Genomic DNA, 55,501 nt, shown 5'->3' with positions numbered 1-55,501 from the left:
AACGGTCGGCGTTGCCATGATGGGGACGTGACCCCCGGACCCGCCGACGCCCCCGGTCCCCGCCGGCTCGTCGGGCGCTACCGCCTCGAGCACGAGCTCGGCCGCGGCGCCATGGGCACCGTGTGGTCCGCGTACGACGAGGTCCTGCACCGCGCCGTCGCGGTCAAGGAGGTGCGGCTGTCGTCCGTGCCGGTCAACGAGCGCGGCATCGTCCGGGAGCGGACGCTGCGCGAGGCCCGGGCCACCGCGATGCTCAGCCACCCCAACGTCGTCACCCTCTACGACGTCGTCGAGGTCAACTCCGAGCCCTACGTCGTCATGGAGCTGCTGCCCTCCCGCAGCCTCGCGAGCTACATCGGCGAGCGCGGCACGCTCACCCAGCCCGAGGCGGCCGAGATCGGCTCGGCGGTGGCGTCGGCGCTGACGACGGCCCACCGGGCGGGCATCACGCACCGCGACGTCAAGCCCGGCAACGTGCTGATCGGCGAGAACGGGCAGATCAAGCTCACCGACTTCGGGATCGCCCGCAACGCGGCCGAGCAGTCGATGACGCAGACGGGCACCGTGCTCGGCTCCCCGCCCTACATCGCGCCCGAGGTGGCGATGGGCCGCGCGGTCGGGCCGGCCGCCGACCTCTGGGGGCTCGGCGCCACCCTCTTCGCCTGCCTCGAGGGACGCCCGCCCTACGACGCCGGCGACCCCGTCGGCACGGTCACCGAGGTCGTGCACGGCGACGTCCCGGTGCCCACCGGCCGCGGGCCCGTCGTCGACGTCATCCGGGGCCTCATGATCAAGGACCCGGCGCTGCGCATGCCGCTCGCCGCCGTCCGCCGGCGCCTGCGCCCGCTGCTGTCCGACCCCGAGGGGCCCGTCCTCGACGCTCCGTCGGCGCCGCGCACCGCCGCGTTCCGGGTGCCGCGGGCGGGCGAGGTCAGCGACCAGGCCGGGATCATGCCGGTCCCGGCGTCCTCCTCGCGGGGGCCGGCCGGGACGCTGGTCGAGGGGTCGCCGGACGCTCCGGGCGAGGTGCCGGCGGGCCCGCGCCCGACGCCGGACGCCAAGCCCTCCCCCACCCCGCGGACCGGGACCGAGGCCGGGAGCGGGTCCGCCGCGGCGGCCGACGAGGACGCCGCGGTGGACAAGGGCGGCGTCGCCGACCCGTCGCCGGAGGCGCCCGGGAAGAAGGACGAGGCGCAGGACGAAGCGGTCTCGGGCGAGCAGGCGGCCGCCGGCGCAGCGGTGGCGACGGGCGCGGCGGTGGCGGCGAGTGCCGCCGGCGAGGACGGCGGTGGCGAGAAGGCCGAGGCGCCGGCCGAGGGGGCCGAAGGGGCCGAGGAGCCGGCCGAGGCCGGGCCCGCGGCGGACGAGGCGACGCCCGGCGCGGCGTCCGAGGTCGAGGCTCCCGAGGTCGAGGCTCCCGAGGACGCCGAGGTCGAGTCCGGCGGCGGGGCGTCCGGGGACGAGGTCGTCGAGGCCACCCCCGTCAAGTCGGCCCCCGTCGAGTCGGCCCCCGTCGAGTCCACCCCCGTCGAGTCCGCCCCCGTCGAGTCCGCCCCCGTCAAGTCTGCCGAGGTCTCCGCGGGCACGGACGAGAAGGACGAGCCCACCGAGGCTGCGTCCACCGAGGAGAAGACGGAGGTCGAGGAGCCCGACGCCCCGGAGGCCTCCGGGGCGGCCGCCGACGACGCGGCCCCCGCGAGCACGGACACCGAGGGCCCGGAGGCGGAGCCCGCCGAGAAGACGGCGGGCGCCGACGAGGCCGACGACGACCCATCACCCGCGACGGCGGCCGACGGCGAGGATGCCGAGGCGGAGGGGCCTGCCGACGCCCCGTCCGAGAAGTCCGAGAAGACGTCCGAGGCCACGGCGGACGAGGCGGACGCACCCGAGCCCGCCGCCGACAAGCCCGCCGACAAGCCCGCCGCCGACAAGCCCGCCGAGAAGCCCGCGCCCGCCACCCCGGGCAACGGCCGGGCCCGGCCGGCGGCGGCGCGGGCCGCGGTGTCGGCACCGGGCGACGCCGAGACCACGATGGTCGCCGCCCCGCGGGTGCCGCGCTCCGAGGACGTCACGCGGGCGGTGCGCCGCCCGCCGGCTCCGCCGCCGCGCACGGTCGGGCCGCCGACGCCCGGGCGCTGGACGCCGCCCGCCGGGGCCCCGGCCCCGGGGTGGCGGCCCCCGCCCCAGCGGCCCGCCGCCGCGGCTCCGGGCGGGCCCAACGCCACCGGTCAGCGGCTGGCCGCCGACCCGGGCCCGCTGCCGTTCACGCCGTCGGCGCGGCCGGCACCGGCGCCGCGCCGGTCGCCGTGGGCCGTGGCCGGGGTGGTCGCGCTGCTCGTGCTGATGGCCGCGCTCGGGGCGATCGGGGCGTACGCGTTGACCCGCTCGCTGGCCGGCCAGGGGGCGCTGTCGACGGATCTCACGCCCTCGGGGCCCGAGGTCGCGGGCACGGTGCTCGTCGCGCACGCCGACACCGACCAGCGCTACGCGGGCACCGGCCTGGACTTCAGTGCCCTGGTGCCCGCCGGGTGGCAGCAGTTCCGGCTCGAGCAGCCCGGCGGTGACGTCACGGTGCGCTTCGTGTCGCCGGACGCGGCCCGCGAGCTGCGGATCGACCGCGTCACCGGCTTCTATCCGTCCCAGCGCGCCGCGGACTACGTCGCGCTGCTCTCGCGGCCCGACAGCCTGGGCGTGGACGGCTCGTCCGTCGGCCCGGTGGAGACGGTCGGCGCGGGCACCCCGGGCGGGGAGTCGCCCCAGCAGACCGTCTACCGCACCACCTCCGGGCCGACCGACGACCGGACGACGTGGACGCGCCTCGTGCCGTCGGGCACCAGCCTGTGGGTGATCCGGCTGACCGCCACGAGCACCGACGTCATCGGGGCACCCGACCAGTTCCAGGCCGTCGCCGACAGCTTCGCCGCACCGCCCCCCTAGGCTCGCCGCCGATGACCGACATCGAGCCGCTCGCGCCGCCCCGTCCCTCCGCCGAGGAGGCCGCGTCCGAGCTGGCCCGACGGACGGGTGCTCTGACCCACGACGTCGCGGTGGTGCTCGGTTCCGGCTGGGGCCCTGCGGCCGACGCGTTCGGCCCGCCCGTCGCCGAGATCCCGTTCTCCGAGCTGCCCGGCTTCACCCCGCCCGGCGCACCCGACCACGCCGGGGTGGCGCGCTCGGTGGAGCTCGGCGGCCGGCGTGTGCTGGTGCTCCTCGGGCGCACGCACCTCTACGAGGGCCACGGCCCGGAGCAGGTCGTGCACCCGGTGCGGACGGCCTGTGCGGCCGGCGCCACGAGCGTGGTGCTGACGAACGCCGCCGGCGGGATCGACCCCTCCTACGCGGTCGGCCAGCCGGTGCTGATCGCCGACCACCTGAACCTCACGGGCCGCTCGCCGCTCCTCGGGCCCGAGTTCGTCGACCTCACCGGCGCCTACGACCCGGGGCTGCGCGCCCTTGCCCGCGGGATCGACCCGGACCTCGCCGAGGGCGTGTACGCGGGGCTGCCCGGCCCGCACTTCGAGACCCCGGCCGAGATCCGCATGCTGGCCACCCTGGGCGCCGACCTCGTCGGGATGTCGACGGTGCTCGAGACCATCGCCGTGCGCGCCGCCGGGGTGCGGGTCGCGGGGGTCGCGCTGGTGAGCAACCCGGCGGCGGGCACCACGGACGCGCCCGTCGACCACCTCGCCGTCATCGACGCCGTCCACGCCTCCGCCGCGCGCACCGGCGCGCTCCTGGTGCGGCTCGTCGAGGCCGCGCTGCAGGAGAGCCCGACCCCGTGACCCGGGTGCTCGTCGTCCACCACACCCCCTCGCCGAGCCTGCACGAGCTGCTGGGCGCCGTCGTCGAGGGCGCGGGCACCGACGAGATCGAGGCCGAGGTGGCGGTCGTCCGCCGGCCCGCCCTCACCGCCGGCGCCGCGGACGCGCTGGCCTGCGACGGCATCGTGCTCGGCACGCCGGCGAACATCGGGACGATGTCGGGCGCGCTCAAGCACTTCTTCGACCAGATCTACTACCCGTGCCTGGACGCGACCGCCGGGCGCCCGTTCGGGCTGTACGTGCACGGCGCGTCGGACGTCGCCGGCGCCGTCCGCGACGTCCTGCGGATCACCGGCGCGCTCGGGTGGGAGCAGGTCGCCGAGGTCTGCGAGTCCACCGGCGAGATCGGCAGCGCCGAGCGCGAGGCGGCGTGGGAGCTCGGCGCCACGGTGGCGCTGCGGGCGGCGGAGCGAACGGGGAGTTCGGACGCCTAGAAGCAGCGAACCGCCCGTTCGTTGCGAGGAGGCGGGCATGCACGCCGACCCCGGGGCGTTGCGCGGGGCATGACATCGAAGGTCGTGCAGTACCGCCGCTACGGCGGTCCCGAGGTCCTCGAGCTCGTCGACCGTGAGGACCCGACGCCCGGCCCGGGCCAGGTCCGCGTGGCCGTGCGCGCCGCCGCCGTCAACCCGCTGGACTGGAAGCTCCGCGGCGGCGGGATGGCGTCCGGGGACGCGCCGGACGAGCCCCAGGTGCCCGGGTACGACGTCGCCGGCGTCGTCGACGCGCTCGGCGAGGGCGTCACGGAGTTCGCCGTGGGCGACGAGGTCGTCGGCAAGGCCACCGGCGGCGGCTACGCCGAGGAGGTCGTGGCCAAGGTCCGGGCCCTCGTGCGCAAGCCCACCGAGGTGGGGTGGGAGACCGCCGCGGCCCTGCCGGTGGTCGCGACCACGGCGTACCGCGCGCTCGCCCTGCTGGGCCTCGGCGAGGGCGACCACACCGGCACCACGATCGTCATCGACGGCGCGGCCGGGTCCGTCGGCGTGTTCGCGGTGCAGCTCGCGGTGGCCCGCGGGGCGACGGTGATCGGCAGCGCGGGCGAGGCCCACCAGGACGAGGTGCGCGCGCTCGGCGCCACCCCGGTGGTCTACGGCGAGGGCCTCGCCGACCGGGTCCGGGCGGTGGCCCCCGACGGCGTCGACCTGGGCTTCGACACCTCGGGCTACGGCGGGCTCCGCGACCTCGTCGCGCTCACGGGCTCCCCGGAGAAGGCGATCACGATCGCCGACTACGCCGGCGCGCAGGAGCTCGGCGTCACGTTCACCTCCGGCGGCGACCCGGACGACGAGAGCCGCGCCCTGACCGAGGCCCTCGACCTGCTCGCCGCCGGGCGGCTGCGCGCGCCGACCGTCGTCACCTACCCGCTCGCCGAGGCGGGCAAGGCACAGGACGACAACCAGACCCGCCGCGTGGCCGGCAAGCTCGTCCTACTTCCGTAGCTGCACCGTCGCGTCGTAGAGCGCCTTCGTCGAGACGCCGTGGACGGTCGCGACGTCGCGTGCGGCGTCCTTGAGGCGCCGGCCGTCGGCGACGAGCCCGAGGACCTCCTCCGCGAGGTCCTCGGGCTCCGGCGTCACCACGACCGCCGGGCCGAGCACCACGGTCACCTCTCCCAGCACGTCCCGGGCGCCCGCCCACGCCGCGAGGTCGGCGAGCGGACCGCGCACGACCTCCTCGTGGGTCTTGGTCAGCTCCCGGCACACCGCGCCGGCGCGGTCCCCGCCGAGCACCTCCACGGCCACGGCCAGCAGGGACGCGAGGCGGCGCGGGGACTCGAAGAACACCACGGTGCGGCGTTCACCGGCGAGCTCCCGGAACCAGCTCCGGCGCTTCCCGTCGGTGCGCGGGGCGAAGCCCTCGAAGCAGAAGCGGTCGGTCGGCAGGCCGGAGACCGCGAGCGCCATCAGCACCGCGGACGGCCCGGGCAGGCAGCGCACGGCGAGCCCGGCGTCGAGGCACGCCGTGACGACCCGGTAGCCGGGGTCCGACACGCTCGGCATCCCGCCGTCGGTGACCAGCAGGACGGTCGCGCCGCCGCGCACCTCCTCGACCAGGCCGGGCGTGCGCGCGACCTCGTTGTCCTCGCGGAAGGTGACGACCCGCCCGCCCACGCCGACGCCGAGGTCGGACGCCAACCGGGCGAGCCTGCGGGTGTCCTCCGCGGCGACGACGTCGGCCGTCGCCAGCGCGGCGCGCAGCCGCGCGGAGGCGTCCGCGGGGTCACCCAGCGGGACACCCGCCAGGAGGAGCACTCCGTCCGCACCCCCTTCTGACATCCCAGGCATCCCCGAGACCATACGATCGGCAGCCGTGACGGCCACCATCGCGCGCCCGACGCCGGACGCGGCGAGCGTGCTCCCGTCGCCGAGGGACGCGCCGGCCGTCGCCCAGCTGCTCGGGCGACCGATGCCCACCGACCGCCTGCGCGGCTGGATCGTCGCGCTCGTCCTCACCGTCGTCGGCGGGATCGTGCGGTTCTGGAACGTCGGGTGGCCCACCGACCAGGGCACCCCGATCTTCGACGAGAAGCACTACGTGCCCCAGGCCTGGCAGGTCCTGCGCAACGGCGGGTACGAGGACAACCCGGGCTACGAGCTGGTGGTCCACCCGCCGCTGTCCAAGCAGCTCATGGCGGTCGGCCAGTGGGTGTTCGGGTACGACCCGGTGGGCTGGCGCGCTGCGTCGGCGCTGGCCGGCACGATCGCGATCCTGGCGATCGTCCGGGTGGCCCGGCGCCTCACCCGCTCCACGCTGCTCGGCGCCCTCGCCGGCGTCCTGCTGATCGCCGACGGCGTCAGCCACGTGTCCGCGCGCGTCGGGATGATCGACATCTTCCCGGCGCTGTTCGTGCTGCTCGCGTTCGCGGCGATCCTGGTCGACCGCGACGACGTGCGGGCCCGGCTCGCGGTGGTCGTCGCGGAGGGCCGCATCGCGCAGACCGTGTACGGGCCGCGCCTCGGTGTGCGGTGGTGGCGCCTGGCCGCCGGCGCGTGCCTCGGGCTCTCGCTCGCCGCGAAGTGGTCGGGCCTGTACTACATCGTCTTCTTCGGCGCCCTGCTGATCGGCTTCGACATGGCCGCCCGACGGGCCGCGGGTGTCGCGCGCCCGTTCGTCGGCACGTTCGTCCGCGACGTCGCACCGGCCGTGTGGGCGTTCCTCGCCGTCCCGGTGCTGTTCTACCTCGCGAGCTGGCTGCCCTGGATCGCCAGCGAGACCGGCACCGACCGGCACGCCGTCGGACAGCAGCTTCCCGTCGGCGGAGCGGCGGCGTTCCTGCCCGACTGGCTGCGCGGGCTGGCGTACTACAGCACCAAGGTGCTGGAGTTCCACGCCACGCTCGACACCCCGCGCGGGTCGCCGCACCCCTGGGAGTCCAAGCCGTGGACGTGGCCGATGGGGCTGCGCCCGATGCTCTACTCCTACGAGTCCGGCACCGCCGAGGCCGGCTGCGGCGGCCCGTCGTGCGTGTCCGCGGTGATGCTGATCGGGACGCCCGCCCTGTGGTGGGCGTCGGTGCCGGCGCTCGGCTGGTCGATCTGGCGCGTCGTGACGACGTTCGACTGGCGCCACGCCGCGGTGCTCGTGGGCTACGGCGCGGGCTTCCTGCCGTGGTTCACCAACCTCGACCGCCAGATGTACTTCTTCTACATGACGCCGGTGGCGCCGTTCCTGGTCCTGGCGGTGGTGCTGGCCCTCGGGGAGTTCCTCGGCCGGCGGGAGCAGGGGCTCGAACGACGGCGGGTCGGGACGCTCGTGGTCGGCATCTACACCGGCCTCGTCGTCGCCAACTTCGCGTGGCTGTGGCCGATCCTCGTCGGGGCCTGGATCACCGCCGACCGCTGGAACGCGGAGCTGTGGTTGCCGTCCTGGCGCTGACCGGTTCGCCGAGGTCGCGGACGCCCACGACCGTCGGCCGACGAGACACGGGAGCAGCGCCGGGAGGTCAGGCGCGGCGGGCCGTCACGAGCCAGGTCGCCGACGCCAGCGCGACGCCGTCGGGGCCCTCGTGCTCCTGCAGGGTCGTGCGCAGCGCGTCGGACGCCTGCTCCTGCTCGGCCGGTGTGCGCCCCGCGAGCATCCAGCCGAGGAGTCCGAGGACGAACGCGTGGGCCTCCTCGGCATCGCGCCCGTAGACCATCGGGCGCGCCAGCCCCTCGCACCGGACGTCGGCGAACCCCGCGTCCCCGAGCACGGCACGCACCTCATCGGGGTCGGCGAGCGAGAACGGACCGGGTGCCCCGCGCGGCGGCGCCGGAGGCTCCCGGCCGGCCAGGGCCCTGGCGAAGGCGCCGATCCACTCGTTGCGCACCGCGGACTGCCAGGTCAGCAGCGTGAGCCGCCCATCGGGGCGCAGGGCACGGGCCAGGTTCGCGAAGGCGACGTCGGGCCGGCCGAAGAACATGGCGCCGGTGCGGCTGATCACCGCGTCGACCCCGGCCGTCGGGAACGGGTGGACCTGGGCGTCGGCGCGCTCGAACCGCGCGTTGGGCACGCCCTCGCGCTCCGCCAGGGCACGGGCCAGGTCGATCATGCGGCCGGAGAGGTCGATCCCGAGGGCCTCCCCCGCAGGGGCCGCCCGGGCCGCGGCGCGCGTCGTCAGGCCGGTGCCGCACCCGACGTCGAGCACCCGGTCGTCGGTGCCGATCCCGGCCGCGGCGTGGAAGTCGGGCTGGTAGTGGCGCAGGGCGTCGTCGAACTGCTCGGCGTGCGTGGCCCAGTAGGCGCCCTCCGTGCCGTCCCAGGCCTGTTCCTGGGCGTGGTTGGTGGGGTCGACGCGGGTCGAGGTGAGACTCATGGTGGCACTCCGATACTCTCTTGGGGAGTATTAATGTCGTCCCAAGGGGAGTACATGTCAAGCCCGCGTCCGACGAGCACGACGTTCGCCGTCCTCGGCCTCCTCGCGGTGCGGCCCTGGAGCACCTACGAGCTCACGCAGCAGATGGACCGCAGCCTGGGCCGGATGTGGCCGCGGGCGGCGAGCAAGCTCTATGAGGAGCCCAAGAAGCTCGTGACGCTCGGCTACGCGTCCGCGGAGACCGAGAACGTCGGGAAGCGGCCACGCACCGTCTACTCGATCACCGAAGAGGGCCGCACCGCACTCGCCGGCTGGCTCGCCGAGCCCGGCGAGGGTCCGGTCGTGGAGTTCGAGCAGCTGGTGAAGCTCAGCTTCGCCGAGCACGGGACCCGGGCCGACGCCCTGCGCACGGTCGCCGCCGCGCGCGCCTGGGCGGAGCGGCAGAACGTCGAGAACCTCGTGGCGGCGCGGGAGTACGCGACCGGCGAAGGACCGTTCCAGGACCGCGCGGCCCAGGGCATGCTCGCCGGCGCGTTCTTCACCGAGCTCTACGCGACCGTGGCGCGGTGGGCGGACTGGGCGAGCGAGCAGATCGAGGCCTGGCCCGAGGACCCGGCCGACGCCGTCGCCGATCCGGCGGAGCTCGCGGCGATCGCCCGGCGAGCCGACTGGTGATCCGGAGAAGGAAAGAGTGGAGCTGAGGGGAATCGAACCCCTGACCTACTCGATGCGAACGAGTCGCGCTACCAACTGCGCCACAGCCCCTGGTGCGATGACGACTCTAGCAACGCCGTCGATCGCGACCGGATGCCGGGTCAGGCCCCGGCGGCCCGCCGGTAGCCGTAGGAGCGCTCGCCGTCGAGGTCGTGGAACGCCGGGTCGTCGTCGGTGTCGTCGACCAGCTCGAGGTCGTCGGGCACGGGCGGCGCCGGCGTGCGCGGAGCCGCCCAGCGGGGCGAGGACGCGGCGCGGAGCTCCTCGTCCTCGAACCGGACCTGCTCGTCGTCATCGAGGTCGTCGGCGTCGTACTCCCCGTCGATCCAGTCCTGCTCGCGCATCGCGGCCATCCGAGCTTCGTGCTCGGCCTGACGGGCGCGACGGGCCTCCAGCGCGCGCCGCTCCCCGGAGAGGCGGGCGGCCCGGCGGACACGCACCTCCTCCTCGATGCGCGTCTGGCGGCGCAGGAAGGCCAGGTAGCCGACCAGGATGACGTCGGCGGCCGCGTGCAGCCACCACATGGCGCTGGAGACGACCAGCGCGGCCAGCGCCGAGAGCACCGCCACCGCGATCAGGCCGAGCGCGACGCGCTGGCGGAACGTGTAGCGGGCGCGCGCCGCGGCGGCCGCGGCGTCGGGGTCGAAGCCGCCCCGCCCCGGCCGGTAGGTGCGCAGGGCACGCTCGGCGACGGGCTCGTCGTCCTCGAGGTCCTCGTCGAGGTACTCGTCGTCGAGGTACTCGTCCTCGAGGTACTCGTCGTCGTCCGGGTGCGGGGCCCGACGCAGGACCCGCTCGCGCCCGGCGGGGCGGGGGTCGTCGTCGTACTCGTCGAGCTCGGCCCGCTCGTCGTCGAGGTCCTCGAGGTCGTCGAGGTCCTCGACGTTCTGGGCGTCGAGGTCGAGCTCGGCGTCGAGGGCCTCGGGGGTCTCGTCCGCGCGCTCGGCCAGCACCGTGCCGGTCGCGGTGCCGCCCGTGCCACCTCCGGCCGCCACCGTGCGTCCGGTACGTGCGTCCGCCTGCGCAGTGGTCACGGGGACCTCCTCGATCAGGGGTGCGCCCGCCGTCCGCGGCAGCACCCGGGCACTCAGATCGGCCTCGGCGGGGCGGGGAACCATCTGGCGACGCCGGGCCACGACCGGGACGAGGACCACCAGCCACGCCAGGACCAGGGCCGCGAACACGACCGAGCTCGGCACCGCACACCCCCCACCTGGGACGACCGCGACGGACCGGATCCGGTTCGTCGCAGGCGCCACGCTAGTCACACGAGCCCCGTGGGCCTCGTAGCCGACACGGCGTGTCGTGTGCGAGCGGTGACGAGATCCCTCCAGTAGGGGAACCGGACGCCAGCAGGTTTGGGTCCCTTAGCACTCGACCGGATGGTCCGGAAGTCTCAACCCCTCGGCCATGTGGGTGTCACTCTCGATCTCGCTCGGCGAGGCCGTCCCGGAGCACCCGGGCGACCAGGCCGTCGGGCAGCACGTCCTCCTCGGTGACGGCGAGGACGAGGTGGTCGCGCCAGTCGCCGTCGACCTCCAGGTACCGGCGCAGCAGCCCCTCCTCGCGGAAGCCGAGCTTCGCGAGCACCCGCCGGCTGCGCACGTTCTCCGGTCGCACCGTCGCCTCGATGCGGTGCAGGCCGACGCGGGCGAAGCAGTGGTCGACGGCCAGCGCGACGGCCGCCGTCGCGACGCCGCCGCCCGCGACCTGCGCGCTCACCCAGTAGCCGACGTAGGCCGAGAGCAACGGCTCGCGCACCACGTTGCCGATCACGACCTGGCCGGCGAACTCGCCGTCGACGAGCAGCGTGAACGGCAGCGCCTGGCCCGCGCGTCCCATCGAGCGCAGCGCGCTCCACCGCGCCGGCCACTCCGAGAGCGCGTTGCGCTCCGCCCACGGGCCGGGCAGCGTCGGCTCCCACGGCGCGAGGTGCTCCTCGTCCCGCTGCCGGATCCGCGACCAGGCCCGGCCGTCCCGCAGGCGCACCGGCCGCAGCTCGACGACGCCCGCCGGCACCCTCAGGGTCCGGGTGCGCGCGGGCCAGCCGGGGTGGCGCCCGGTCGGCCGGGGCCCGCCCCACGGGGGTCGGGACACGCGCGTCAGGTGCGCGGCGCGAGGAAGGACACCCGCACGGGGGCGTCCATGCCGACCTCGGTGGTGTCCTCGCCGATCACGATGAGCGCGTTGGCCTCCGCGAGCGAGGACAGCAGGTGGGAGTCCGATCCGCCCAGGGGCTGGGCGAGGTAGTCGGCGGTCCCGCGGTCGCGCAGCAGGCGCCCGCGCACGTAGCTGCGGCGCCCGGGCGGGGACGTCACCGGCGAGAGCAGGGAGGCGGTGACCTCGCGGCGGTGCAGCTCCTGGCGGCCCAGCGCCAGCCGGATGAGCGGGCGCACGAGCACCTCGAACGCGACGAGCGCCGACACCGGGTTCGCGGGGAGCAGGAACGTCGGGATCTCCTCGGCGCCGAGCCGACCGAAGCCCTGGACGGAGCCGGGGTGCATGGCCACCCGCGAGATGTCGACGGACCCGAGCGCCGACAGCGTGTCCTGGACGTCCTCCCCCAGGCGCCCGCCGACGCCGCCCGCGAGGACGACGATCTCGGAGCGCGCGAGCGCCGACTCGACCGCCTCGCGCAGCGCCGTCGCGTCGGCGGAGACGAGGGGCAGGCGCGTGACCTCGGCGCCGGCGTCCGCGGCCGCGGCGGCCAGGGCGTAGGAGTTGACGTCGACGACCTGGCCGGTGCCGGGCGTGCGGTCGAGGTCGACCAGCTCGTCGCCGACCGCGAGCACCGACACCCGCGGGCGAGGGTGCACGAGCACCTTGGTGCGCCCGACCGCGGCCAGCAGGCCCACCTGGGCGGGGCCGACGGTGGCGCCGCGGCGGACGGCGACGTCCCCGGGGGCCACGTCCTCGCCGACCCGGCGCACCCAGGCCGCCGACGGCACGGGCGTCTTGACGGTGAGCCGGGCCCGGTGCCCGGTGCCCTTGCTGCCCGGGTCGTCGGCCGCGTCGGTGTGGTCGTGCGGGACGACGGCGTCGGCCAGCGTCGGCAGGGGCGCGCCGGTGGCGACCCGCACGGCCTGGCCGGGCTGGAGGCGGTGCGCCTGCCGGGACCCGACCGCGACCTCGCCCACCACGGGCAGCTCGACGGGCTCCTCGGCCGCGGCGCGCACGTCGACGCTGCGCACGGCGAACCCGTCGACGGCCGCCTGGTCGAACCCGGGCAGCGCCCGGTCGGCGACGACCTCCTCGGCGCACAGCAGGCCCTGCGCGGAGGAGATGTCGACCCGGATCGGCGCGGGGCGGACCGCGGCGTCGAGCACACGGCGCAGCTGGGCCTCGACCGTCCTCACCGCCTGCGCCTTCCCTCTGGCCGGCTCCTCATGCGCACCATCGTCCTACGCCGGGCGTCGGGCGGAGGGGACCGACGCGCCCGATATCGTGGGACGGGTCCCGCGCCCCGTTGGTGAGAGAGCCGCATGACCTACGTCGACGCCGCCCTGGCGACCCTGACCGAGCGTGACGCGCACCCCGCGGAGGTCGAGGCCTTCCGCCGTCGCCTCGAGCAGCTGGCCAAGCCGGAGAGCGCCGTCGTGCCCGGGGACGAGCTCTCCGAGGTGGGCGACCTGCCCGCCCTCGACGACCTCGGCGAGCCGGACGACGCCGCGGCGCGCGACGCGCTGGACCGCCTCGCCGTGATCAAGCTCAACGGCGGCCTCGGCACGAGCATGGGCCTCGCGGGCCCCAAGTCGCTGCTGGAGATCAAGCCCGGCACGAGCTTCCTCGACGCCGTCGCCCGCCAGACCCTCGCGCTGCGCGAGCGCCACGGCGCGCGCCTGCCGCTGCTGGTGATGAACTCCGAGGGCACCCGCGAGCCCTCGCTCGCCGCGCTGCGCCGGCACGAGGGCCTCGAGGACCCCGAGCTGCCGCTGGACTTCCTGCAGGGCTCCGAGCCCAAGCTGCGCGCCGACGACTGGCACCCCGTCTCGTGGCCGGCCGACCCGCGCCTCGAGTGGTGCCCGCCGGGGCACGGCGACCTCTACACCGCGCTCGCCGCGTCCGGGACCCTCGAGGCGCTGCTCGCGGCCGGCGTGCGCTGGTGCTTCGTGTCGAACTCCGACAACCTCGGCGCGATCCCCGACGTGCGGATCGCGGCGTGGATGGCCGAGCAGGGCGTGCCGTTCGCGCTCGAGGTGGCCCGCCGCACCCCGATGGACCGCAAGGGCGGGCACCTCGCCCGCCGCGACGGCGCCCTCGTGCTGCGCGAGACCGCCCAGGTGCCCGACGGCGACGACTCGTTCACCGACATCGAGCAGTTCTGCTTCTTCAACACCAACAACCTGTGGTTCGACCTCGAGCACCTGCGCACGCTCCAGCAGGCCGATCCGGCGGCGCCGTACCTGCCACTGATCGTCAACAAGAAGACCGTCGACCCCACGGACAAGTCGTCGACGGCCGTGCTGCAGCTCGAGACCGCGATGGGCGCGGCGATCGGGTCGATCGAGGACGCGCGGGCGATCGAGGTGCCGCGCAACCGGTTCGCGCCGGTCAAGACCACCGACGACCTGCTCGTCGCGCGCTCGGACCTCTACGACCTCACCGACGACGGCCGGATGGTGCCCACGCGCGCCGACTTCCCGACCGTCGGCCTGGAGAAGGCCCGGTTCGGGATGCTCGACGACTTCGAGCGCCGGTTCGCGGGCGGGGCGCCGTCGCTGGCGCGCGCGTCGTCGCTGACCGTCTCGGGGGACGTCACCTTCGGGGCCGACGTCACCGTCGAGGGCGACGTGACGGTCGAGGGGCCGCGCCACGTCGACGACGGCGAGACGCTGCGGGGGTGACCCGCTCGAAGGCCGAGTGGCGCCGCCCGCTGCTGGCGGCACGGCGCGGCCGTCCCGACGAGGCGCGCCGGGCCGACGCGGCGGCGCTGGCGGCGGGGCTCCCCGGGGTGCTCGACGGGGTCGACGACCCGGTGTGCCTGTTCGTCGCCGTGCGCGGCGAGCCGGGCGCGACCCCCGACGGCGCGCTGCCCGTGCTCGACGCCGCCCGCGCGCTCGGGCGTCGCGTGCTCCTGCCCGTGACGGTGGGCGGGGCGCCGCTGGACTGGGCTCCGTACGAGGGTCCCGGTTCTCTCGGTCCCGGACCCCACGGCCTCCTCGAGCCCACGGGACCGCGCCTGGGTCCCTCCGCTGTGGCCGACGCCGGCCTCGTCGTCGTCCCGGCGCTGGCCGTCGACCACCGCGGCGTGCGCCTCGGCCGCGGCGGCGGGCACTACGACCGCACGCTGCCCCTCACGGGCGCCGCGACCCGCCTGGTGGCCCTCGTGGGCGACGACGAGCTGGTCGAGGGCCCCCTGCCCGCCGAGCCCCACGACGTCGCCGTCCACGCCGTCTGGCGCCCCCGCGCGGGCGTCACCTCGCTCCCGATCTCGCCGGCGTCGTGGTCAGCCCGGGGGCCACGCTGACGTTCATCGTCAGGAAATCCCCCCGCTCGCGGCGACGAGGCCGCGTCCACCACCCACGGAACAGCCGTGACCCTCGCGGCGTTGGCACTCGGGTGGCGCGAGTGCCATCTACACTGCGCGCGGACATCACCACCCCCGCCCGTCCGCGGGGGCGGACGAGAACGGGAGTGCACGTGCCGACCTACCCCTACGCCTGCACCGCTTGCGATCACCGCTTCGAGCAGGTCCAGGCGTTCTCCGACCCCTCGCTGACCGAGTGCCCCGTGTGCGGCGGACGTCTGCGCAAGGTGTTCTCGTCGGTCGGGATCGTCTTCAAGGGCAGCGGCTTCTACCGCAACGACGCCCGTGCCGGCTCCGGCGCGAACTCGGAGAAGGCCCCGGCGTCGGCGGAGTCCGGCTCGGGCGAGTCGAAGGGCTCGGGCGAGTCGACGAGCACCAAGACCGAGACGAAGAGCTCGTCGGACTCCGGCAGCAGCTCCGGCTCGAGCACCTCGAGCACCGCGTCGAGCTCGTCCGGGTCGTCGGGATCCTCGAGCTCGTCGGGATCGTCCGCGAAGTCGGCCTGAGGGCCTGGAACCTGCCCGGAGAGGGTCGAGGGGTGGTCCGGGACATCGGCCCCGAGCCGACGTCCCGGACCTGCCCGACGCCCACCCGCTCCCCAGCGGCCGGCATCGAGGTCCTCGCACCCTGTATGACGGCTCACACGCCCGGATGGTTCCCCTGATCGAGCAGGACCACCCTTTCGGGTGACAGCCGCGAGGTTTCAGGGCTGGTCCAGAAGGATCAGAGCGGTCGGCGACGGGACCCGGGGCTCGTCCCCGAGGTGTCCCGCGGACCGCCCTCCTGGGCCGCCAGCAGCGGCGAGCGCGACAACAGGAACACGCCCACCGTCATCAGGCCGGCCCCGACGAACCCGCCGAGCAGGGCCGCGCCGCCGTTGACCTCCTCGCCGAGCAGCCAGATGCCCCACGTCGACGAGAGCAGCGGGTTGCCGAGGATCAGGCCCGGCTGGGACGCGAGCAGACGCCCCGCCCGCAGCGCGTACTGGAGCGTCAGGAACGCCGCCGGCGCGACGGGCAGGAGCAGGTAGCTCTGCCAGGTCGTCAGCACCCCGCCGATCCCGCCGAGCGCCAGCGCCTCGGACATCGCCTTGACGATCACCGCCACGAAGCCCGAGCCGATGCCGGCGGCGATGCCGTACCAGGCGGCGCGGGCCACGGGACGCGACCGCTCGGCGATCGTGCTGGCCCCGCCCAGGAGGCCCAGGGTCACGATCGTGCCGAGGATCCACGTCACGGCCCCGGCGCCCAGGGCGTCGCCACCGCTGGGCTGCAGGCTGACGAGCAGGACGACGAGACCGATGGACATGATCGCCACGGCGATCCACTCGCGCCGCCGCAGCGCACCGCCGAGCACGAACCAACCGAGCAGCAGCGTGAACGGCAGCTCCATGACCAGCACGGGCTGCACCAGGGCGATCGACCCGAGGCTCAGCGCGACCGCCTGCAGCCCGACCGCGACGCAGAAGATCGAGGTCCCGACCAGCCACGCGGGCCGCTGGACCATGTCGCGCAGGGTGCCGGCGCTGATCCCGCGGGAACGGGCGCTGTCCTGCGCCGCCTTGCGCTGCAGGACGAGGGCCATCGCGTTGGCGATCGTGGCCAGGAGCACGAGCACCACGGCCATGCCAGCGCCCGCCTCTTCCCGCTCCCGGCCCCCCGTGGACGGGTCGCCCTCGGCCGCAAACTACCGCCCGGTCCGGTGCGCCCGCCGCGCCGGGCCGCTGGTCGGGATGATCACCGCACGGTCGACGGCCACGGGCGGTTGGTCCGGCCGCCGTCCCCATCGTCCGGATGCGTCCACAGGCCCACAGACAGGACTGGGTGTCCCGCGGGCGCCCGCCCTAGCGTCGGGACCGTGGCGGACGAGACCAGGCAGGGCCCTCGACGGTGGCGGCTGCCGCCGCCGGGGTGGCGACGGACCGTGGCGCTGCGGCGCGCCGCCGCCGGGCTGCTCGTGGTGCTCGCGCTCGGGCTCCTCGCGGCGCCGTCGGTCGCGCCGGCCGGCACGCCCGTGCTCGTCGCCGCCCGCGACCTCGCGCCGGGGGTCGCGCTCGGCCCCGCGGACGTGGCGGTGCGGCTGCTCCCGGGCGAGCTGGTGCCGGCCGGGGCGTTCGCCGAGCCGGGCGCGGTCGCCGGGCGTCAGGTGGTCGGCGGGGTCCGGGCCGGCGAGGCGCTGACCGACGTCCGGCTGCTGGGCCCGGTCGCCGCCGTCGCCGCGGCCGGGGTGCCCGACGCCGCCGGAGTACCGGTGCGCCTCGCCGACGCGGGCGTGGCCGCGCTGCTCACGCCGGGGACGCGCGTCGACCTCGTGGCGGCGGGCGCCGACGACGCCGGGGCCGTCGCGGCCGACCCCGCTCTCCTCGCCCCCGGCGCGGTGGTGCTCGCCGTGCTCCCCGCGCCCGAGCGCACGGCGGGCTCGGCGCCCGTGGTGGTGGTCGCCCTCCCGGCGGCGCTCGCCGCGCGGGTGGCGACGGTGTCGCTGCGGGAGGAGGTCACCGTGACCCTGCGATGAGGATCAGGGGCAGATGAGGATCAGGGCCGGTCGTGGTGCGGCGGGCGCTCGGCGTCGTAGCGGCGACGGTCGTCGTCGCCCGCCGGGACGTCCGAGGGGTCGCGCTCGTCGGTGGACGACACCGGGTCGTCGCCGAAGATCGCGGCCCGGCGGGCGGCGCGCCGCCGGGCCTCCTCCGCGTCCTCCCGCCCGCCGGAGCTCAGTGCTCTTCCATCCCCGAGAGCTCGGCGATCACGTGTGAGATCAGCGGCGTGAGCGTGGCCATGCCGTCGCGGACCGCCGCGCGCGACGACGCGAGGTTCACCACGAGGGTGCTGCCCGAGACACCGACCAGCCCGCGCGAGAGCCCGGCGTCGACGGCGCCGGCGGCGAGGCCGGACGCCCGGATGGCCTCGGCGATGCCGGGGATGGGGCGGTCGAGCACGCCGGCGGTCGCGTCGGAGGTCACCGCGCGCGGCGACACCCCGGTGCCGCCGACGGTGACGACGAGGTCGACACCGCCGATCACCGCGGTGTTGAGCGCGTTGCGGATGGCGACCGACTCCCCGGGCACCACGATCGTCCCGTCCACGACGAGCCCGGCCTCACCGAGGAGCTCGGTGACCAGCGGACCGATCGAGTCCGAGCTCTCCCCCCGGCTGACCCGGTCGTCGACGACGACGACGAGGGCTCGCCCCAGCAACTCCTCCGTGCCGCCGTGCAGCGGCTGGTTCTCCATGGCGCCCAACGTAGTAGGGGTGGATCCGGTGGCGCCGGGCGGTCGTTAGCGTTTCCGGGGTGCGCGTACTCCTGACGGGCGGTGCCGGGTTCATCGGCTCCCACATCGCCGATCTGCTGGTCGAGCGGGGTCACACCCCGGTGCTGCTCGACGCCCTGCTCCCCCAGGCGCACGCGGCGGGCAAGGCGCCCGCCTGGCTCGACCGCCACGAGGTCGTGCACGGCGACGTCCGCGACGCGGGCCTGCTCGACCGGCTGCTCCCCCAGGTCGACACCGTCTGCCACCAGGCCGCGATGGTCGGCCACGGCGTCGACCCCAACGACGGCCCGGACTTCACCGAGAACAACGACGTCGCGACGTCGGTCCTGCTCGCGGCCATGTTCCGGTCCGGGCACCGCGACCTCGTGATGGCGAGCTCGATGGTCGTCTACGGCGAGGGCCGCTACTCCTGCCCCGAGCACGGGGTCGTCCCGGCCCCCGCGCGCACCCAGGCCGACGTCGACGCGGGCCGCTACGACCTCCCGTGCCCGCACTGCGGCCGCGACCTCGGCGGTGAGCTGATCCCCGAGGACGCCCCGCTCGAGCCCCGCAGCACCTACGCCGCCACGAAGCTCGCCCAGGAGCACCTCGCCGTCGCGTGGGCGCGCGCCACCGGCGGGCGGGTGTGGGCGATGCGCTACCACAACGTCTACGGCCCGCGGATGCCGCAGAACACGCCCTACGCGGGCGTCGCGTCGATCTTCCGGTCGTCCCTCGAGCGCGGCGAGGCCCCCCGCGTGATGGAGGACGGCCGCCAGCGCCGGGACTTCGTGCACGTCGGCGACGTCGCCGAGGCCAACCTCGCCGCGTTGGAGACCCCCGCGGAGGAGGGACGCTGCGTCCCGCTCAACGTGTGCTCGGGCGAGGTGCGCACCATCGGCGACCTGGCGACGACGCTCGCCGCCGCCATGGACGGGCCGGCGCCGCAGGTGGTCGGCGGCGCGCGACCCGGCGACGTCCGCCACGTCACCGCCGACCCGGCCCGCGCCGCCGAGCTGCTCGGCTACCGCGCGGGCACCCGCTTCGCGGACGGGATCGCCGCCTTCGCCACGGACCCGCTGCGCGACGCCGTCGGCTGACCAGCGGCGCGCGAACGGGGACTTCGCGCGCGTAGAAGCAGCGAGATACCCGTTCGTTGCGAGGACCCGGCGAGCTAGCTACCAGACCGTCAGCAGCAGGTGGTTGATCGCGAGCGCCAGGGTGGCCTGGGCGAGCAGCCACCAGCGCGCCGACGGGCGCGGGAGCAGGGCGGCGAGGGGCACGATCCAGACCGCGAACGGCAGCCAGATCCGCTCGACCTCGGACTTCGAGAGCCCCGAGAGGTCGGCGACGGCGATGGCGATCAGCCCCGCCGCGGCGAGGGCCAGCAGGGCGTGCGGCACGGCGCGCGGACGCCACGCCGCGCGCCGCAGGCCCGCGACGACGGCCGGGCCGAGCACCAGCAGCAGCGCCGCGAGGTTGCCCCACGCCCAGTACTCGTACGGGCGCAGGAGTCCGTACTCGCCCTCCTGGTAGTACCGGACCGTCACCTGCTCGTAGCCCTCGTACCACCAGAAACCGGCGGCGGCGAAGGCGGCGACCACGGCCGCGGCGCCGATCCCACCGGTGATCAACGGGAGGATCCGGCGGCTCACCAGCGCGACGGCGACGGGCAGGAGCCCGGCGAGCACGAGCCCGTAGGAGAAGAAGAGCGAGAGCCCGAGGACGACGCCCGCGAGCAGGCACAGCGCGTGCCCCCCGAGACCGCGGCGCACCGCGCCGAGCGCGAGCAGCGCGACGCCCCAGGCCAGGATCGCCGCGAACATCCCGTCCGCCGAGACGCCCACCCACACCGCGCCCGGGAACAGGACGCCGAAGGGCAGGTAGGTGCGGGCGAGGTCGCGGTCGCCCAGCGCCGCGAGGGTGATCGCCACCGCGACCACCGCCGATGCCCCGATCGCCGCCGTGACGGCGCCGGCGTACTCGCCGCCCGGGAAGCCCGCGCGGTCGAGCAGGACGTAGAAGATCGTCGCCGCGGGCGGGTGACCCGACGCGTGCGTCACCAGCGTGTCCGGGGTCTGCCCCGCGATCCGCTCGGCGAACGTCTGCAGGAAGACCGCGATGTCCGGGGTGCGGGGGATCTCGGCGAGGTACTCGGTGGGCGTCGCCAGCCGTTCGGCGACCCCGACGAACCACCCGTCGATCGTCGCGAGGGCGAAGGTCCACGCCAGTGACGCGACGTAGGCCACGGCGAGGAGCGGGCCCCAGCGGCACGACCGGGCGACGGCGGGACCACCGAGCGCGACGACGAGGGCCACCAGGACCGCCGGGACGGTGCCCGGACCGACGTGCGGGAGCCACTGCGCCAGCAGCGGGGGCCAGCCGACGAGCACGGGCACGCCGGCGTCGACCAGGGCCCAGCCGACGAGCGCCGACGCCGTGACCAGCAGCGATGCCACGGCGACCGCCAGCAGGTCGCCGCGCAGGCGGAAGGGGCGGCGGGGCGTGGACGAGGGCTCGTCGGCGGCGCCGGGGCGGTCCCGCAACACGGTCGTCATCACCGGCGGACAGTACGGACGCGCGGTGACCCCCCGGTGAGGAGGGCCGCACGGGCGCCCCTGGTCACCCGTCCGGGGGCGGATGGTGTGGTCCCGATCGGTCGTGGGCGACCGGACCCCGAACGGCGGGCTCACCGGTGACCTCATAGCGTGACCGGGTGGATGGTCGCGTGGACGTGGTGCTGCCCTGTCTCGACGAGGTCGAAGCGCTGCCGGGGGTCCTCGCCGCCCTGCCCGAGGGGTTCGACGCGGTGGTCTGCGACAACGGCTCGACCGACGGCACCCCCGAGCTCGCCGAGCGCCTCGGCGCCCTCGTCGTCCGGGAGGCCCGCAAGGGCTACGGCGCGGCGGTGCACACCGGCCTGGAGGCGACGCGCACCGACGTGGTCGCCGTGATCGACGCCGACGGCTCCCTCGACCCGGCCGAGCTCCCGGCCATGGTGCGCCTGCTGCTCGACACCGACGCCGACCTCGTCGTCGGCCGCCGCGTCCCCTCGTCGCGCGGGGTCTGGCCCTGGCACGCGCGGGCCGGGAACCTCGTGCTCTCCGGCCTCATGCGGGCCCGCGGGGTGGGCGTGCGCGACATCGCCCCGATCCGCGTCGCCCGCCGGCAGGCCCTGCTCGACCTCGGGATCACCGACCGCGCCTTCGGCTATCCCCTCGAGCTGCTCATCCGTGCAGGCGCGGCCCGCTGGCGCATCCGCGAGGTCGACGTCGCCTACCGGCCGCGGGCGGGCGGGCGGTCGAAGGTCTCCGGCTCCGTGCGCGGCACCGTGCGCGCGGTGCGGGACATGGCCAAGGCCGTCGCTCGCACCCGTCCGGCGACCGCCGGGCGCATCGACGGCCGCAGCACCACCCGATGAGCGGGTCGGTCGAACCGATCACGAGCCCGCGCACGAACGCGCCCACCATGCGGACCACTGCGCCGGTGACGAGGGTCGTCCTCGTCCTCGCGAAGGCCCCTGTGGCCGGCCGGGCGAAGACCCGGCTCATCCCCGCGGCGACCCCGGCCGGTGCGGCCGGCATCGCCGCCGCGGCCCTGCTCGACACGCTCGACGCCGCCCGCTCGGTGCCCGACGCCCGCGTCGTCGTGGCCCTCGAGGGTGACGTCGCCCGGGCGGAGCGCCGCGCCGAGCTGGTCGACGCGCTGGCCGGCACCGTCGTCGTCCCCCAGCGCGGCGACACCCTGGGCGAGCGGATCACCGCGGCGCACGCCGACGTCGCCGAGCTCTTCCCCGCCGCGGTGAGCGTGCAGATCGGGATGGACACCCCCCAGGTGGACGCCGCGCTGCTCACCGATGCGCTCGACCTCGTCACCGCCGACGCGGACGCCGCCCTGGGCCTCGCCCTCGACGGCGGGTGGTGGGCCCTGGCCCTCGCCGAACCGCGCCGGGCCCGGCACATCGCCGACGTCCCCACCTCGCGGGACGACACCGGTGTGGCCACCCTCTCGGCGCTGCGCGCGGGCCACCCGGGGCTCTCACCCGCCCGGGTGCTCGAGCTGCCGCCGCTCTCGGACGTCGACACCCCTGACGACGCCGTCGCCGTCGCCGACCTCGTCCCCTCCGGCCGCTTCGCCCGTGCGGTCTCGGACCTGCTCCCCCTTTCCGGAGGCCTCCCACGATGACCCGCGTGACGTCCGCCCCCGACGAGGCCGCCCTGTTCCTCCAGGCGCGCCCGGCCGACGCGGGCTCGGTGTTCGACGCCGCCCTCGCGGGCCACTGCCAGCGCCTGGTGCGTGGCGACGGGGTCGTGCTGCCGCTCGCCGTCCAGCGCTGGCACGACGACGCCGACGACGACGACGCCTGGCTGCTCGGGCGGTGCACCGGCCCGACGCTCGACCTCGGCTGCGGCCCCGGCCGCCTGGTGGTGGCGCTCGCGGACCGCGGCGTGCCGGCCCTGGGTGTCGACGTGTCCGTGCAGGCCATCCAGCGCTGCCTCGAGCGCGGCGCCGCCGTGCTGCACCGCGACGCGTTCGAGCGCCTGCCGGGCGAGGGCCGCTGGCAGCACGTCGTGCTCGCCGACGGCAACATCGGCATCGGCGGGGACCCGGTCACATTGCTGCGCCGCTGCCGCGCCCTGCTCGCCGACGGCGGCAGCGTGCTGCTCGAGCTCGAGGCCGGTGCCGCCCTCTGGTGCGGCACGGCCTACCTGGAGACCACCGAGACGGCCGACACCTCGGCGGACCCGCTGACCGTCCTCGACCCCTTCGTCGACGGCGGCCCCTGGTTCCCCTGGGCCGTGCTCGGACCGCTCGCCGTGGACGACGTGGCGGCCGAGGCCGGCCTCGTCGTCGTCGCGCGCGCCGAGGGCGAGCGGTGCTTCGTGGAGCTCGTCCCCGCCTGACGTCGGGGCGGGCCGGCGGGCCTCAGCGCCCGCCGATCACCCGGCTCCCGAGCGTGACGGTGACCTGCCGCGGGGCCCCGCCGGGCGTCTGCAGGGCGAGGGTGACGGTCTGCCCCGGCGGCCGCGACTGGATCGCCGCGACGAACGCGTTGGCGTCCTCGATCACGCGGTTGTCCACGCCGACGACGACGTCGCCGGCGACGATGCCCGCCGTCTGGGCGGGCGATCCCGGCTGCACGTCGGCCATCGCGGCGCCGCGCGGCTGGGCGTCGGCCACCCCGACGCCGATGACGGCCTGGGTCGCCTGGCCGGTGTCGACGAGCTCGGTGGCCAGGCGGCGCGCCTGGTTGATCGGGATCGCGAACCCGAGGCCGATCGAGCCGGCCTCCTGGCCCGTGCCGCCCGTGACGCTGGCGATCGCGGTGTTGACCCCGATCACGCGGCCCTGATCGTCGACGAGCGGGCCGCCGGAGTTGCCGGGGTTGATCGCCGCGTCGGTCTGGATCGCGTCGAGGACGCTGCTCTGGCCCGAGCCGGAGCCGCCGGCCTGCACGGGGCGCTGGAGCGCACTGATGATGCCGGTGGTCACCGTGCCGGAGAGCCCCAGCGGGGAGCCGACCGCGATGACGGTCTGGCCCTGCGACAGCTCGTCGGAGTTGCCGAGGCTCGCGGCCCGCAGGTTGGTGACGCCGCTCGCCCGCACGACCGCGATGTCCGCCGCCGGTGCGGTGCCGACGATCTGGACGGGCGCGGCGCGGCCGTCGGAGAAGATCGCCTCCAGGCCACCGCCCTGGCCGGCCTGCAGGACGTGGTTGTTGGTCATGATCAGGCCGTCGGCCGAGAGCACGACCCCCGAGCCCTCGCCGGCCGCGCCACGGATCTGCACGGCGCTGGGCAGCACGTTGGCCGCCACCGCCTCGATCGACCCGGGCTCCGCGTCGGTGGGTCCCTCGTTCGGCACGGGCTCGTCGAGCGCGGTGCCCTGCGAGGAGCTCGACGAGCCGCCGATGCCGCCGATGGCCACGGCCGACAGGGCGCCGCCGATGAGGCCCGCGACCAGCGCCAGGGCGACCAGCGCGAGGGTCCCGGGCCGCCGCCGCGGCGGGGTGGGTCCGCCGCCCCCGGGGGCTCCGCCGCCGCCCCAGCCGCCGCCCGGGTCGCGGGGGTGCCCGCCGGGCGGGGTGGCGGGCCCGGCGCCCGTGGCGCCCCAGCCGTACCCACCGTGATCGGTCGGCGGGCCCTGGGCGGGGCCGCCGTAGCTCCCCTGTCCGCCGTAGCCACCCGGACCGTCGTAGGTGCCGACGGGCGCCTCGCGGGTCTGCGGCGCGGTCGCGGGGTAGGACGGCATCGGGCCGAAGGCCGTCGCACCGGCCGCACCGGCCGCGCCGGAGGGCCCGAGGCCCTGGGGCTGCTGGGTGACCTGGGTGGGCGCGCTGTAGGGCGAGGCACCGCCGGTGGCCTGTGTCCCGGGCTGGGTGTCGTACTCGCGGCCCGTGCCCTCGGCCCAGCGCACACCGCCGGGCCCGGCCGGGCGGCCGGCCGGGCCGTCACCGCCGTCGGGACCTGTGGCCGTCGGGCCCGTCGCTGTGGACGACGGCGTCGACGCGGGGCCCGTGGGAGCGGTGGACGTCGGTCCGGGCGGCACGTCGGATCCCGACGGGCCGGACCCTCCCGGGGCGGCGGACGCGGCGTCGTTCTCGCTCATCCCCCCAGCCTCTCGCACCGACCCCGTGCTTCGCCCACACGGGCGCCGTCGACCTCATGGGGGAAGCTGGTGGGGTGGAGCGTCTCGGAGCCGGCCCGACGAGCGGTGGCCGGACGACCCTCGAGGACCCGGCCCACACCTCGGCCGACGGGTCCGTGGCACCCACCGGTCCGCCCGGCGAGCGGCGCGACGACGAGGAGGAGGCCCCGCCCGGCCTCATCCGCCACGTCCTGCAGGGCATCCCGCTGCGCCGGCGGGTGGGCATCCTCGTCTCGGTCGGCGGCGGGCTGCTCGTCGCGCTGATCGCCGCCGCGGTGTTCTTCACCGCGCAGCGCGCGCTCTACGACCAGCTCGACGAGAGCCTGGTGCAGCGCGCGACGGTCGCGGCGTCCGGTGACCTCGCCGATCCGTCGCTGCTGCTGAGGGTCTCGTCCGACGCGCTCGCCGCCGGCGAGGTGCGGGTGGCGATCGTGACCGCCGGCGGCGAGTTCGTGACGCTGCGGGGCAGCAGCCCGCCCCTCGGCGCCGCCGAGGTGTCCGCCGCCCGCCAGAACCCGCCGACGTCGGTGCGCACCGGGGTGATCGACGGCGAGGTCTACCGGGTCGTCGCCGTCTACGCGGGCGAGGACCGGGCGCTCGTGCTGGCCCAGGAGCTCGACCCGACGCGGCGGACGCTGTCGAAGCTCGCCGTCGTGCTCCTCGTCGCCGGCGCCTCGGGCGTCCTGCTCGCCGCGCTGACCGGCGTGGCCATCGCCCGCGCCGGGCTCCGGCCCGTCGAGCGGCTGATCTCGGCGACCGAGCGCGTCGCCCGCACCGGCGACCTGCGTCCGATCCCGGTCACCGGAGGCGACGAGATCGCCCGCCTGACCAGCAGTTTCAATGCGATGCTCGCAGCGCTCTCGTCGTCCATCGACCGACAACGCCGGCTCGTGGCCGACGCCGGGCACGAGCTGCGCACGCCGCTGACCTCGCTGCGGACGAACCTCGAGCTGCTGATGGCGTCCGAGCAGGCGTCGCAGCGTCCCGACGCGCCCCGGCTCTCCGAGCAGGACCGCGCCGAGCTGCAGGCCGACCTGCGCGCGCAGGTCGATGAGCTCGCCAACCTCATCGGCGACGTCGTCGAGCTCGCCCGCGACGACCCGCCCGAGGTGGCCGCCGAGCCCCTCGACCTCGCCGACGTCGTGGAGCGCGCGCTCGACCGGGCCCGGCGCCGCGGCGTGGCCGAGAACGTGACCTTCGACGTCGACCTCGCGTCGTGCGAGGTCACCGGGGACGCCAACGCCCTCGAGCGCGCGGCCCTCAACCTGCTCGACAACGCCGCCAAGTGGAGCCCGCCGGGCGGAACGGTGCGGGTGACGCTGCGGGCCGGCGTCGCCCCGGAACGTCCCGGCACCGCGGTGCTCGAGGTGGCCGACGCGGGCCCCGGGATCGCCGACGAGGAGCTCGACCTGGTCTTCGAGCGCTTCTACCGCTCGCTGGACGCCCGCACGATGAGCGGCTCGGGGCTCGGGCTCTCGATCGTCGCCCAGGTCGCCGAGCGCCACCACGGCGGCGTCTCCGCCGGCCGCGCCCCCGAGGGCGGCGCGCTCCTGCGCTTCTGGATCCCGCGCAGCTGACGTGAGCGAAGTTCCCGGCCATAGCCGTGAACTTCGCTCACGGGTCAGGGCGGTGTCTCGCGCAGGACGTAGCCGACCCCGCGGACGGTGTGGATGAGGCGGGGCTCGGCCTCCGCCTCGGTCTTGCGGCGCAGGTAGCCGACGTAGACCTCGAGGGCGTTGCCGGTGGTCGGGAAGTCGTAGCCCCAGACGTCCTCGAGGATGCGGCTGCGCGTCAGAACGCGGCGCGGGTTGGCCATGAACAGCTCGAGCAGCGAGAACTCGGTGCGCGTGAGGCTGATCGGGCGCTCGCCGCGGCGGACCTCGCGGGTGACGGGGTCGAGCGAGAGGTCGGCGAAGCGCAGGGGCTCGGGGTCGGGAGTGCCCGGCTCGTCGGGCACCCGGCGACGCAGCAGCGCCCGCAGCCGGGCGAGGAGCTCCTCGAGCGCGAAGGGCTTGGCGAGGTAGTCGTCGGCGCCGGCGTCGAGGCCCGCCACGCGGTCGGAGACCGCCTCGCGGGCGGTGAGCACCAGCACGGGGATGTCGTCGCCGGCGTTGCGCAGCCGCCGGCACACCTCGAGGCCGTCGACCCGCGGCATCATCACGTCGAGCACGAGGGCGTCGGGGCGCTGGCCGTTCTCGCCGGACATGGCGTCCAGCGCCTGCTGCCCGTCCGCCGCGAGCTCGACCTGGTAGCCGTTGAAGGCGAGCGAGCGGCGCAGGGAGTCCCGCACGGCCCGGTCGTCGTCCGCGACGAGGATGCGCATGTCGGACAGTGTGACCGCACGGCCTGAGACAGCCCTGAGACGAGAGCATCAGACTCACCCGTTCGGCACAGTGTCCGGTCTGTCCGATCCGACACACGGTGACGCCACGCCGCGCAGCGGGACCGAGACCGATTCGACACCCGCGACACGCAACCCGCAGAGCGTCCCCGGCGTCTCGCTCGGATGAGGATGTCCGGGGAGAATCTCCCCGGAACGGGATTTGGGGGCGGTGTGGCGAGGACGGAGCGCGCTCGTGGAGCGCGGGGACATGGGCTCGATCGGGCGTCGACGGGACCGATCGTGGTCCTGCTGGCGTTGGTCGCCCTGCTGGGTGGCTGCGCCGGGGTGACGTCGGCCCCGCCGCCGCCCGTGCCCCCGGTCGCGCTCGCCGCCTCGGTGGCGCCGGGCGCGGTGGACGTCGCGCCCGCCGAGCCGCTCGTCGTGTCGGCGGCGGGCGGGCGGCTGACCTCGGTCACCGTCACGCCCGCGGGCGCGCCCGCCCTCACCGGCACCCTCGACCCGACCGGCACGCGCTGGACCAGCGCCACGCTGGCCTACGGCACCGAGTACCGGGTGCAGGCCGTCGGCGTCGACGAGCGCGGCGGCCCCGGCGCCCCGCTCGACCAGACCTTCCGCACGGTCGACCCCGAGCAGACGCTGGAGATCGCGAGCATCCGGCCCACCGACGGTCAGACCGTCGGCGTCGCCATGCCGATCTCGATCACCTTCGACGCGCCGGTCACCGACCGCGCGGCGGTCGAACGGCGCGTCTCGGTCGCCACCTCGGTGCCCACCGAGGGCTCCTTCCGGTGGATGTCCGACGAGCAGCTCAACTGGCGCCCGAAGGAGTACTGGCGCCCCGGCACGCAGGTCACCGTCGAGGCGCGCCTGTTCGGCGTCGACGGCGGCGAGGGCCTCTACGGCGCCGAGGACCGCTCGTTCTCCTTCACCGTCGGCCGCGACCAGCGCGCTCGCGGCGACGTGAACGCCCACACCCTCGTGCTCTACCAGGACGGGCAGGAGCTGCGGAGCCTGCCGGCGTCCTACGGCCGCGACATCTACCCGACGCAGTACGGCGTCCACGTCGCGTTCGAGAAGCACGAGGTCAAGCGGATGCGCTCGGACACGTGGGGCGGCCCGGGCGAGGGCCAGCCCGGGTTCTACGACCAGAACCTGCCGCTGGCCGTCCGCATCTCGAACAACGGCGAGTTCGTGCACGTCAACCCGGACTCGGTCAGCGCCCAGGGGCGCCGCAACGTCTCGCACGGCTGCGTCAACCTGTCCCCGGCCAACGGCGAGTTCTTCTACAACTGGGTGCAGATGGGCGACCCGGTGGAGATCGTCGGCTCCAGCCGCCCGCTGACCACCCGTGACGGGGACATCGCCGACTGGACGATCCCGTGGGAGGAGTACCGCCAGGGCTCGGCGCTGCCGTAGGCGACCGGCTCCGGGGTCACCGACGGCTGCGCCGCGAGGTCAGAACTCGACCCGCACGAGCCCGAGGACCTCGGCGCGCCAGTCGGCGTAGGCCTTGCCGATGGCCTGGCGCTCGCCGGTCTGGTCGGCGTCCGACTCGCTCCCGCCCTCGCTGAGGATCTTCGTGGCGATGTCCGTCGCGGACCACTCGGGCCCGGCCGTGCGCACCCGCAGGTGGCTCGGGGCGCGCTCGGCCCGCAGGGCGTGGGCGAGCACCCGCATCAGCGCGGTCCGCGCCTCCTGGTCGTCGGGCGCGTCGGAGTCGACGTTCGTCTGCCCACCGACGAGCAGGACGTTCGCCGACTCGGCCAGCGTCGGCAGCACCGTCTCGGCGGCCCGGAAACGGCTGAGCAGGCCCTCGGACAGGAACTGCTCGACGCGGGAGACGAGGCTGCCGCCGGTCCGCGGGGTCATCGCCACCGGCAGCTGCACGTACCCGTCGAACGTCTTGTCGCGGACGGCCTCGCCCAGGCGGTCCAGGGTGTCGACCACCGTGGTCTCCGCCCCGGCCGCCTCGATGGCCTTCGCCACCTCTGCCAGTCGTTCGCCGCCACCGGTCACCAACACCGTCGTCATGGCGCGTGACCCTAATCGGCGCCCAGGACATTCGGCACGGACGACTCCGGCAGAGTTGCCCACGGGATCACAGGTCGGGCTCTCTCCACCGCCGTGTACATCGCCACCACCCGCGCCGCGGCGTCGGCCATCTCCTCGCGCAGCGCCGCCGGCTCGAGCACCTCGACCGCCTCGCCGTAGCCCAGGAGGCCGGCCCGGGCGCCGATGAGCGACCGGAACGGTGCCACGAGGATCTCCCGCCCGTCGGGGGCGATGCCCTCGGTGCGCCACGGACCGGCGAGCACGGCCAGGTGGACGCGGCGCAGGGTCGGCGCCCACGCCGGGTCGACGAGGAGCCGGACCTCGACCTCGGCGGTCGGCGTCTCGAGGCGCTCGCGGAGCTCGGCCCACACCTCGGCGAGGTCGCGCTCGTCGGGGCGCCGCGCAGGCGTCCCGGTGGCGGCCACGGCCCGCACCCGGCTGACGCGGTACATCTTGGGCTGACCACGGTGCGCCGCGACGAGGTACCAGGTGCCGGCCTTGCTGACCAGCCCGTACGGGTCGACGGTGCGCCACGTGGCGTGCGCCGCGTCGCCCGTCGCGTACCGCAGCCGCACGCGCTCGTCGGCGACGAGCGCGGCGTCCAGCGCCGGAAGCGCGGGCAGCTCCTCGGGCGCGCGCCGCCACCCCTGGTGCTCGACGAGCAGGCGCCGCCGGGCGCGGTCGACCCCCTCGCGCCGGGCGTCGGGCAGCGCGGCCAGCAGCTTGCGCGACGCCGAGGCCAGCGAGGACCCGAGCGCGCCCCCGTCGGCCGACGACCCGAGCGCCACGAGGGCGCGCAGCTCCTCGTCGGTCATGCCGGTGACGTCGGTGCGGTAGCCCTCGAGCAGGGCGACGCCCCCGTGGCGTCCGCGCTCGCAGTACACCGGCACCCCCGCCGCCGAGAGCGCCTCGACGTCGCGGGACACCGTGCGCCTCGAGACCTCCAGGCGCCGGGCGATCTCGGGCGCGGGCAGGCGTCCGTGGCTCTGCAGGAGCAGCAGCGTGGCGAGCAGACGGTCCGAGCGCACGTCGTCGAGAATGCCCGAGAAACAGGACAGTAGGTGGCGTGTATCGGCGAGCAGCATGCTCCTCATGACCGCCGCCACCACCGCCCCCACCGTGGGCACCGCCGCCGCGCACATCCTCCGGCCGCTCGGCCCGTTCGACCTCGAGCGCACCCGCGACTTCGTCGGGCGCTGGGACCCGATCACGCGGCACACGCCCGGACCCGGAGAGCCCCTGCGCCTCACCGCCCCGCTCGACGGCGACCAGCGCCCCGTGGCCTTCGCCCTGCGCCAGGCCGGGCCCGACGCCGAGGTGCACGTCGAGATCGCCGGCGCCGACGGCGCGGAGGAGGTCGCGCTCGCCCAGATCGCGCGCCTGCTCTCGCTGGACCACGACGCCCGCGACTACCCCGAGGTCGGGCGGCGCGTCCCGGCCGTCGGCGCGCTGATGGACGAGCACCGCGGCCTGCGGCCGACGCTCTTCGGCGCGCCCTACGAGGCCGCGGCGTGGGGCGTGATCTCGGCGCGGATCAGCAGGCGCCAGGCCGGCACGATCTTCCGGCGGCTCTCGGTCGCGCACGGCGAGGTGCTCTCCGTCGCCGGCGCCGAGGTCGACGCGTTCCCCCGGCCCGAGGCCCTGCGCGCGCTGCAGGAGTTCCCGGGGCTCGCGCAGGAGAAGGTGCACCGCCTGCACGGGATCGCCGACGCCGCGCTGGCCGGCGACCTCGAGGTCGCGCGGCTGCGCGCCCTGGGCCCGGACGGTGCCCGCGCGGCGCTGCGCCGGTTGCGCGGGATCGGCGAGTTCTGGGCGTCGGGGATCTGGCTGCGCGCGTGCGGCGTCGTCGACGAGTTCCCCGACGAGCCCCGCTGCCGCGCCGTGCTCGCCCGGATCCACGACCGCCACCCCGACGACCCGCTCGACGACCTGATCGAGCGCCTCCGCCCCTACCGCACCTGGACCGCGCTCCTCCTGCGCGTGGCCGGCTGACAACGAACCCCGAGAAGGAGATCGACATGACCGCTCCCGACCCCCGCCCCCTGCTCACCCGCGCCCTCGACCAGGTCGGCGACCTGGTCGCCGGCACCGCGCCCGACGCCCTCGACCGCCCCACCCCGTGCGACGACTGGGACGTCCGCACCCTGCTCGACCACCTCGTCGGCGTGCACCGCCGCATCGCCCACGTCGGCGCCGGGGGCCTGTTCTCCGAGATCGATTCCATGCCCGAGGTCGCCGCGGGCCGCCACCTCGCCGAGCTGACCGCCGCGCGCGCCGACGTCGACGCGTCGTGGGGTCTCGACGGCCCCGACGCCGCGGTGCTCGACCGCGTCCTCACCGTCCCCTGGGGCACGATGCCGGGCCGGTTCGTCGGGTTCGGCTACGTCCAGGAGCTCACCGTCCACGCCTGGGACCTCGCGGCGGCCACCGGCCGCACCGCAGGGCTCGACGACGACCTCGCCGCCGCGATCGAGGACACTGCGCGCCGGGTGCTGCCGGCCGAGCCCCGCGGCGGGCCGATCCCGTTCGGGCCGCCCGTCGCCGTCGCCGGCGACGCCGCGCCGACCGTCCGGTTGATCGCGTGGCTGGGTCGCGACCCGTCGTTCGCGACGGACGGGGCGACCGCCGGGCGGTAGTCGGCATCCCGGGATGCGCGAGGAGGTGGCCGTCGGACGGGCTCCATCCGTTCCGGGCACGTACTATCTGGGGCGGGTGCGGCGGACGGGGCCAGGGGGACCGTCCCGGGACCGGATGCGCCCGAGGACCGGATGACGAGGTGGGCCGTGACCAGGTCGGCGAGCGCGAACGGCGGCCAGGGCGGAGCCCGGGGCCGGGTGCGGATGAGTCCGCCCCCGGACCTCGTGGCGGCCCCCGGCTACGGCGCGCGGCGGCTCTACCAGGCCTACCTCGCGGCCTGGAACCGTCACGTCGACGCCGTGCTCACCGGCCCGCAGTTCGCCGTGCTCTCGGCGATCCGGGCCCACCCCGACGCCGACCAGACCGCCCTGGCCGGTGCGGTCGCCCTCGACACCTCGACGATGGCCGACGTCTGCCGCCGCATGGAGCGCCGCGGGCTCATCACGCGCACGGCCGCGCCGCACGACGCGCGGGCGAAGGTCCTGACGCTCACCGAGGACGGCGCCGCGGCCCTCGCCGAGACCAACCGCCGCGCCCGCGCCCTCGACGAGGCACTGCTCGACGGCTGCCCGCCCGAGCAGCGCCCGCAGATCGCGTCCCTGCTCAACGACCTCGGGCAGCAGTGGGAGCGCGTCGCCGAGCGCGACGCGCTCTGAGGGGTCCGCGCGGACCAACACCCCGGGTTCCCCGGGCGGAGCCGGCTCCTCCCGCCGGCCCCTGATTCCGTGACGGGTTCGTTTCGAGATGCGCCCAGGTATTGCGTCCTCGGATAGTACGTGCTCGGATTGAACTCGAGCGAACGTGAAGTGCGACACCGGGAGGCGGCCAGATGGCGAGCCAGTCGTTCGAGGTCACCATCGTCGGCGGAGGTCTGGGCGGGCTCTGCGCGGCGCTGTCCCTGCGCCAGCGGGGCCTGCGGGTCACCGTCGTGGAGGCCGCGCCGGAGCTGGGCGAGATCGGCGCCGGCATCCAGACCGCCCCCAACGCGAGCCGCATCCTGATCGGGCTGGGGCTGCGCCCCCAGCTCGAGGCGATCCGGACCCAGCCCGAGGACCAGGTCCGCCGGCGCTGGGCGGACGGCAGCATCATCGCCCAGCTGCCCCTGGGCCAGCGGGTCATCGACCAGTACGGCGCCCCGTACTGGCACTACCACCGCGCCGACCTGCACCGCGTGCTGCTCGACGCCTGCGCCGACCCCGAGCTCCCGGGCCCGACGGTCGTCCTCGCGACCGGCGCGAAGGTCGTCGAGCTGGACCGCACCGACCCGTCGCGGCCGGTCGCGGTCGCCGAGGACGGGCGCCGCTTCGCCGGCGACGTGCTCGTCGGCGCCGACGGCATCCGCTCGGCGGTGCGCGACCTCGCCGGTTTCGAGGACTCGCTCGTGTTCTCCGGCGAGATGGCCTACCGCGCCCTGATCCCCGGCGACCTGATCGCCGCGGACCCGGCCACCCGCTTCCTCGTCGACCGCTACCACTCCACGATCTGGTACGGGCCCGACAAGCACCTCGTGCACTACATCATCCGCGGCGGGCAGTACCTCAACGTCGTCGCGATCGTGCCGTGCACCGACACCATCGAGCGCGACTGGAGCGGCCCGGCGACGCCCGAGCAGCTCGCGGCCGACTTCGGCGACTGGGACGACCGCGTCCCGGCGATGCTCTCGAAGGCCAAGCCCGAGGACGTCTCGGTGTGGGCGATGTACCGGCGGCGCCGCGACCCGGTGTGGGTCGACGGCCGGGTGGCGCTGCTCGGCGACGCCTGCCACGCCATGCTCCCGTACCAGGCCCAGGGCGCGTCCCAGTCGATGGAGGACGCCGCCGTGCTGGCCGAGGAGCTGGGCCGGGTGACCCGCGACGGCATCGACGCCGCGCTCGTGCGCTACGTCGACCGGCGCGCCAAGCACGCCGGGATGGTGCAGGACGCCTCGCTGCAGAACATGGCCTTCTACCACCTGCCCGACGGCCCGGAGCAGCGCGAACGCGACGAGAAGCTGCGCCGCTTCGACGGCGAGTCCGACCTGTCGTACGACTGGCTGTGGAACGGCAGCCCGCTGCACGACCCCGACACCGAGTCCATCCACTACCAGTTCGCCCGCTGACGCGCGGACCGATCAACCACCCACCCGCGACGGGAGCGAACGCAATGCGCACCGGAGACCAGATCGTCCAGGACCTGCCCTGGCGCTGGGGAGTCCAGGGGAAGATCTTCCTCATCGGCGGCCTCGGCTACATGTTCGACGCCTGGGACGTCGCCCTCAACGGGTTCCTCACCCCGCTGGTCGGCACCGAGTTCGGGCTCACGGCGGGCCAGAAGGGCCTCGTCGCGACGGCGAACCTCATCGGCATGGCCGTCGGCGCCGTCGCCTGGGGCACGGTGGCCGACCGCATCGGGCGCAAGAAGGCCTTCAGCATCACGCTGCTGATCTTCGCGCTGTTCTCGGTGCTCGGGGCCCTCTCGCCGAACATCGAGATGTTCCTGGCGCTGCGCTTCCTCGCCGGCGTCGGGCTCGGCGGCTGCATCCCGGTGGACTACGCGATCGTCAGCGAGTTCTCGCCGCGCAAGAGCCGCGGGCGCGTGCTCTCGGCGATGGACGGCTGGTGGCCGATCGGCGCCACCCTTGCCGGCGTCTCGGCGACGCTGCTCGTCCCCGTCGACGGCAACTGGCGCTGGATGCTCGTGCTGATGATCCTGCCGGCGCTGCTGCTGTTCTGGATCCGCCGCGGCGTGCCGGAGTCGCCGCTCTACCTCTCGCGGATGGGCCGTGAGGACGAGGCGCGTGTCGTGATCGACGACCTCGTCGCCCGCACCGGCACCACCCCCGAGCCCTACGTCATCCCGGCCGCCGTCGCCGAGGACAAGCGGGGCGGCGCCTGGGCCGCCGCGGTCGACCAGCTGCGCCGCGTCTGGGCGTTCAACCCGAAGATCACCGCGGTCGCGTGGTCGCTGTTCATCGCGGTCATGCTCGTCTACTACGCCGCGCTGAGCTGGATGCCCTCGATCCTGCGGGCGCAGGGCTTCGGCGAGATCGCCGCGTTCGCCTCGACGACCCTGATGAACGCGCTGGGCATCGTCGGTGTCGCGATCTCGGTGCTGGTCGTCGACCGCTACGGCCGCAAGCGCGTCATCGCCATCGCCGGCCCCGTGGCCTCGGCGACCCTGGTCCTGTTCTCCCTGCTGCTCGGCACGCCGACGCTCGCCGTCATCGCGATCGGCGCGTTCGGGATGTTCGCGCTGATCGTCATCCCGGTCATGTACGCCTACGTCTCCGAGCTCTACCCGACCGAGCTGCGCGCCTCGGGCTTCGGCTGGGCGTCGTCCTCGAGCCGGGCGATCACCGGCTTCGCCCCGCTGCTGTTCGGCAGCGTGCTCTGGCCGGTGCTCGGCCTGCCGCTGACGTTCACGCTGCTCGGCCTGCTCGTCGTGGCCGCGGTGGTCTTCATGTGGGTGGCGGCGCCCGAGACCGCGGGCCGCGAGCTGGACCGGATCACGACCGACGTGCCGGACGAGCCCGCCGCGACCACCACGGACGCCGAGCGCACCCGCGCCTGAGCGCGCCCCGTTCCGCGCGAAGGGCACCATCGACCGGACAGAGCGGCCGATGGTGCCCTTCGCCGGGACGCCGCCCGCACCCGGAGCCCACACTCGGCAGCCCACACCCGGACAGGAGGCCCGCGACGTGAAGCCCGCCGCGTTCACCTACCACCGCGCGCACGACGTCACCGACGCCGTCGGGCTGCTCACCGACCTCGCCGCGGCGGGCGAGGACCCGAAGCTCATCGCCGGCGGGCAGAGCCTCATGCCGATGATGAACTTCCGCCTCGCGCGCCCGTCCGCGCTGGTCGACCTCGGCCCGCTGCGCCGGATGCCGTCGATGACCGCCCTCGACGCGGAGGCGGGGACCCTGACCCTCGGCGCGCTCGTCACCCACCACGCCGTGGAGACCGCGACGCTCCCGGACGGCTTCGCCGTGCTCGCGCGGGCCATGCGCTGGGTCGGGCACCTGCCGATCCGCAGCCGGGGCACGGTCGCCGGCAGCCTCGTGCACGGCGACGCCACCGCCGAGTGGTGCCTGCTCGCGCTGCTGCTCGACGCGGTGGTCGTCACCGAGGGCCCGTCGGGGCGGCGCGAGATCCCCGCCGACGAGCTCTTCCACGGCTTCTACGCGACGGCGGTCGAGCCCGACGAGGTCGTCGTCGAGGTGCGGTTCACCCGGCCCGCCCCGCACGCCGCGCTCAGCGAGTTCGCCCGTCGGCACGGGGACTTCGCGATCGTGGACGCGGCGGTCGCGCTGGACCTCGACGGAGACGTGACACCCGAGCAGGTCAGCGGCGGGCGCGTGGTCCTCGGCGGCGTGGCGCCCGCGCCGGTGCGGGTGCCGGAGGCCGAGGCGGTCCTCGCGGCCGGCGGCGCGCCGGGCCCGGAGCTGTTCGCCGCCGTCGCCGACGCCGCGGCCGCCGCGATCGACCCGCCCAACGACCCGCAGGTCACCGCCGCCTACCGCCGCCGGCTCACCCGCACGCTCGTCGCCGACGCCTGCGCCCAGGCCGCGGGAGGCCCCCGATGACCACGACCGACCTGCCCGGCGTCCCGCCCGACGTCGACCCCGACCAGCCCGAGCGCGGGGAACGGCCCGCCACCGAGCCCCGCTTCGACGGCCGCCGGGGCCGCTGGGTCGGCGCGTCGATCCCCCGGCACGAGGACCCGCGCCTGCTCACCGGGCGCGGCCGCTTCGTCGACGACATCGCGCTGTCCGGGATGCTGCACGCGGGCTTCGTGCGCGCCACGGTCGCGCACGCCGCGATCACGGAGCTGGACCTCACCGCGACCCGCGAGGTCCACGGCGTCGTCGCGGCCTACGACGCCGCGGACCTGGCGCTCGGCGACATCGTCGCCGTCCTCGACCGGCCCCCCGAGGAGTTCACGCCCACCGCGATGCCGATCCTCGCCCGCGGCAAGGTGCGCTTCGTCGGCGAGCCGCTGGCGCTCGTCGTCGCCCACGACCCGTACGCCGTGGAGGACGGCATCGAGGCCGCCCGCGTCTCCTACGACGCGCTCGACGCCGTCGTCTCCGAGGAGACGGCGCTCGCCCCCGGTGCGCCCGCGGTGCACGAGGAGGCCCCCGACAACGTGCTGCTCGACGTCTCGATGTTCGACACCCCGGGGGTGGACGAGGCGTTCGCGGACGCCGCCCTCACGGTCGACGTCACCACCCGCAGCGGCCGGCAGAACGCGCTGCCGCTGGAGACCCGGGGCGTCGTCGCGTCGTGGGACGCGCGGGACGACCAGCTGCTCGTGCAGACCTGCTCGCAGGTGCCCCACCAGGTCCGCACGATGCTCGCGCGCTCGCTGCGGATCGCGGAGCGGACGGTGCGGGTGACCGTGCCGGACATGGGCGGCGGGTTCGGGCAGAAGTGCGTCGTCGGGCGCGAGGAGATCGCCGTCGCGGCCGCCGCGCAGCGTCTCGACCGTCCCGTGAAGTGGATCGAGGACCGGCGCGAGGCGCTCACCGCCGGGTTCCTGGCGCGCGAGCAGCGGTACCGGACGCGCGCGGCGTTCGACGCCGACGGGCGGATCACCGCGCTCGACGTCGACGTCGTCTGCGACATGGGCGCCTACTCCTGCTACCCCTTCACCGCGGGCATCGAGCCGCTGATGGCCTCGGCGGAGATGCCCAGCGTGTACCGGGTGCCGGCGTACCGGGTCCGGGGCCGCGCGATCACCAGCAACAAGGCCCCCACTGCGCCCTACCGTGGGGTGAGCCGCCCGCAGTACGTCATGGCGATCGAGCGCGTGATGGAGCGCGCAGCGCGCGAGCTGGGCCTGGACCCGGTCGAGGTCCGCCGTCGCAACGTCATCACGGAGTTCCCGTACACGGGCGTCAACGGGGTCACCTACGACCCCGGCACCTATCTCGAGTCGCTCGACCTCGCCGAGGCGACGATCCGCGACGAGGGCTGGTACGAGGCGCGGGAGGAGGCCGATCGACAGGGGGACCGGCACCTCGGGATCGGCTTCTGCTGCTTCTCCGAGCGCACCGGCTACGGGTCCGAGGCCTTCGCGAAGCGCAAGATGACCGTCGTCCCCGGGTTCGACCTCTCCGAGATCCGCATGGACACCACCGGCTCGGTGGTCGTCACCAGCGGCACGATGAACCACGGGCAGTCCCACGAGACGACGTTCGCGCAGATCGTCGCCGACCGGCTCGGGCTCGACGTCGCGCGCGTGAAGCTGCGCCAGGGCGACACCGAGCGCATCGCCTACGGCTGGGGCACGTTCGCCTCGCGCTCGGTGACGATCGGTGGTTCCGCGGTCGCACTGGCCTCGGAGCGGCTCGGCGAGCTGCTGTGCCGGATCGCCGCGCACCTGCTGGAGACCCGCCCGGACAACGTCGCGCTGGACGGGGACGGCGGGGTGGTCCAGCTCGACGACCCGGCGCGCCGGCTGCCGTTCGAGGACATCGCCGACGTCGCCCACCTGCGCTCGCACCTGCTGCCGAAGGACGTCGAGCCCGCGCTCACCGCGACGGCGAGCTTCGACGTCCCCGGCGACGGGACGTTCTCCAACGCCACCCACGCCGTCGTCGTCGAGGCCGACCCGGGCACCGGCGAGATCCGGATCCTGCGCTACGTCTGCGTGGAGGACTGCGGGGTCGTGATCAACCCGAAGGTCGTCGACGGGCAGTGCCGCGGCGGGATCGCGCAGGGCATCGCCGGCGCGCTGTTCGAGGAGGTCACCTACGACGGCCACGGCGAGCCGTCGGCGGCCTCGTTCATCGACTACCTGGTGCCGACGGCCACGGAGATCCCCGACGTCTCGATCCAGCACCTCGAGACGCCGTGCGCGTTCACCGCCAACGGCGCGAAGGGCGCCGGCGAGGGCGGCACGATCGGCGCGCCGGCCGCGGTGCTCAACGCCGTCAACGACGCGCTGCGCCACACCGGCGTCGAGCTCGACACCACCCCGATCCACCCCAGCACCGTGCTGGCCGCACTGGAGGGCGAGCTGTGAGGGATCCGCACCTGCTGGCGCTCACGGTCAACGACGAGGAGCACGAGGTCGTCGTCGAGCCCCGACGCACGCTCGCCGACGTCCTGCGCCACGACCTGCTCCTCACCGGCACCCACGTCGGCTGCGAGCACGGGGTGTGCGGGGCGTGCACCGTGCTGCTCGACGACGCCCCGGTCCGCGCGTGCCTCGTCTTCGCCGTCCAGGCGGAGGGGTCGTCGGTGCGCACCGTGGAGTCGCTCGCGGACCACGGTGAGCTCTCCGACCTCCAGCAGGCGTTCTCGGACCACCACGGGCTGCAGTGCGGCTTCTGCACGCCCGGCTTCCTCATGCTGGCCGAGGGGGTGCTGGCCGAGCAGCCGGACGCCTCCCGCGAGGAGATCCGCGAGGGGCTGTCGGCGAACCTGTGCCGCTGCACCGGCTACCAGACCATCGTCGATGCGGTGCACGCGACGGCGTGCGCCCGCCGGGAGGCTGCTCCGTGATCCTCGAGAACAAGCTCGACGTGCCCGCCGACCCGGACGCGGTGTTCGCGCTGCTGGGCGACGTCGAGCGCGTCGCCGGGTGCCTGCCGGGCGCGACGCTGGAGGGCCGTGACGGCGAGGCGTACACGGGCCGCGTGAAGGTCAAGGTCGGCCCGATCAGCGCCGCCTACGCCGGCACCCTGCGCTTCACCGACGTCTCCCCCGACCAGCGGACCCTGCGCCTGTCGGCCCGCGCGTCCGACGCCCACGGCGCGGGCGACGCGGAGGCCGACGTCGTCCTGTCGGTGCTCGAGGCCCCCGGCGGCTCGACCCTCGACCTGCACACCGACCTCCTGGTGCGCGGCAAGATCGCCCAGTTCGGCAAGGGCGCGATCACCACCGTCTCCAGCCGCCTGCTCGACCAGTTCGCCCGCAACCTCGCCGGCGAGCTGCAGGAGGGATCGGGCACCTCCGGTGCAAGCCCTGCGTCCTCGCTTGCACTGGGTGCGCGTGAATCCGCTTCGTCGGCACCCGGTCCCGCTCGCGAGGAGGCACTCGACGGCCTCGCGATGCTCCTGCCCCCGGGCACCGGGCGCTGGGCCGCGCTGGCGGGCGCCCTCGGGGTGGGCCTGTTCCAGGGCTACCTGCTCGGCCGCCTGCGCGGACAGAAGATGCTGATCGAGGAGCTGCGACGCCATGCCCGACGCTGAGGGTCTGCACGGCCGGGCCACCGACGACGTCTACGACCGCGCCGGCTTCGGGGCCACGGTCCCCCGCGGACCCCGTCCCGCCCTGGTGGTCGTCGACCTCACCCGCGGCTTCACCGAGCCCGGCTTCCCGCTGGGCGCCGACCTGACCGCCGAGGTCGCCGCGGCCGCCCAGCTCATCGAGGTCGCCCACCGGCGCGACGTCCCGGTGATCGCCACCGCCGTCTCGTTCACCGCCGCCGAGGCCGACGGCGACGCCGTCGCCTGGCTGCGCAAGGCCCCGGGCGTCGGCGCGCTCCGGGAGGGCACCGACGCCGTCGCCCTCGACGAGCGTCTCGGCCTCGCCCCCGACGACCACCGGATCCTCAAGAAGGGCGCCTCGGCGTTCCACGGCTCCTCGCTCGCCGCGCTGCTCGCTGGCCTGCGCATCGACACCGCCGTCGTCTGCGGCGCCACCACCTCCGGCTGCGTGCGCGCCACCGCCGTCGACGCCGTGCAGAGCGGGTTCGACACGCTCGTGGTGGCCGACGCGTGCGGCGATCGCGCCCGCGGCCCGCACGACGCCGCCCTGTTCGATCTCCAGGCGAAGTACGCCGACGTCGTCACACTGGACGACGCCGTGTCCTACCTCGACGACCCCTTCCGGAAGGCCGACCGTTGACCCTCGAGTCCCCCGACGCCCGCGTCCTCACCCAGCCGGCCCTGGCCGACCTCGCCGACGTCCCGGCGGTGAGCCGCTGGGTGCGGTCGGGGGACGTGCGCCTGCACGTCCTCGACTACGGCCCCGCCGACGGCGTCCCCCTGGTGATCGTCCCCGGCATCACGAGCCCCGCGATCGCCATGGACTTCGTCGCCCGCGAGCTCATCGACCTGGTGCGGCCGCTCGTCCTCGACGTCCGCGGTCGCGGTCTGTCCGACAGCGGGGACGCCTGGGACCTCGACACCTACGCCGGCGACGTCGCCGCGGTGATCGACGCCCTCGAGCTGGGCCGCCCGCTCGTGCTCGGGCACTCCATGGGCGCGCGGATCACCGCCGTCGCCGCCACCCGCCTCGACCTGCGCGCGACGGTGCTCGTCGACCCGCCGATGAGCGGCCCGGGGCGCGGGCCGTACCCCACCACGCTCGAGGCCTTCCTCGGCCAGCTCGACCAGGCCCGCCGCGGCACGGACGCCGACGAGGTCGCCGCGTCCTGGCCCCGCTGGCCCCGCCGCGAGCAGGAGCTGCGCGCGCGCTGGATGGGCTCGATCTCGCGCGACGCGATCGTCGCCACGCACGCGGGCTTCGAGTCCGACGACTTCTTCGCCGTCTGGCCCGCGGTACCCGCGCCGACCGTGCTGATCCACGGCGGCGACAGCCCGGTCGTCACCGCCGCCGGCGCCGAGGAGGCCGCGAAGGCGAACCCGGAGGCGTCGGTCGTCGAGGTCCCCGGCACCGGCCACATGGTCTTCTGGGACGAGCCCGCCGCCGCCCGCACCACCGTGCGCGGCGCGCTGCACTCGCTGCTCTGACACGACGGGCACGTTCCGCAGGCTCCGACGCCGGTCGGTCCTGCGGAACGTGCCCCTCGTGATCAGGCCACGCGCGTGACGGCCCCCGGATCGCGGACGCTGCCGGAGAGCAGCGCGCCCGCGCCGGGGACGTGGGTGGAGAGGCCGAGCTCGGAGAGGATCCGGAACGTCGTCGCCGTGGCCGCGGAGAGCACCGGGATGCCGACCTCGTCCTGCACGGCCTGGACCACGGGCAGCGAGGGCATCTGCACGCAGCACGAGAGCACGAGCGCGTCGGCACCCGTCAGGTCGAGCTTCTTGTAGTGCTCCCGCAGGTCGGCCGGGTCGAGGCGCGCGACGGCGAGGTTGTCGGGCACCTCGAGCGACAGGGAGTCGACGACCTCGATGCCGGCGTCCTCCAGGTACGCCACCACGGCGGCGGTCAGCGGCTTCATGTACGGGGTCACGATCGCCACCCGCCGCGCGTCGAGCGCCGCGAGCCCCGAGAGCAGGGCGCCCGCCGACGAGATCACCGGGGCGTCGGAGCCCTCGGCGCGCAGGGCGCCGGTGATGTCGTCCTCCGCCGTGCAGTGGAACCCCGGCCCCTGGGCCATGATCGCCACGAGACAGGCGGTGGCGACGACGTCGGGGCGGGCGTCCGCGAGCTCGGTGGCCGCGCGGACCGCCTGGGCGTTCATCGCCTGGAGCTGCTCCGGGGTCACGTGCTGCATGCGCGCCCGCGCGGCGTGGAAGACGAACCGGTCCTCCGGGATCGCCTGCTCCCGCGCCGCCAGCATCCGCGGCAGCTCGGTCTCCATCGTCAGGTTGGAGCTCGGGACGATCATGCCGATGTGGTGGTCGGTCATCGGACCCCCGCGGGACGCATCTCCGGAATCGTCAGCCCACCCTTGTCCACGATCAGCTCGTCGTCCAGGTAGAGGCTGTTGCCGCGCATTGGGATGTCGAAGTGGCACGGGGTGTCGTTCGGACCGCCGAGCTCGTTGTTCGGGCCGATCGAGAACATGACGTTGCCGTAGAAGCTGCGCAGCTCCATGCCCATGCCGCCACCGAACTGCGTGAGCCCGTGCCAGTGCGCGCGCTCGTCGAGACCCCAGCCGACGTGGGACATGCCGTAGCCCCGCGGGTCGTCGAAGCTCTGGATGTAGGAGCTCAACAGGTCCGCGTCGAGGCTGACACCCCCATCTTGGCTGCGGATGTCGCGGATGAAGCCCTGCTCGATCGTCAGCGTCACCGGGGTCTGCACGTAGGTGTTGAACGGCAGCAGCACATCGCCGGGCGAGAGCACGATCTGACCGTCGACACCGTCGTCGGCGCCGCCGGTGAACACGAACGCCGCCGGCCAGTGGTCCCAGCGGCCGGGGGTGTCGGTGTAGCCGTACTCGCTCATCGTCGGGTAGACCCCGAGCCGGTAGGTGACGTCGGTGCCGGCCGGGCTCGTGATCCGCATCGTCGAGGCCTTGGCCAGCAGGTCCGCGCCGTACTCGACGCGCTCGCGCAGCTCGGTGGTCGGCATCAACCGGGCCAGCAGCTCCGGCGGCTCGACCGCGGTCAGGATGCGGGTGCCCGCGTCCTGGATCGCGAACTGCTCGGGGCTGAAGAGCAGGAAGGTGCAGTCGACGAGCATGTCGACCGACTTCAGCGCCTCCACCGCCAGCGGGATGTCCCCCAGACCGGAGTCGCCGACCGCCCACGCGCCCGACGCGCTCGCCGGCGGGGGCAGCCGCAGGTGGAAGGTCGCCGCCCCGAGCTGCTGCGCCGCCCACAGGAACGCGTCGGCGTACTCCCCGCGCTCCGCGCCCCGGGTCAGCACGGCGACGGTCTCGCCCTCGTGCACCCCGGAGAGCTTGAGCTGCTGCAGGCAGATGTCGTTGAACAGGTTCTGGTCCATCGGTCGACCACCTCCAGCTCAATCCGAGCACGTACTATCCGAGCACGCAAGGTCTGCAACGGGATCGTCATCGAGGTGGGGCCGCACGGCGGAGCCCACGCGTCCGTCCCGGGACCGCGGCCTAGGCTGCCCCGATGGCCCCGGAGGACGAACGCATCGCCCTGTTCCTCGACTACGAGAACCTGGCCATCGGCGCCCGCGACGGGCTCGGCGTGAGCCCGTTCGACTTCGGGCCGGTCGCCGACGCGCTGGCCGAGCGCGGTCGTGTGGTGACGCGGCGGGCGTACGCGGACTGGTCGTCGTTCGACGAGGACCGCCGGCTGCTGGCCCGCGCGCAGGTCGAGCTCATCGAGATCCCACAGCGCATCGGCGGCTCCCGCAAGAACGCCGCCGACATCAAGATGGCCGTCGACGCGATCGAGCTCGCCTACGAGCGCGAGTTCGTCACGACGTTCGCCATCGGCACCGGCGACTCCGACTTCACGCCGCTGATGCACAAGCTGCGCGAGATGGACAAGCGCGTCATCGGCATCGGCGTGCAGTCCTCGACCTCGAAGCTGCTCCCCGCCGCGTGCGACGAGTTCCTGTTCTACGACCGCCTGCCCGGGGTCGAGGGCCGTCCGGTCCCCCCGAAGACCTCGCGGCGACGTCCGGCCGCGGCGACGGCCACCCTCGCCGCCGAGCCGGTGCCCGTCGAGCCGGAGCCGGTCGCGGCCCCGGCGGCCGAGGAGACCACGGCCGGCGGGTCCGACACCGACGTCACCGCGGTCGTGACCAGCACGCTCGCCGGCCTCGCGCGGGCCACCGACGGGCCCGTCCGCGCGTCGACCCTCAAGCGCGCGATCCTCCGCAAGGACCCCACGTTCGACGAGGGCGACCAGGGATTCCGCGGCTTCGGCGAGCTCCTGCGCCACCTCGAGGGCCGGGGCGTGCTCGCGCTCGCGCCAGGCACCGCCGCCGGCGACCCCGAGGTGTCGTTCCCCGAGGACACCTCGGCCGAGGACGAGGCGTTCGCCCTGTTCGCCACCACCGTCCGCGACCTGGAGGCCTCCGCGGGCGCGCCGCCCCAGCTCTCCGGTCTCAAGGACCAGATGCGCAAGCGCGACCCCGGCTTCTCCGAGAAGCGCTACGGGTTCAACGGCTTCCTGTCCTTCGCCCGCGCCGCGCGCGCCCGCGACCTCGTGACGATGGACTGGGACGAGGGGCGCGGCGACTACCAGCTGTCGGTGTACTGAGCTGATGGCCTCCGGCCACGTGAGTGCTCTGGGTCGTCCCGGCGACCCGAATCACTCACGTGGCGGAGCCCTCGCGTCTCACCGGTGCTGGCGTCGGCTCCCGCCGTGCCAGTCCTCGGTGATGCCGACCTGGTCGGTGGAGACGCCGAACGACGGCAGCTGCGGCTGCTCGCGCAGGCTGCGCTTGAGCTCGGCGAAGCCGGGGAAGCGGGCCAGTCCGACGGCGTGGTCCCACAGCTCGCCCGCCTGCTCCTCGGTGGGCATCCGACTGATCACCGGCCCGAAGAACGCCAGCCCGTCGGGCGGGTCGACCTGGATGATCGGCGTCCCGACGTCGCGCCCGGTCAGCGCCAGGGCCTCGTCGGTCTCGGCCTGCACGACCTCGTCCCACGTGCTGTCCTCGAGGGCCTCGGTGAGCGTGGTCGGCAGGCCGGCGGTGGCCAGCACCGCCGCGACGAACGCCTCGGAGCCCTGACGCTCGCGCGCGTTCGCGGTGTCGGGCACCGGCTCCTGCTCGAAGACGTGGTGGCCGAACGCCTCCTGCAGGCGGTCGAGAGCCTCCGCGCCGTGCTCCTTGCGCACCCGCGCCGCGACCCGCAGCATCCGCAGCCCCGCCGTGTGCCCGGCCTCGTACTCCGGCGGGAACTGCGCGTCGTAGTCGACGCCGGCGTTGAGCAGCCGCAGCGAGATGAAGCGCCACTCGATGGCGAGGTCGCGCTGGGTGGCCGCCAGACGCAGCCACTTGCTGGTCATCCAGCAGAACGGGCAGACCGGGTCGAACCAGAGGCGGACGTCCATGAGGCGAGCCTAGAACGGCCTCGTGCGTGATCTTCTGAGCTATTGCTCAGAAGATCACGCACGAGGCGTCGGTCAGCGCTTCGTCCAGGTGCAGTTCCCGCTGAACTTCACGTAGGCATCGCTCGACTTGATGCTCACGGAACTCGGGCCGTCCTCGTTGCCGTTGGCGATGATCGAGTCGAACTCGCCGTCGTTGGACGTCAGGCGCTCCCAGTAGCACCAGTCGGACCCGCTCGTGCGGTAATTGCCGGGCTGGATCTCTGTGCCGACCTCGTAGGTCCCGGCCGAGAAGCTCGTGCCGGCGGCAGGCGTCGTTGCGCTACTGGAGGCGGGCGGCGAGGCCTGCACGGTGACCGTCGGGCCCGGGACGGTCACGGTGGGGCCGGGGACGGTGACGGTCGGCCCGGGCACGGTGACCGTGCGGGTAGTGACGATCGGCGCAGGCTGGGCCACCGGCTGGGCCTGCACCGTCGAGTTCGACGTACCCATGGCGAGGCCGATGAAGTAGGCGGCGAAGAGCCCGGCGAGGACCGCGAGGATGCGGCCGGCCTTCGGCTTCTTCGGCTCCGGGGCCGGCTGGGCGTGCGGCGGGGACTGGTCGAGACGTGAGGTCACATCGACTCCGTCGGTCAGGGTTGCCCTGAGGGCAACCAAGCTTGCGTGGTTCGCAACTGACGGATCGACTCGATCACACAACGCGTTAGAGAATTCGAAGACGTTCACTCCGAAGAGTGAGGGCGGCCCGGCGACGACGGAGTGCGAACCACGCGGCGCCGGGCCACCGGGTGCATCGTTGCAGATCACAAAGCTGCATCCGCACCGACACCCGATGTCACGTTCGGTAACCGGTCAGCCTCGTCCCGGTCGACAGCGCCCCGCGAGGACGCCGAGACCCGGCCCCTCGAGCTCGTCGAGCGCATCGGGGCGCCCCGAGGCCGCCATCAGCAGTGCCTCGGCGGGACCGTGGACCTCGGTGCCACGCCCCGACGACCAGTCGAGGTCGGTCGCGACGAGACGCAGGCCGCGGGTCCGCACGAACGCCCGGATCGGCACGGCGACCATCGCGAAGTCGAGGACCGCCCGCAGCCGCTCCGGCGGGATCTCGCGCGGTAGGCCGAGCGGGCGGCGGATGTCCTGCTGGTGGATCGCCCCGTCCGTGAGGGCGATCCGGTTCCCGAACCGCGCGGGCAGCCCCGCCGGCGTCTCGTACCGGCGCACGAGGTCGAGCAGCCCGCGGGGATCGAGGTCGCGCAGGTCCTCGACCACGCGCTGGTTCGCCCCGTCCGGAGAGAAGCCGGAGCGCACGAGGGTCCTCGCGAACCCGGTCATGCCTTCGAGGTCGTACCCGATGACGTGCGCGACGACGTCGCGGACCCGCCACGCGGTGCACAGCGTCGGGGCGTCCCACTGCTCGGGCGTGAGGGTCGCGAGGAACGCGGCGAACTCCGCCCGCTCCTCGCGGGCCAGCGCACGGGTGTCGGCCATGACCGGGATCGTCCCGCTCCTCGGGCGACGGGCAAAGCACGGCTAGTTCAGTTGTTTTTTTCAAGCGACTCTGTCTACGGTCGCCCCATGCCTCCCGATGTGACCGTGCCCCTTCGGCACCTGCTCGACATGGACATCACCTTCGAGGCGGTGCCCCATTTCGCCACGCCCCGTGGCCAGCGGATGCTGCTGGCCGCCCGGTCCGGCCGGTTCGAGGGTCCCGGCCTCGCCGGCGACGTGCTGCCGGGTAGTGCGGACTGGCTCTCGGTCGGCGACGACGGCATCGGCCGGATCGACGTCCGCGCGGTCCTGCGGACCGACCTGGGCGACCACATCGGGCTCTCGGTCACCGGGCGGGCCGTGCTCGGCGAGCACACCGCGCGGTTCCTCGCCGGTGAACGGGTCACCGCCGACGAGGCCTACCTGCGGACCCACCCGCTCTTCGAGACCGCGTCCCCGGCCCACACGTACCTCAACGGTCTCGCGACCGTCGCCTGGTGCGACATCGCGCTGACCGGCATCCGCTACCGCGTCTACGCCGTGAGCTGAGGAGACATCGTGGACCTCGTTCCCCTGACCGTCGTGCCCGTCTGGGCCTGGGTCGTCGTCCTCGCCGGCGTGTTCGGCCTGCTCGGCACGTTCGTCGCGGCCCTGCCCCGCGCGGCCCGCCCGCTCGCCGCCGCCGCCCTCGCGGCCTGGGTGGCACTCACGGGCGCGCTCGCCGTGGGCGGGGCGTTCGTCGAGGACGTGCCGTGGATCGGCCCGACGATCGTCGTCGCCGTGGCGCTCACGTGGCTCGGCCTGCGACGACTCGGCAGCGGCGTCGACCTCGTCGCCCTCACCGCCGGGCAGACGTTCCGCGTCGTCGGCGGCGTGTTCGTCGTGCTGTGGCTGGTCGGCACGCTGCCGCCGGCGTTCGCGCTGCCCGCCGGGCTGGGCGACATCGCGATCGGGCTCGCCGCGCCCGTGATCGCCCGCCGGCTCCGTCGGGGCGACCTCCGCGGGGTCCGCGCGTTCCACGTGCTCGGCATCGTCGACCTCGTCGTCGCGGTGGGCACCGGGTTCCTGTCGGCACCGGGGCCGCTCGGCGTGCTCGCGGGCGGCCCGACGACGTCCGTGGCGCTCACGGCGCTCCCGCTCGCGCTGATCCCCACCACGCTCGTGCCGCTGTCGATCGCCGTGCACCTCCACGTCCTGGGGCGGCTCCCGGTGGCGGGCCCGGTGGGACTGCGTTCCTAGGCTCCTGTCCATGGCCGGCCGGTACGACCAGTTCTGCGCGATCGCGACCGCGCTCGACACCGTCGGCGACCGGTGGACGCTGCTGGTGGTCCGCGAGCTCCTCGCCGGGCCGCGACGCCACGGGGCGCTCGCCCGCGACCTGCCGGGCATCGCCACGAACATGCTCGCCGACCGCCTTCGCCGGCTCGAGGACGACGGGCTCGTCGAGCAGGTGGAGCAGGCCGGTCAGGACGGGCGGGCACGCACCTACCGGCTGACCGCGGCGGGCCGCGAGCTCGAGCCGGTGATCGCGGCGCTGGCCCGCTTCGGGGTCACCCGGCTCCCCGCCGACTCCGACGGCCTGGCGTTCCGGCCGGGGTGGCTCGCGCTCGCCGTCCGGCTGCTGATGCGCCCCGACGCGCTCGACGAGGACGTCGTCCTGCGCTGCGAGAGCGCCCGCGGTGTCGCGCAGCTTCGCCTCGGGCCCTCCGGAGCCGTCGACGACCCCGACGCCGCGCCCGACGTCGTGCTGCGCGGCGACCCGGGCGTCCTGCTCGCCGCCCTCCGCGACCCCCGGCGGGCGGTGGAGCTCGCCGCTTCCGGGGACCTCGAGGTCACCGGCACCCCCGCCGCCCGTCGTCGTCTCGCCGCCGCCCTCGCCCTGCCCACCCCTGAGGAGACCCCGTGACCGCCTACTGGATCAACTACTTCACCACCGTGCACGACCAGGAGAAGGTCGCGGCCTACGCCGCCCTCGCCGGGCCCGCGATCACGCAGGCCGGCGGGCGCTTCCTGGCGCGCGGCCCCGCGGCCGCCGTCTTCGAGGGCGCCGGGACGGTGCAGCGCACCACGCTCATCGCGTTCCCGGACGCCGACGCCGCGGTGGCCGCGTACCACTCCCCCGCCTACCAGGAGGCCCTGCGCGCCCTGGGCGACGGCGCGGAGCGGGAGATCCGGATCGTGGAGGGGCTCCCCGACTAACCGCCGCCGATCGCCGACTGCAGCCGGCGCATCCCGGCGAGCCAGCGCTCGTAGTCCTCGCCCTTGCGCCGGAAGTACGTGAGCACCTCGGGATGCGGCAGGACGAGGAACTCCTCGCGCCCGATCCCCTCGACGACGGCCGCGGCGACGGCCTCGGGCGTGAGCACCTCGCCCGCCGCCTTCACCGTCCCCGTCGCCAGCGCGCCCATGCCGTCCGGGTCGGCCTCGAGCATCGGCGTCGCCACGCCCATGGGGCAGACGGTGCTGACGCGGACACCGCGCGCGCCGTACGTGACCGAGAGCCACTCGGCGAACGCCACCGCCGCGTGCTTGCTCACCGCGTAGGGTGCCGAGCCGATCTGGGTCAGCAGCCCCGCCGCCGACGCCGTCGAGACGAAGTAGCCCTCGCCGCGCTCCAGCCACCCGGGAAGCAGCAGCTTCGCGGCGGTGATGTGGGCGCGCAGGTTGACGTCGAGCACCGTGTCCCAGACGGCGTCGGGGGTCTCGACGGGGTCCGTGCCGGCACCGACGCCCGCATTGGCGAGGTAGACGTCGACCGGCCCGACCTCGTCCAGCAACGCGGCGGTCGCGTCGGCGTCGGTGACGTCGAGCGCACGCGTCACCGCCGCACCCTCGACCTCCGGGGCGTCGCGGTCGGTGGCCACCACGCGGGCGCCGGCCTCGGCGAGAGCGGCGACCAGCGCCCGCCCGATCCCCCCGCCGGCCCCGGTGACGACGGCCGTGCGATCACGCAGCTCCACTAGACCGTCTCGATGATCGTCGCGTTGGACTGGCCGCCGCCCTCGCACATCGTCTGCAGACCGCGCCTGCCGCCGGTGCGCCGCAGCTCGTGGATCAGCTTGGTCGCGAGGATCGCGCCCGTCGCGCCGAGCGGGTGGCCCATCGCGATGGCGCCGCCGTTGACGTTGGTGCGCGCGAGGTCCGCGCCGGTCTCGTGCGCCCAGGCGAGCACGACGGACGCGAACGCCTCGTTGCACTCGACGAGGTCGATGTCGTCGATCGTCAGCCCGGCACGGCGCAGCGCGTCCCGCGTCGCCGGGATGGGGCCGGTGAGCATGAGCACCGGGTCCTCGCCCACCACCGACAGCGTCGTCACCTTCGCGACCGGCGTGAGTCCGTGGGTGCGCACGGCGTCCTCGGACGCGACGAGCAGCGCGGCGGCACCGACCGAGACCTGGCTGGAGACGGCGGCGGTCAGGGCGTAGCCCTCGCGCAGCGGCGGCAGCGTGGACATCTTCTCGACGTTCGCGTCGGGGCGGATGCCCTCGTCGCGGTCGAGCCCCTCGAGCGCCGCGATCTGCGAGGTGAAGCGGCCCTCGTCGGTGGCGCTGGCGGCGCGGCGGTGACTCTCGACCGCGAACTCCTCCATGCGCTCCCGGCCGATGTCCCACTTCTCGGCGATCAGCTGCGCCCCGCGGAACTGGCTGATCTCCTGCTCGCCGTAACGCTCGATCCAGCCCGCGCCCTCGCGCCGGGTGCCCATGCGCTCGAGTACGGAGGCGTTGGCGTCGATCGGGACGATGGCCATGTTCTCGACGCCCGCCGCGATCACCATGTCCTGTGTGCCCGAGAGCACGGCCTGCGCGGCGAAGTGCAGCGCCTGCTGGGACGACCCGCAGGCACGGTTGATCGTCGTCCCGGGCACGTGCTCGGGGAAGCCGGCCGATAGCCACGCGGTGCGCCCGATGACCCCGGCCTGCGGGCCCAGCTGGCTCACGCAGCCCATGAGGACGTCGTCGACGGCGCCCGGGTCGATGCCCGTGCGCTCCACGAGGGCCTTCAACGCGTGCGCGCCCAGGTCGGCGGGGTGCACGTCGGCGAGCGCGCCCTTGCGCGTCCCGACCGGTGTGCGGACGGCGTCGACGATGTACGCCTCGGTCAGGGGCACCTGGTTCTCCTCGTCGGATCGAGCGCGGCGCGATCGAGCGCGTGGCGTTACGGACGTCCAGTGTCTGCGACGCCACGCCGCTGACACCAGAGGTGCCGCGTCACCCCGCCGCGCGGGCCTCGCGCACCAGGCGCCGGGCCCGGGCGATCTCGGGCGGGGCGGGGATGTCGGGGAGCAGGTCCGACGCCGTCCGGAGCGCCTTGAGGGCGAGGGTGACGCCGAGGTCGGTCGTCGGCAGGCCCGGCAGGCCGTACATCCGGCGCGCCCACCGGGGCAGGGTCGTGAAGGACACCGCGGCGATCGACGAGAGGGCCAGGGCGACCCCCGTCGGCGCGCTCGGCTGCGGGGTGAGCAGGCCGCCCACACCGCGCCGCGCCTCGTCGGTGAGCGCCAGCTCGGGGCGCACGCGGTCGAAGTAGGCGGCGAGTTCGGCCCGCGACGCCGGCACGATCGCGGGGTCGAGGCCCACCACCTCGGCCGCGCGCACGCTCTCCGCGACGTAGGTGTCGGCCTCGGCGTCGTCGACCACCCCGGCCCGGCGGGCGACGTCGACGTACGAGTCGATCTCGGCGTTGTGCACCCAGAGCAGGTTCTCGGGGTCGTCGAGCGCGAACGACGTGCCGTCCGGGGCGCGGCCCTTCAGGGTCGCGTGCATCCGCCGCACCCGCGCCCCGGCGGCCTCGACGTCGTCGTGGGTGCCGAAGGTGCGGGTGCCGACGAAGCCGACCGTGCGCTGGAACCGCGGCCAGGCCTTCTTCGGGTCGAACAGCGCGGAGTTCTGGAACGTCCCGCGCATGACCCGGGGGTGCAGCGACTGCAGCAGCAGCGCCCGCATCCCCGCCACCCAGAGCACGGGCTCCAGCTGGACCCGCCACGTCACCGACGACGGCCCGAACAGCCCGTGGTCGATCTCGTCCGTGCCCGTGCTCCCGACATCCACCGCCATACCGGTGGGGTCACCGATCCGGGTCGGTCCAACCCCGTTCGTGGCCCGTTCGACGCCGCGTCCTGCGGGTCAGTCCCGCGCGAGCTGCGCCGCCTTCTTCTCCACCTTCGCCTCCGCCTGCGCCGCGCGCTTCTCGGCCTTACGCACCGCCTTCTCGGCGTTCTTCGTCGCCTTCTTCTCCGCGCGTCGCTGCCCGTTGCCGAGCAGCAGTGCGGCGCCGATGCCCATCATCCAGATGTCCTTGGCGATGGGCGTGCCCTGCTGGGTGGGGCGCAGGCGCCCGTCGTGCATGCCCGGCGTCCGCAGGTAGAGCCCGAGCATCCCCGCGGAGAAGCCGGTCAGCGCGGCGCCGGCGAGGCGGCCGGGGACGAACGGCGCGAGGAGCGTGGCGCCCACGGCCATCTCGCCCACGGCGAGGGCCTTGAGGAACGTGGGCGGGTCCATGTCCTTGAGGAACGGGTAGGTGCCGGACGCGAAGCCGTGCAGCCCGGCCGCGGTCTCCTCGTCGCCGGACCACTTCTGGAGGCCGGAGTTGAGGATGAAGGCACCGGTGGCGAGACGCTGCGGCACCTGGGCGAGGTCGACAGAGGTCATGGCCTGATCGTGCGCCTGTGGTTCCGCGCGCGCCACCATGGGGGTCGATCCCACTAGGCTCCCGCGCGTGTCCGCCACGGACCCGGGCCCCCGATGACCATGCTGCCGATCTGGTTGCTGTTCGTCCTGTTCGTGATCGTGGTCCCGCTGCTGGTCACCGGGCTCCAGGTGCTTGTCCGCCGGCAGTGGCCGCACCTCGCCGAGGGCGAGCACAACGACGTCGCGGGCTACCTCATCGCGATCGTCGGCGTCATCTACGCCGTGCTCCTGGCGTTCGTCGTCGTCGTCACGTGGCAGCAGTTCAGCCAGGCGTCGAATGTCGTCGGGCAGGAGGCGAGCGCGCTGCGCGGGCTCTACCGCGAGACCGTCGCCTTCCCCCCGGAGGTCCGCGAGCGCGTCCAGGGCGACGTGCGCGACTACGCCGCGGCCGTGGTGACGTACGAGTGGCCGGCGATGGGTCGTGGCGAGCCCGGCTCGCCGGCGGTCGCGGCGGTACTCGACCGCACCGCGGAGCACCTCGCCACGCTGCCGGCCGACACGGCCATCCAGCAGGCGTACGTCGCCGTCGAGGCCGACCGGTTCGCCGACGTCCTCTCGTTCCGCTCGCAACGCCTCGACTTCGTCGGGCAGGGGCTCCCCGGCGTCCTGTGGGTCGCGCTGGTCCTCGGCGGCGTGGTCACGATCGGCTTCGGGATGATCTTCGGGCTGCGCAGCACGTCCCTGCACCTGTTCATGACGGGCAGCCTCGCGGCGACGATCGGCGTGCTGCTCTTCGTGGCGATCGCGATCGACCAGCCGTTCCTCGGCGACGTCGCCGTCCAACCCGCGCCCCTGGAACGCGTGCTGTCCGACTTCTCGCGCTGAGGCTCACTCGGACGGGCCGGGCACCAGCCGCGGGAGGATCTCGCCGACCCCGCCGCGCAGCACCACCGTGGCGACGTCGTCGTACGGCGTCGGCTCGGCGTTGACGATGACCACCGCGGCGCCGGCGGCCGCGGCGAGGTCGACGACGCCGGCCGCCGGGTGCACGCCCAGCGACGTCCCGACGGCGAGCAGGACGTCGGTGTCGACCGCGGCCCGCCGGGCCCGCATCAGCACGCCGACGTCGAGCTCCTGGCCGAAGGAGATGGTCGCCGATTTCAGGACACCGCCGCAGTGCAGGCACGGCGGGTCGTCCTCGCCGGCGGCGACGCGGGCCAGCGTCTCGGCCATCGGGGCGCGGGCACCGCAGGACAGGCACTCCGTGTGGTGCATCGTCCCGTGCAGCTCGACGACGAGCTCGGGCGACGACCCGGCGGCCTGGTGCAGCTCGTCGATGTTCTGGGTGAGCAGCGCGAGCAGCCGCCCCGAGCGCTCGAGGTCGACCAGCGCGGCGTGCGCGGGGCCGGGGCGCGCGGTCCAGACGGGGTGGGTCGCGCGCTGCCGCCAGGCCTCGCGCCGCACCTCCGGGTCGGAGACGTAGGCCTGGAGCGACGAGAGGCGCTCGGCCGCGGGGTTGCGCGTCCACACGCCCTGCGGCCCGCGGAAGTCGGGGATGCCGGAGTCCGTGGACACCCCCGCGCCGCTGAGCACGGTCACGCGCCGGGCGCGCGCGACGAGCTCCGCCGCGTGCGCCACCTCCCGGTCCGGAGCGTCGTCACGCATGCGCACACGGTCGCATGTTCGCTGGATCGGGTGGCGCGTGTAACGCAGGCATGATTCACCCCGACCTCACCCATGCGGCGTCGCGAGCACCTCCGGGTGATGGAACCCCCGGCTCGCGTCGCGGAGTGGAGGGGTGTCGTGGGGACCCACCGCAACACGTCGTCTCGAGTCATCGGTGTGCACAGCCTCCCGACGGCCGTCATCTCGCTGGTCCAGGAGCAGGCCGAGGTCCGCGGGCTCGTCCGTGACCCGCTGCCGGAGGTCACGCACGCGGTGCGCACCGACGAGGTCGTCGAGTCCGGCCGGTGGTTCGGCCGCAGCCGCACGCGTCGGCGCACCGTCGAGCTGCTGCTCACCCCGGACGTCCTCGTGGTGACCGACCGCGATCCCGACCGGGAGGGCGTGGACCCCGACGCGCAGGTGACCTTCCACCGGGTGCACCAGCTCGAGGTCACCGCGGTCGACGTGCCGGAGCCGGGCCTGAGCCTGCTCAGCACGCCCGTCGGCTCGACGGAGCGCAGCTCCCGGCACGTGCCGTCCGACGGGGGCCCCGAGGTCGCCCGCTTCCACGGGGCCGTCCTCGACGCCGCCGAGCGCTCGCGCCGCGTCGCCGACGTCGCCTCGTCGGCCGTCCCGTCGTCGCGCGCGCCCTCGGACGCGGAGTCGGTCGGCTCCTACTCGCGCGAGCTGTCCTGATCCATCAGGCCCCGTCGTGACGAACCGGATCGCGACGTGACATGAGCGGTGACGGCCCCGCCGGCGCTGTCTGCTCAACCCTCGGCGAGGCCGCCCCGATCGCCGGCCGACGGCCGGCGATGGCCGGGCATTTCCCGATCCGTCCCACTGTCGAAACGGGATCGGGCGCCCCTCAGTCGATGCCGCGCTCGGCGGGATCGCTCTCGATCGCCTCTCCCCTGTGCGCGCCGAGCCCGAGGGCGTCGTCGAACCAGACGGCGAGGGTCAGCGAGCGCTCGGTGCCGATCTCGATGAGCTCGTTCCGCACGGTCAGCGCGTGGGAGCGGGTCGCGGCGAACGGGTGGGCCGCCCCGGAGCCCAGGTCCACCAGGGTCCCAGCGTGGTGCCTGATCAGGTCCACGCGCGCGATGTCCGGGTCGTCCGCGCCCCCTTCCTCGGCCCAGCGCAGGACCTGGTCGGCGGCGACCCGGATGCGGTCGATGTCCACCCGGTCGATCTCGGCGTGGACGTGGGGCTCGGCGTCGTGGGAGGTGCTCATCGCTCACTTCCGGGGGAGGTGCCGACCACGGGCTCCGGGTCGGCCGGTGCACGGCAGAGTGCGTGTACGGAGTCGCCGAGGCCCTCGGCGTCGGCC

At 75.0% G+C, this 55,501-nt stretch carries 58 protein-coding genes and 1 tRNA gene (1 of these 59 running past the window's edge); 34 read left to right on the top strand and 25 right to left on the bottom strand.

The window, feature by feature from the left end:
• Nucleotides 1–27 precede the first annotated feature (27 nt).
• The 4 genes from PH191_RS02220 (at nt 28) to PH191_RS02205 (ending at nt 5,260) form a co-directional block, all read left to right on the top strand.
• Nucleotides 28–2,937: a serine/threonine-protein kinase gene (locus PH191_RS02220; protein WP_274192999.1), complete on the top strand. Its 2,910-nt coding sequence runs from the start codon at nt 28–30 to the stop codon at nt 2,935–2,937.
• Nucleotides 2,938–2,948: 11 nt separating this feature from the next.
• On the top strand, nt 2,949–3,782 hold the full coding sequence (locus PH191_RS02215) for a purine-nucleoside phosphorylase (RefSeq protein ID WP_274192998.1): 834 nt from the start codon (nt 2,949–2,951) through the stop codon (nt 3,780–3,782).
• Nucleotides 3,779–4,255 carry a flavodoxin family protein gene (locus PH191_RS02210; protein ID WP_274192997.1) on the top strand — a complete coding sequence of 159 codons (477 nt, stop codon included), beginning with the start codon at nt 3,779–3,781 and terminating at the stop codon, nt 4,253–4,255. Before PH191_RS02215 ends, PH191_RS02210 begins: the two co-directional genes overlap by 4 nt.
• Before the next feature lie 69 nt (nt 4,256–4,324).
• Nucleotides 4,325–5,260, top strand: a complete 936-nt coding sequence (locus PH191_RS02205; protein WP_274192996.1) for an NADP-dependent oxidoreductase — start codon at nt 4,325–4,327, stop codon at nt 5,258–5,260.
• Here the strand turns inward: PH191_RS02205 and rsmI are convergent.
• Entirely contained in the window at nt 5,249–6,097 is an 849-nt protein-coding gene (gene rsmI, locus PH191_RS02200) for a 16S rRNA (cytidine(1402)-2'-O)-methyltransferase (protein WP_274192995.1), read from the bottom strand. The genes PH191_RS02205 and rsmI overlap by 12 nt on opposite strands.
• Before the next feature lie 34 nt (nt 6,098–6,131).
• On the opposite strand from rsmI, the gene PH191_RS02195 reads away from it, so the two are divergent.
• Entirely contained in the window at nt 6,132–7,697 is a 1,566-nt protein-coding gene (locus PH191_RS02195; RefSeq protein WP_274192994.1) for a dolichyl-phosphate-mannose--protein mannosyltransferase, read from the top strand.
• 67 nt (nt 7,698–7,764) lie between these two features.
• On the opposite strand, the gene PH191_RS02190 is transcribed toward PH191_RS02195, so the two are convergent.
• On the bottom strand, nt 7,765–8,616 hold the full coding sequence (locus PH191_RS02190) for a class I SAM-dependent methyltransferase (protein WP_274192993.1): 852 nt from the start codon (nt 8,614–8,616) through the stop codon (nt 7,765–7,767).
• Between the two features lie 54 nt (nt 8,617–8,670).
• Here PH191_RS02190 and PH191_RS02185 point away from each other — a divergent pair, with 54 nt between their 5' ends.
• On the top strand, nt 8,671–9,291 hold the full coding sequence (locus tag PH191_RS02185) for a PadR family transcriptional regulator (protein ID WP_274192992.1): 621 nt from the start codon (nt 8,671–8,673) through the stop codon (nt 9,289–9,291).
• Nucleotides 9,292–9,308: 17 nt separating this feature from the next.
• On the opposite strand, the gene PH191_RS02180 is transcribed toward PH191_RS02185, so the two are convergent.
• The 4 genes from PH191_RS02180 to glp form a co-directional block, all read right to left on the bottom strand.
• A tRNA-Ala gene (locus PH191_RS02180) sits at nt 9,309–9,381 on the bottom strand.
• 50 nt (nt 9,382–9,431) lie between these two features.
• Entirely contained in the window at nt 9,432–10,529 is a 1,098-nt protein-coding gene (sepX, locus tag PH191_RS02175; protein WP_274192991.1) for a divisome protein SepX/GlpR, read from the bottom strand.
• Nucleotides 10,530–10,749: 220 nt separating this feature from the next.
• Entirely contained in the window at nt 10,750–11,427 is a 678-nt protein-coding gene (locus tag PH191_RS02170) for a GNAT family N-acetyltransferase (protein ID WP_274192990.1), read from the bottom strand.
• Nucleotides 11,428–11,432: 5 nt separating this feature from the next.
• Nucleotides 11,433–12,686 carry a molybdotransferase-like divisome protein Glp gene (gene glp, locus PH191_RS02165; protein WP_274192989.1) on the bottom strand — a complete coding sequence of 418 codons (1,254 nt, stop codon included), beginning with the start codon at nt 12,684–12,686 and terminating at the stop codon, nt 11,433–11,435.
• A 126-nt stretch (nt 12,687–12,812) separates the two neighbouring features.
• On the opposite strand from glp, the gene PH191_RS02160 reads away from it, so the two are divergent.
• The 3 genes from PH191_RS02160 to PH191_RS02150 all read left to right on the top strand — a co-directional run bounded on the left by PH191_RS02160 (nt 12,813) and on the right by PH191_RS02150 (nt 15,363).
• On the top strand, nt 12,813–14,174 hold the full coding sequence (locus PH191_RS02160) for a UTP--glucose-1-phosphate uridylyltransferase (protein ID WP_274192988.1): 1,362 nt from the start codon (nt 12,813–12,815) through the stop codon (nt 14,172–14,174).
• The gene (locus PH191_RS02155; protein ID WP_274192987.1) at nt 14,171–14,797 is read left to right on the top strand and encodes a 5-formyltetrahydrofolate cyclo-ligase; all 627 of its coding nucleotides are present in this window, start codon (nt 14,171–14,173) and stop codon (nt 14,795–14,797) included. Before PH191_RS02160 ends, PH191_RS02155 begins: the two co-directional genes overlap by 4 nt.
• 173 nt (nt 14,798–14,970) lie before the next feature.
• A complete protein-coding gene (locus tag PH191_RS02150) occupies nt 14,971–15,363 on the top strand; it encodes an FmdB family zinc ribbon protein (protein ID WP_274192986.1) in 393 nt (130 codons plus the stop codon).
• A gap of 217 nt (nt 15,364–15,580) precedes the next feature.
• On the opposite strand, the gene PH191_RS02145 is transcribed toward PH191_RS02150, so the two are convergent.
• Nucleotides 15,581–16,483, bottom strand: coding sequence for a DMT family transporter (locus PH191_RS02145; RefSeq protein ID WP_274192985.1), 903 nt, complete (start codon nt 16,481–16,483; stop codon nt 15,581–15,583).
• A 231-nt stretch (nt 16,484–16,714) separates the two neighbouring features.
• On the opposite strand from PH191_RS02145, the gene PH191_RS02140 reads away from it, so the two are divergent.
• Complete coding sequence (locus tag PH191_RS02140) at nt 16,715–17,371, top strand: SAF domain-containing protein (protein ID WP_274192984.1); 657 nt, start codon at nt 16,715–16,717, stop codon at nt 17,369–17,371.
• Between the two features lie 199 nt (nt 17,372–17,570).
• Here the strand turns inward: PH191_RS02140 and PH191_RS02135 are convergent, their stop codons facing one another.
• Nucleotides 17,571–18,089, bottom strand: coding sequence for a MogA/MoaB family molybdenum cofactor biosynthesis protein (locus PH191_RS02135; protein WP_274192983.1), 519 nt, complete (start codon nt 18,087–18,089; stop codon nt 17,571–17,573).
• 59 nt (nt 18,090–18,148) lie between these two features.
• Here PH191_RS02135 and PH191_RS02130 point away from each other — a divergent pair, with 59 nt between their 5' ends.
• Nucleotides 18,149–19,207, top strand: a complete 1,059-nt coding sequence (locus PH191_RS02130) for an NAD-dependent epimerase/dehydratase family protein (RefSeq protein ID WP_274192982.1) — start codon at nt 18,149–18,151, stop codon at nt 19,205–19,207.
• Between the two features lie 78 nt (nt 19,208–19,285).
• On the opposite strand, the gene PH191_RS02125 is transcribed toward PH191_RS02130, so the two are convergent.
• Nucleotides 19,286–20,665, bottom strand: a complete 1,380-nt coding sequence (locus PH191_RS02125) for a hypothetical protein (protein ID WP_274193655.1) — start codon at nt 20,663–20,665, stop codon at nt 19,286–19,288.
• A 170-nt stretch (nt 20,666–20,835) separates the two neighbouring features.
• Here PH191_RS02125 and PH191_RS02120 point away from each other — a divergent pair, with 170 nt between their 5' ends.
• The 3 genes from PH191_RS02120 (at nt 20,836) to PH191_RS02110 (ending at nt 23,011) form a co-directional block, all read left to right on the top strand.
• A complete protein-coding gene (locus PH191_RS02120; protein ID WP_274193654.1) occupies nt 20,836–21,528 on the top strand; it encodes a glycosyltransferase family 2 protein in 693 nt (230 codons plus the stop codon).
• A 65-nt stretch (nt 21,529–21,593) separates the two neighbouring features.
• A complete protein-coding gene (locus PH191_RS02115; RefSeq protein ID WP_274192981.1) occupies nt 21,594–22,292 on the top strand; it encodes a TIGR04282 family arsenosugar biosynthesis glycosyltransferase in 699 nt (232 codons plus the stop codon).
• Nucleotides 22,289–23,011 (top strand): class I SAM-dependent methyltransferase, encoded by a 723-nt coding sequence (locus PH191_RS02110; protein WP_420791736.1) that lies wholly within the window; start codon nt 22,289–22,291, stop codon nt 23,009–23,011. Before PH191_RS02115 ends, PH191_RS02110 begins: the two co-directional genes overlap by 4 nt.
• A gap of 22 nt (nt 23,012–23,033) precedes the next feature.
• On the opposite strand, the gene PH191_RS02105 is transcribed toward PH191_RS02110, so the two are convergent.
• Nucleotides 23,034–24,716 carry a trypsin-like peptidase domain-containing protein gene (locus PH191_RS02105; protein ID WP_274192979.1) on the bottom strand — a complete coding sequence of 561 codons (1,683 nt, stop codon included), beginning with the start codon at nt 24,714–24,716 and terminating at the stop codon, nt 23,034–23,036.
• A gap of 74 nt (nt 24,717–24,790) precedes the next feature.
• Here PH191_RS02105 and PH191_RS02100 point away from each other — a divergent pair, with 74 nt between their 5' ends.
• Nucleotides 24,791–26,332: a HAMP domain-containing sensor histidine kinase gene (locus PH191_RS02100; RefSeq protein WP_274192978.1), complete on the top strand. Its 1,542-nt coding sequence runs from the start codon at nt 24,791–24,793 to the stop codon at nt 26,330–26,332.
• Nucleotides 26,333–26,376: 44 nt separating this feature from the next.
• Here PH191_RS02100 and PH191_RS02095 read toward each other — a convergent pair whose 3' ends face one another.
• Complete coding sequence (locus PH191_RS02095) at nt 26,377–27,078, bottom strand: response regulator transcription factor (RefSeq protein ID WP_274192977.1); 702 nt, start codon at nt 27,076–27,078, stop codon at nt 26,377–26,379.
• Nucleotides 27,079–27,378: 300 nt separating this feature from the next.
• On the opposite strand from PH191_RS02095, the gene PH191_RS02090 reads away from it, so the two are divergent.
• Nucleotides 27,379–28,515 carry a L,D-transpeptidase gene (locus tag PH191_RS02090; RefSeq protein WP_274192976.1) on the top strand — a complete coding sequence of 379 codons (1,137 nt, stop codon included), beginning with the start codon at nt 27,379–27,381 and terminating at the stop codon, nt 28,513–28,515.
• 39 nt (nt 28,516–28,554) lie between these two features.
• On the opposite strand, the gene PH191_RS02085 is transcribed toward PH191_RS02090, so the two are convergent.
• On the bottom strand, nt 28,555–29,130 hold the full coding sequence (locus PH191_RS02085) for a hypothetical protein (RefSeq protein WP_274192975.1): 576 nt from the start codon (nt 29,128–29,130) through the stop codon (nt 28,555–28,557).
• 11 nt (nt 29,131–29,141) lie between these two features.
• Nucleotides 29,142–30,179: a helix-turn-helix transcriptional regulator gene (locus PH191_RS02080; protein ID WP_274192974.1), complete on the bottom strand. Its 1,038-nt coding sequence runs from the start codon at nt 30,177–30,179 to the stop codon at nt 29,142–29,144.
• Nucleotides 30,180–30,243: 64 nt separating this feature from the next.
• On the opposite strand from PH191_RS02080, the gene PH191_RS02075 reads away from it, so the two are divergent.
• From PH191_RS02075 to PH191_RS02025, 11 genes are all read left to right on the top strand, one after another.
• Nucleotides 30,244–31,143: a DNA-3-methyladenine glycosylase family protein gene (locus tag PH191_RS02075; protein WP_274192973.1), complete on the top strand. Its 900-nt coding sequence runs from the start codon at nt 30,244–30,246 to the stop codon at nt 31,141–31,143.
• Nucleotides 31,144–31,169: 26 nt separating this feature from the next.
• Nucleotides 31,170–31,787 carry a TIGR03086 family metal-binding protein gene (locus PH191_RS02070; RefSeq protein ID WP_274192972.1) on the top strand — a complete coding sequence of 206 codons (618 nt, stop codon included), beginning with the start codon at nt 31,170–31,172 and terminating at the stop codon, nt 31,785–31,787.
• A gap of 147 nt (nt 31,788–31,934) precedes the next feature.
• Nucleotides 31,935–32,444 (top strand): MarR family winged helix-turn-helix transcriptional regulator, encoded by a 510-nt coding sequence (locus PH191_RS02065; RefSeq protein ID WP_420791735.1) that lies wholly within the window; start codon nt 31,935–31,937, stop codon nt 32,442–32,444.
• A 173-nt stretch (nt 32,445–32,617) separates the two neighbouring features.
• Entirely contained in the window at nt 32,618–33,886 is a 1,269-nt protein-coding gene (locus PH191_RS02060; protein ID WP_274192971.1) for an FAD-dependent monooxygenase, read from the top strand.
• A 44-nt stretch (nt 33,887–33,930) separates the two neighbouring features.
• Nucleotides 33,931–35,337 (top strand): MFS transporter, encoded by a 1,407-nt coding sequence (locus PH191_RS02055; RefSeq protein ID WP_274192970.1) that lies wholly within the window; start codon nt 33,931–33,933, stop codon nt 35,335–35,337.
• A 127-nt stretch (nt 35,338–35,464) separates the two neighbouring features.
• The gene (locus PH191_RS02050) at nt 35,465–36,352 is read left to right on the top strand and encodes an FAD binding domain-containing protein (protein WP_274192969.1); all 888 of its coding nucleotides are present in this window, start codon (nt 35,465–35,467) and stop codon (nt 36,350–36,352) included.
• Entirely contained in the window at nt 36,349–38,796 is a 2,448-nt protein-coding gene (locus PH191_RS02045; RefSeq protein ID WP_274192968.1) for a xanthine dehydrogenase family protein molybdopterin-binding subunit, read from the top strand. Before PH191_RS02050 ends, PH191_RS02045 begins: the two co-directional genes overlap by 4 nt.
• Entirely contained in the window at nt 38,793–39,278 is a 486-nt protein-coding gene (locus tag PH191_RS02040; RefSeq protein WP_274192967.1) for a (2Fe-2S)-binding protein, read from the top strand. The genes PH191_RS02045 and PH191_RS02040 overlap by 4 nt, the downstream gene beginning before the upstream one ends.
• On the top strand, nt 39,275–39,967 hold the full coding sequence (locus tag PH191_RS02035) for an SRPBCC family protein (protein WP_274192966.1): 693 nt from the start codon (nt 39,275–39,277) through the stop codon (nt 39,965–39,967). Before PH191_RS02040 ends, PH191_RS02035 begins: the two co-directional genes overlap by 4 nt.
• Nucleotides 39,954–40,625 (top strand): isochorismatase family protein, encoded by a 672-nt coding sequence (locus PH191_RS02030; protein WP_274192965.1) that lies wholly within the window; start codon nt 39,954–39,956, stop codon nt 40,623–40,625. The genes PH191_RS02035 and PH191_RS02030 overlap by 14 nt, the downstream gene beginning before the upstream one ends.
• Nucleotides 40,622–41,473: an alpha/beta fold hydrolase gene (locus PH191_RS02025; protein ID WP_274192964.1), complete on the top strand. Its 852-nt coding sequence runs from the start codon at nt 40,622–40,624 to the stop codon at nt 41,471–41,473. The genes PH191_RS02030 and PH191_RS02025 overlap by 4 nt, the downstream gene beginning before the upstream one ends.
• Before the next feature lie 62 nt (nt 41,474–41,535).
• Here PH191_RS02025 and PH191_RS02020 read toward each other — a convergent pair whose 3' ends face one another.
• Both PH191_RS02020 and PH191_RS02015 read right to left on the bottom strand, forming a co-directional pair.
• Entirely contained in the window at nt 41,536–42,318 is a 783-nt protein-coding gene (locus PH191_RS02020) for a maleate cis-trans isomerase family protein (protein WP_274192963.1), read from the bottom strand.
• Nucleotides 42,315–43,361: a 2,5-dihydroxypyridine 5,6-dioxygenase NicX family protein gene (locus tag PH191_RS02015; RefSeq protein WP_274192962.1), complete on the bottom strand. Its 1,047-nt coding sequence runs from the start codon at nt 43,359–43,361 to the stop codon at nt 42,315–42,317. The genes PH191_RS02020 and PH191_RS02015 overlap by 4 nt, the downstream gene beginning before the upstream one ends.
• A gap of 134 nt (nt 43,362–43,495) precedes the next feature.
• Here PH191_RS02015 and PH191_RS02010 point away from each other — a divergent pair, with 134 nt between their 5' ends.
• Nucleotides 43,496–44,596 (top strand): NYN domain-containing protein, encoded by a 1,101-nt coding sequence (locus PH191_RS02010; RefSeq protein WP_274192961.1) that lies wholly within the window; start codon nt 43,496–43,498, stop codon nt 44,594–44,596.
• A gap of 78 nt (nt 44,597–44,674) precedes the next feature.
• Here the strand turns inward: PH191_RS02010 and PH191_RS02005 are convergent, their stop codons facing one another.
• The 3 genes from PH191_RS02005 to PH191_RS01995 all read right to left on the bottom strand — a co-directional run bounded on the left by PH191_RS02005 (nt 44,675) and on the right by PH191_RS01995 (nt 46,879).
• Nucleotides 44,675–45,394 carry a DsbA family protein gene (locus tag PH191_RS02005; RefSeq protein ID WP_274192960.1) on the bottom strand — a complete coding sequence of 240 codons (720 nt, stop codon included), beginning with the start codon at nt 45,392–45,394 and terminating at the stop codon, nt 44,675–44,677.
• A gap of 72 nt (nt 45,395–45,466) precedes the next feature.
• Nucleotides 45,467–46,117: a superantigen-like protein SSL4 gene (locus tag PH191_RS02000; RefSeq protein WP_274192959.1), complete on the bottom strand. Its 651-nt coding sequence runs from the start codon at nt 46,115–46,117 to the stop codon at nt 45,467–45,469.
• Between the two features lie 126 nt (nt 46,118–46,243).
• Entirely contained in the window at nt 46,244–46,879 is a 636-nt protein-coding gene (locus PH191_RS01995; RefSeq protein WP_274192958.1) for a maleylpyruvate isomerase family mycothiol-dependent enzyme, read from the bottom strand.
• Nucleotides 46,880–46,966: 87 nt separating this feature from the next.
• Here PH191_RS01995 and PH191_RS01990 point away from each other — a divergent pair, with 87 nt between their 5' ends.
• From PH191_RS01990 to PH191_RS01975, 4 genes are read left to right on the top strand one after another with little or no spacing between them, the layout of a single operon-like run.
• Entirely contained in the window at nt 46,967–47,428 is a 462-nt protein-coding gene (locus PH191_RS01990; protein ID WP_274192957.1) for a DUF3237 domain-containing protein, read from the top strand.
• Nucleotides 47,429–47,437: 9 nt separating this feature from the next.
• Nucleotides 47,438–48,118, top strand: a complete 681-nt coding sequence (locus PH191_RS01985) for a hypothetical protein (protein ID WP_274192956.1) — start codon at nt 47,438–47,440, stop codon at nt 48,116–48,118.
• A gap of 10 nt (nt 48,119–48,128) precedes the next feature.
• On the top strand, nt 48,129–48,785 hold the full coding sequence (locus tag PH191_RS01980) for a winged helix-turn-helix transcriptional regulator (protein ID WP_274192955.1): 657 nt from the start codon (nt 48,129–48,131) through the stop codon (nt 48,783–48,785).
• A complete protein-coding gene (locus tag PH191_RS01975; RefSeq protein WP_274192954.1) occupies nt 48,782–49,078 on the top strand; it encodes a DUF1330 domain-containing protein in 297 nt (98 codons plus the stop codon). Before PH191_RS01980 ends, PH191_RS01975 begins: the two co-directional genes overlap by 4 nt.
• On the opposite strand, the gene PH191_RS01970 is transcribed toward PH191_RS01975, so the two are convergent.
• The 4 genes from PH191_RS01970 to PH191_RS01955 form a co-directional block, all read right to left on the bottom strand.
• On the bottom strand, nt 49,075–49,839 hold the full coding sequence (locus PH191_RS01970; protein ID WP_274192953.1) for an SDR family oxidoreductase: 765 nt from the start codon (nt 49,837–49,839) through the stop codon (nt 49,075–49,077). The two genes, PH191_RS01975 and PH191_RS01970, sit on opposite strands and share 4 nt — an antisense overlap.
• Nucleotides 49,839–50,981, bottom strand: a complete 1,143-nt coding sequence (locus PH191_RS01965; protein ID WP_274193652.1) for an acetyl-CoA C-acetyltransferase — start codon at nt 50,979–50,981, stop codon at nt 49,839–49,841. Before PH191_RS01965 ends, PH191_RS01970 begins: the two co-directional genes overlap by 1 nt.
• Nucleotides 50,982–51,087: 106 nt before the next feature.
• A complete protein-coding gene (locus PH191_RS01960) occupies nt 51,088–51,933 on the bottom strand; it encodes an oxygenase MpaB family protein (protein ID WP_274192952.1) in 846 nt (281 codons plus the stop codon).
• Between the two features lie 69 nt (nt 51,934–52,002).
• Nucleotides 52,003–52,527, bottom strand: a complete 525-nt coding sequence (locus PH191_RS01955) for a hypothetical protein (protein ID WP_274192951.1) — start codon at nt 52,525–52,527, stop codon at nt 52,003–52,005.
• A gap of 93 nt (nt 52,528–52,620) precedes the next feature.
• Between PH191_RS01955 and PH191_RS01950 the strand changes: the two genes are divergently transcribed.
• Nucleotides 52,621–53,391 (top strand): bestrophin-like domain, encoded by a 771-nt coding sequence (locus tag PH191_RS01950; protein ID WP_274192950.1) that lies wholly within the window; start codon nt 52,621–52,623, stop codon nt 53,389–53,391.
• 3 nt (nt 53,392–53,394) lie between these two features.
• Here PH191_RS01950 and PH191_RS01945 read toward each other — a convergent pair whose 3' ends face one another.
• Nucleotides 53,395–54,171 carry an SIR2 family NAD-dependent protein deacylase gene (locus PH191_RS01945; RefSeq protein WP_274192949.1) on the bottom strand — a complete coding sequence of 259 codons (777 nt, stop codon included), beginning with the start codon at nt 54,169–54,171 and terminating at the stop codon, nt 53,395–53,397.
• A gap of 177 nt (nt 54,172–54,348) precedes the next feature.
• Between PH191_RS01945 and PH191_RS01940 the strand changes: the two genes are divergently transcribed.
• Complete coding sequence (locus PH191_RS01940; protein ID WP_274192948.1) at nt 54,349–54,867, top strand: hypothetical protein; 519 nt, start codon at nt 54,349–54,351, stop codon at nt 54,865–54,867.
• Between the two features lie 172 nt (nt 54,868–55,039).
• On the opposite strand, the gene PH191_RS01935 is transcribed toward PH191_RS01940, so the two are convergent.
• Nucleotides 55,040–55,405: a hypothetical protein gene (locus PH191_RS01935; protein ID WP_274192947.1), complete on the bottom strand. Its 366-nt coding sequence runs from the start codon at nt 55,403–55,405 to the stop codon at nt 55,040–55,042.
• Nucleotides 55,402–55,501 carry the 3' portion of a hypothetical protein gene (locus PH191_RS01930; RefSeq protein ID WP_274192946.1) on the bottom strand. The gene runs 260 nt beyond the window's last position, so the window shows 100 of its 360 coding nt (coding positions 261–360); the start codon falls outside the window, past its right edge; the stop codon is at nt 55,402–55,404. Before PH191_RS01930 ends, PH191_RS01935 begins: the two co-directional genes overlap by 4 nt.

The organism is Actinomycetospora callitridis (assembly GCF_028737265.1).
Classification (GTDB): Bacteria; Actinomycetota; Actinomycetes; order Mycobacteriales; family Pseudonocardiaceae; genus Actinomycetospora; species Actinomycetospora callitridis.
This window is presented reverse-complemented; position numbering and strand designations above follow the sequence as displayed.

Excerpts from the sequence above, each read along its gene's own strand:
- PH191_RS02215 (WP_274192998.1), top strand. The coding sequence starts at position 2,949 with ATGACCGACATCGAGCCGCTCGCGCCGCCCCGTCCCTCCGCCGAGGAG.
- PH191_RS02205 (WP_274192996.1), top strand. The coding sequence starts at position 4,325 with ATGACATCGAAGGTCGTGCAGTACCGCCGCTACGGCGGTCCCGAGGTC.
- rsmI (WP_274192995.1), bottom strand. The coding sequence starts at position 6,097 with ATGTCAGAAGGGGGTGCGGACGGAGTGCTCCTCCTGGCGGGTGTCCCG.
- PH191_RS02190 (WP_274192993.1), bottom strand. The coding sequence starts at position 8,616 with ATGAGTCTCACCTCGACCCGCGTCGACCCCACCAACCACGCCCAGGAA.
- PH191_RS02185 (WP_274192992.1), top strand. The coding sequence starts at position 8,671 with ATGTCAAGCCCGCGTCCGACGAGCACGACGTTCGCCGTCCTCGGCCTC.
- PH191_RS02160 (WP_274192988.1), top strand. The coding sequence starts at position 12,813 with ATGACCTACGTCGACGCCGCCCTGGCGACCCTGACCGAGCGTGACGCG.
- PH191_RS02145 (WP_274192985.1), bottom strand. The coding sequence starts at position 16,483 with ATGGCCGTGGTGCTCGTGCTCCTGGCCACGATCGCCAACGCGATGGCC.
- PH191_RS02135 (WP_274192983.1), bottom strand. The coding sequence starts at position 18,089 with ATGGAGAACCAGCCGCTGCACGGCGGCACGGAGGAGTTGCTGGGGCGA.
- PH191_RS02125 (WP_274193655.1), bottom strand. The coding sequence starts at position 20,665 with ATGACGACCGTGTTGCGGGACCGCCCCGGCGCCGCCGACGAGCCCTCG.
- PH191_RS02110 (WP_420791736.1), top strand. The coding sequence starts at position 22,289 with ATGACCCGCGTGACGTCCGCCCCCGACGAGGCCGCCCTGTTCCTCCAG.
- PH191_RS02105 (WP_274192979.1), bottom strand. The coding sequence starts at position 24,716 with ATGAGCGAGAACGACGCCGCGTCCGCCGCCCCGGGAGGGTCCGGCCCG.
- PH191_RS02095 (WP_274192977.1), bottom strand. The coding sequence starts at position 27,078 with ATGCGCATCCTCGTCGCGGACGACGACCGGGCCGTGCGGGACTCCCTG.
- PH191_RS02085 (WP_274192975.1), bottom strand. The coding sequence starts at position 29,130 with ATGACGACGGTGTTGGTGACCGGTGGCGGCGAACGACTGGCAGAGGTG.
- PH191_RS02075 (WP_274192973.1), top strand. The coding sequence starts at position 30,244 with ATGACCGCCGCCACCACCGCCCCCACCGTGGGCACCGCCGCCGCGCAC.
- PH191_RS02070 (WP_274192972.1), top strand. The coding sequence starts at position 31,170 with ATGACCGCTCCCGACCCCCGCCCCCTGCTCACCCGCGCCCTCGACCAG.
- PH191_RS02060 (WP_274192971.1), top strand. The coding sequence starts at position 32,618 with ATGGCGAGCCAGTCGTTCGAGGTCACCATCGTCGGCGGAGGTCTGGGC.
- PH191_RS02055 (WP_274192970.1), top strand. The coding sequence starts at position 33,931 with ATGCGCACCGGAGACCAGATCGTCCAGGACCTGCCCTGGCGCTGGGGA.
- PH191_RS02045 (WP_274192968.1), top strand. The coding sequence starts at position 36,349 with ATGACCACGACCGACCTGCCCGGCGTCCCGCCCGACGTCGACCCCGAC.
- PH191_RS02030 (WP_274192965.1), top strand. The coding sequence starts at position 39,954 with ATGCCCGACGCTGAGGGTCTGCACGGCCGGGCCACCGACGACGTCTAC.
- PH191_RS02020 (WP_274192963.1), bottom strand. The coding sequence starts at position 42,318 with ATGACCGACCACCACATCGGCATGATCGTCCCGAGCTCCAACCTGACG.
- PH191_RS02015 (WP_274192962.1), bottom strand. The coding sequence starts at position 43,361 with ATGGACCAGAACCTGTTCAACGACATCTGCCTGCAGCAGCTCAAGCTC.
- PH191_RS02010 (WP_274192961.1), top strand. The coding sequence starts at position 43,496 with ATGGCCCCGGAGGACGAACGCATCGCCCTGTTCCTCGACTACGAGAAC.
- PH191_RS02005 (WP_274192960.1), bottom strand. The coding sequence starts at position 45,394 with ATGGACGTCCGCCTCTGGTTCGACCCGGTCTGCCCGTTCTGCTGGATG.
- PH191_RS01995 (WP_274192958.1), bottom strand. The coding sequence starts at position 46,879 with ATGGCCGACACCCGTGCGCTGGCCCGCGAGGAGCGGGCGGAGTTCGCC.
- PH191_RS01990 (WP_274192957.1), top strand. The coding sequence starts at position 46,967 with ATGCCTCCCGATGTGACCGTGCCCCTTCGGCACCTGCTCGACATGGAC.
- PH191_RS01980 (WP_274192955.1), top strand. The coding sequence starts at position 48,129 with ATGGCCGGCCGGTACGACCAGTTCTGCGCGATCGCGACCGCGCTCGAC.
- PH191_RS01960 (WP_274192952.1), bottom strand. The coding sequence starts at position 51,933 with ATGGCGGTGGATGTCGGGAGCACGGGCACGGACGAGATCGACCACGGG.
- PH191_RS01955 (WP_274192951.1), bottom strand. The coding sequence starts at position 52,527 with ATGACCTCTGTCGACCTCGCCCAGGTGCCGCAGCGTCTCGCCACCGGT.
- PH191_RS01950 (WP_274192950.1), top strand. The coding sequence starts at position 52,621 with ATGACCATGCTGCCGATCTGGTTGCTGTTCGTCCTGTTCGTGATCGTG.
- PH191_RS01945 (WP_274192949.1), bottom strand. The coding sequence starts at position 54,171 with ATGCGTGACGACGCTCCGGACCGGGAGGTGGCGCACGCGGCGGAGCTC.
- PH191_RS01935 (WP_274192947.1), bottom strand. The coding sequence starts at position 55,405 with ATGAGCACCTCCCACGACGCCGAGCCCCACGTCCACGCCGAGATCGAC.